At 70.6% G+C, this 53990-nt stretch carries 60 protein-coding genes and 2 pseudogenes (1 of these 62 only partly in view); 36 read left to right on the top strand and 26 right to left on the bottom strand.

What is annotated here, in order from left to right; all coding sequences use genetic code 11:
* The 6 genes from ACIRPU_RS21185 to ACIRPU_RS21160 form a co-directional block, all read right to left on the bottom strand.
* Positions 1-948, bottom strand: the 5' portion of a protein-coding gene (locus ACIRPU_RS21185; RefSeq protein WP_403869372.1) for an ATP-binding protein. 516 nt of this gene lie to the left of the window's left edge; 948 of the gene's 1464 nt are visible here — the first part of the coding sequence; its start codon is at positions 946-948; its stop codon lies beyond the left edge, outside the window.
* A complete protein-coding gene (locus tag ACIRPU_RS21180; protein ID WP_403869369.1) occupies positions 945-1682 on the bottom strand; it encodes a response regulator transcription factor in 738 nt (245 codons plus the stop codon). The genes ACIRPU_RS21185 and ACIRPU_RS21180 overlap by 4 nt, the downstream gene beginning before the upstream one ends.
* 118 nt (positions 1683-1800) lie before the next feature.
* On the bottom strand, positions 1801-2010 hold the full coding sequence (locus ACIRPU_RS21175) for a hypothetical protein (protein ID WP_403869366.1): 210 nt from the start codon (positions 2008-2010) through the stop codon (positions 1801-1803).
* Between the two features lie 29 nt (positions 2011-2039).
* A complete protein-coding gene (locus ACIRPU_RS21170; RefSeq protein ID WP_403869364.1) occupies positions 2040-3254 on the bottom strand; it encodes a S1C family serine protease in 1215 nt (404 codons plus the stop codon).
* A gap of 188 nt (positions 3255-3442) precedes the next feature.
* Positions 3443-4465, bottom strand: coding sequence for a LacI family DNA-binding transcriptional regulator (locus ACIRPU_RS21165; protein ID WP_403869361.1), 1023 nt, complete (start codon positions 4463-4465; stop codon positions 3443-3445).
* A 105-nt stretch (positions 4466-4570) separates the two neighbouring features.
* A complete protein-coding gene (locus tag ACIRPU_RS21160; RefSeq protein WP_385566193.1) occupies positions 4571-5359 on the bottom strand; it encodes a winged-helix domain-containing protein in 789 nt (262 codons plus the stop codon).
* A gap of 202 nt (positions 5360-5561) precedes the next feature.
* Here ACIRPU_RS21160 and ACIRPU_RS21155 point away from each other — a divergent pair, with 202 nt between their 5' ends.
* The 8 genes from ACIRPU_RS21155 (at position 5562) to ACIRPU_RS21120 (ending at position 11056) form a co-directional block, all read left to right on the top strand.
* Positions 5562-6401, top strand: a complete 840-nt coding sequence (locus ACIRPU_RS21155) for an alpha/beta hydrolase (RefSeq protein WP_403869358.1) — start codon at positions 5562-5564, stop codon at positions 6399-6401.
* A gap of 37 nt (positions 6402-6438) precedes the next feature.
* On the top strand, positions 6439-6693 hold the full coding sequence (locus ACIRPU_RS21150) for a MoaD/ThiS family protein (RefSeq protein WP_057600879.1): 255 nt from the start codon (positions 6439-6441) through the stop codon (positions 6691-6693).
* A gap of 1 nt (position 6694) precedes the next feature.
* The gene (locus ACIRPU_RS21145) at positions 6695-8164 is read left to right on the top strand and encodes a hypothetical protein (protein ID WP_403869355.1); all 1470 of its coding nucleotides are present in this window, start codon (positions 6695-6697) and stop codon (positions 8162-8164) included.
* Positions 8165-8304: 140 nt separating this feature from the next.
* Positions 8305-9042 (top strand): DUF2993 domain-containing protein, encoded by a 738-nt coding sequence (locus ACIRPU_RS21140; protein WP_385566201.1) that lies wholly within the window; start codon positions 8305-8307, stop codon positions 9040-9042.
* A 264-nt stretch (positions 9043-9306) separates the two neighbouring features.
* Positions 9307-9390, top strand: a complete 84-nt coding sequence (locus ACIRPU_RS21135) for a putative leader peptide (RefSeq protein ID WP_351766844.1) — start codon at positions 9307-9309, stop codon at positions 9388-9390.
* Positions 9391-9528: 138 nt separating this feature from the next.
* Complete coding sequence (locus tag ACIRPU_RS21130; protein ID WP_355706106.1) at positions 9529-10368, top strand: sulfurtransferase; 840 nt, start codon at positions 9529-9531, stop codon at positions 10366-10368.
* 39 nt (positions 10369-10407) lie between these two features.
* Positions 10408-10695, top strand: a complete 288-nt coding sequence (locus ACIRPU_RS21125) for a DUF1416 domain-containing protein (RefSeq protein WP_010351646.1) — start codon at positions 10408-10410, stop codon at positions 10693-10695.
* An 88-nt stretch (positions 10696-10783) separates the two neighbouring features.
* Positions 10784-11056: a DUF3099 domain-containing protein gene (locus ACIRPU_RS21120; RefSeq protein ID WP_385566205.1), complete on the top strand. Its 273-nt coding sequence runs from the start codon at positions 10784-10786 to the stop codon at positions 11054-11056.
* Between the two features lie 65 nt (positions 11057-11121).
* On the opposite strand, the gene ACIRPU_RS21115 is transcribed toward ACIRPU_RS21120, so the two are convergent.
* The gene (locus tag ACIRPU_RS21115; protein WP_020130361.1) at positions 11122-11484 is read right to left on the bottom strand and encodes a DsrE family protein; all 363 of its coding nucleotides are present in this window, start codon (positions 11482-11484) and stop codon (positions 11122-11124) included.
* A 243-nt stretch (positions 11485-11727) separates the two neighbouring features.
* On the opposite strand from ACIRPU_RS21115, the gene ACIRPU_RS21110 reads away from it, so the two are divergent.
* From ACIRPU_RS21110 to ACIRPU_RS21085, 6 genes are all read left to right on the top strand, one after another.
* Positions 11728-12411, top strand: a complete 684-nt coding sequence (locus tag ACIRPU_RS21110) for a hypothetical protein (RefSeq protein ID WP_403869350.1) — start codon at positions 11728-11730, stop codon at positions 12409-12411.
* Complete coding sequence (locus tag ACIRPU_RS21105; protein WP_403869347.1) at positions 12408-13280, top strand: hypothetical protein; 873 nt, start codon at positions 12408-12410, stop codon at positions 13278-13280. Before ACIRPU_RS21110 ends, ACIRPU_RS21105 begins: the two co-directional genes overlap by 4 nt.
* Positions 13277-14290 carry a hypothetical protein gene (locus ACIRPU_RS21100; protein ID WP_403869344.1) on the top strand — a complete coding sequence of 338 codons (1014 nt, stop codon included), beginning with the start codon at positions 13277-13279 and terminating at the stop codon, positions 14288-14290. The genes ACIRPU_RS21105 and ACIRPU_RS21100 overlap by 4 nt, the downstream gene beginning before the upstream one ends.
* A 231-nt stretch (positions 14291-14521) precedes the next feature.
* The gene (locus tag ACIRPU_RS21095) at positions 14522-15097 is read left to right on the top strand and encodes an FABP family protein (protein WP_355706100.1); all 576 of its coding nucleotides are present in this window, start codon (positions 14522-14524) and stop codon (positions 15095-15097) included.
* 16 nt (positions 15098-15113) lie between these two features.
* On the top strand, positions 15114-15560 hold the full coding sequence (locus tag ACIRPU_RS21090) for a Fur family transcriptional regulator (protein WP_020130354.1): 447 nt from the start codon (positions 15114-15116) through the stop codon (positions 15558-15560).
* 10 nt (positions 15561-15570) lie between these two features.
* On the top strand, positions 15571-16536 hold the full coding sequence (locus ACIRPU_RS21085; RefSeq protein WP_403869339.1) for a YgfZ/GcvT domain-containing protein: 966 nt from the start codon (positions 15571-15573) through the stop codon (positions 16534-16536).
* Here ACIRPU_RS21085 and dtd read toward each other — a convergent pair.
* Complete coding sequence (gene dtd, locus ACIRPU_RS21080) at positions 16533-16958, bottom strand: D-aminoacyl-tRNA deacylase (RefSeq protein ID WP_355706098.1); 426 nt, start codon at positions 16956-16958, stop codon at positions 16533-16535. The genes ACIRPU_RS21085 and dtd overlap by 4 nt on opposite strands.
* Positions 16959-17117: 159 nt before the next feature.
* Here dtd and ACIRPU_RS21075 point away from each other — a divergent pair, with 159 nt between their 5' ends.
* From ACIRPU_RS21075 to ACIRPU_RS21065, 3 genes are all read left to right on the top strand, one after another.
* On the top strand, positions 17118-17684 hold the full coding sequence (locus ACIRPU_RS21075) for an aerial mycelium formation protein (protein WP_355706097.1): 567 nt from the start codon (positions 17118-17120) through the stop codon (positions 17682-17684).
* 240 nt (positions 17685-17924) lie between these two features.
* Positions 17925-19190, top strand: a complete 1266-nt coding sequence (locus ACIRPU_RS21070) for a GNAT family N-acetyltransferase (RefSeq protein ID WP_403869336.1) — start codon at positions 17925-17927, stop codon at positions 19188-19190.
* A gap of 314 nt (positions 19191-19504) precedes the next feature.
* Positions 19505-20413: a winged helix-turn-helix domain-containing protein gene (locus ACIRPU_RS21065; RefSeq protein WP_403869333.1), complete on the top strand. Its 909-nt coding sequence runs from the start codon at positions 19505-19507 to the stop codon at positions 20411-20413.
* On the opposite strand, the gene ACIRPU_RS21060 is transcribed toward ACIRPU_RS21065, so the two are convergent.
* Complete coding sequence (locus tag ACIRPU_RS21060; protein WP_355706094.1) at positions 20403-20597, bottom strand: hypothetical protein; 195 nt, start codon at positions 20595-20597, stop codon at positions 20403-20405. The two genes, ACIRPU_RS21065 and ACIRPU_RS21060, sit on opposite strands and share 11 nt — an antisense overlap.
* A gap of 150 nt (positions 20598-20747) precedes the next feature.
* Here ACIRPU_RS21060 and ACIRPU_RS21055 point away from each other — a divergent pair, with 150 nt between their 5' ends.
* Both ACIRPU_RS21055 and ACIRPU_RS21050 read left to right on the top strand, forming a co-directional pair.
* Positions 20748-21626 (top strand): GntR family transcriptional regulator, encoded by an 879-nt coding sequence (locus tag ACIRPU_RS21055; RefSeq protein ID WP_403869330.1) that lies wholly within the window; start codon positions 20748-20750, stop codon positions 21624-21626.
* A complete protein-coding gene (locus ACIRPU_RS21050; RefSeq protein WP_403869328.1) occupies positions 21575-22417 on the top strand; it encodes an HAD family hydrolase in 843 nt (280 codons plus the stop codon). Before ACIRPU_RS21055 ends, ACIRPU_RS21050 begins: the two co-directional genes overlap by 52 nt.
* A 13-nt stretch (positions 22418-22430) precedes the next feature.
* On the opposite strand, the gene ACIRPU_RS21045 is transcribed toward ACIRPU_RS21050, so the two are convergent.
* Positions 22431-22613 (bottom strand): hypothetical protein, encoded by a 183-nt coding sequence (locus ACIRPU_RS21045; protein WP_403869325.1) that lies wholly within the window; start codon positions 22611-22613, stop codon positions 22431-22433.
* A 174-nt stretch (positions 22614-22787) separates the two neighbouring features.
* Between ACIRPU_RS21045 and ACIRPU_RS21040 the strand changes: the two genes are divergently transcribed.
* Both ACIRPU_RS21040 and ACIRPU_RS21035 read left to right on the top strand, forming a co-directional pair.
* Positions 22788-23645, top strand: a complete 858-nt coding sequence (locus ACIRPU_RS21040) for a GntR family transcriptional regulator (protein WP_403869322.1) — start codon at positions 22788-22790, stop codon at positions 23643-23645.
* Positions 23646-23904: 259 nt separating this feature from the next.
* The gene (locus ACIRPU_RS21035; protein ID WP_403869319.1) at positions 23905-26118 is read left to right on the top strand and encodes a phosphotransferase; all 2214 of its coding nucleotides are present in this window, start codon (positions 23905-23907) and stop codon (positions 26116-26118) included.
* 30 nt (positions 26119-26148) lie between these two features.
* On the opposite strand, the gene ACIRPU_RS21030 is transcribed toward ACIRPU_RS21035, so the two are convergent.
* The gene (locus tag ACIRPU_RS21030) at positions 26149-27225 is read right to left on the bottom strand and encodes a zinc-binding dehydrogenase (protein WP_403869316.1); all 1077 of its coding nucleotides are present in this window, start codon (positions 27223-27225) and stop codon (positions 26149-26151) included.
* Between the two features lie 110 nt (positions 27226-27335).
* Here ACIRPU_RS21030 and ACIRPU_RS21025 point away from each other — a divergent pair, with 110 nt between their 5' ends.
* Positions 27336-27980 (top strand): TetR/AcrR family transcriptional regulator, encoded by a 645-nt coding sequence (locus ACIRPU_RS21025; protein WP_403869313.1) that lies wholly within the window; start codon positions 27336-27338, stop codon positions 27978-27980.
* Between the two features lie 49 nt (positions 27981-28029).
* The gene (locus ACIRPU_RS21020; protein ID WP_403869310.1) at positions 28030-30153 is read left to right on the top strand and encodes a HelD family protein; all 2124 of its coding nucleotides are present in this window, start codon (positions 28030-28032) and stop codon (positions 30151-30153) included.
* Between the two features lie 52 nt (positions 30154-30205).
* Here ACIRPU_RS21020 and ACIRPU_RS21015 read toward each other — a convergent pair whose 3' ends face one another.
* The 3 genes from ACIRPU_RS21015 to ACIRPU_RS21005 are packed head-to-tail and all read right to left on the bottom strand — an operon-like array spanning position 30206 to position 31995.
* On the bottom strand, positions 30206-31135 hold the full coding sequence (locus ACIRPU_RS21015; RefSeq protein ID WP_403869307.1) for a patatin-like phospholipase family protein: 930 nt from the start codon (positions 31133-31135) through the stop codon (positions 30206-30208).
* Positions 31132-31641, bottom strand: coding sequence for a hypothetical protein (locus ACIRPU_RS21010; RefSeq protein ID WP_403869304.1), 510 nt, complete (start codon positions 31639-31641; stop codon positions 31132-31134). The genes ACIRPU_RS21015 and ACIRPU_RS21010 overlap by 4 nt, the downstream gene beginning before the upstream one ends.
* A 51-nt stretch (positions 31642-31692) precedes the next feature.
* The gene (locus ACIRPU_RS21005; RefSeq protein ID WP_403869301.1) at positions 31693-31995 is read right to left on the bottom strand and encodes a hypothetical protein; all 303 of its coding nucleotides are present in this window, start codon (positions 31993-31995) and stop codon (positions 31693-31695) included.
* A gap of 254 nt (positions 31996-32249) precedes the next feature.
* Between ACIRPU_RS21005 and ACIRPU_RS21000 the strand changes: the two genes are divergently transcribed.
* The 6 genes from ACIRPU_RS21000 (at position 32250) to ACIRPU_RS20975 (ending at position 35658) form a co-directional block, all read left to right on the top strand.
* On the top strand, positions 32250-32471 hold the full coding sequence (locus tag ACIRPU_RS21000; protein WP_403869298.1) for a type II toxin-antitoxin system VapB family antitoxin: 222 nt from the start codon (positions 32250-32252) through the stop codon (positions 32469-32471).
* Positions 32468-32887, top strand: coding sequence for a PIN domain-containing protein (locus ACIRPU_RS20995; RefSeq protein WP_403869295.1), 420 nt, complete (start codon positions 32468-32470; stop codon positions 32885-32887). The genes ACIRPU_RS21000 and ACIRPU_RS20995 overlap by 4 nt, the downstream gene beginning before the upstream one ends.
* A gap of 239 nt (positions 32888-33126) precedes the next feature.
* Complete coding sequence (locus ACIRPU_RS20990; protein WP_403869292.1) at positions 33127-33762, top strand: class I SAM-dependent methyltransferase; 636 nt, start codon at positions 33127-33129, stop codon at positions 33760-33762.
* 195 nt (positions 33763-33957) lie between these two features.
* Positions 33958-34386 (top strand): helix-turn-helix transcriptional regulator, encoded by a 429-nt coding sequence (locus ACIRPU_RS20985; RefSeq protein WP_355706085.1) that lies wholly within the window; start codon positions 33958-33960, stop codon positions 34384-34386.
* Between the two features lie 86 nt (positions 34387-34472).
* A complete protein-coding gene (locus tag ACIRPU_RS20980; protein ID WP_355706084.1) occupies positions 34473-35150 on the top strand; it encodes a hypothetical protein in 678 nt (225 codons plus the stop codon).
* Positions 35151-35313: 163 nt separating this feature from the next.
* Positions 35314-35658, top strand: coding sequence for a DUF2516 family protein (locus ACIRPU_RS20975; protein WP_355706153.1), 345 nt, complete (start codon positions 35314-35316; stop codon positions 35656-35658).
* A 185-nt stretch (positions 35659-35843) separates the two neighbouring features.
* Here ACIRPU_RS20975 and ACIRPU_RS20970 read toward each other — a convergent pair whose 3' ends face one another.
* The 3 genes from ACIRPU_RS20970 to ACIRPU_RS20960 form a co-directional block, all read right to left on the bottom strand.
* Positions 35844-37385 carry a PP2C family protein-serine/threonine phosphatase gene (locus ACIRPU_RS20970; RefSeq protein ID WP_403869288.1) on the bottom strand — a complete coding sequence of 514 codons (1542 nt, stop codon included), beginning with the start codon at positions 37383-37385 and terminating at the stop codon, positions 35844-35846.
* A 292-nt stretch (positions 37386-37677) separates the two neighbouring features.
* Positions 37678-38769 carry an NlpC/P60 family protein gene (locus ACIRPU_RS20965; protein WP_403869285.1) on the bottom strand — a complete coding sequence of 364 codons (1092 nt, stop codon included), beginning with the start codon at positions 38767-38769 and terminating at the stop codon, positions 37678-37680.
* A 300-nt stretch (positions 38770-39069) separates the two neighbouring features.
* Positions 39070-39888 (bottom strand): class I SAM-dependent methyltransferase, encoded by an 819-nt coding sequence (locus ACIRPU_RS20960; RefSeq protein WP_384122233.1) that lies wholly within the window; start codon positions 39886-39888, stop codon positions 39070-39072.
* A gap of 421 nt (positions 39889-40309) precedes the next feature.
* Between ACIRPU_RS20960 and mshA the strand changes: the two genes are divergently transcribed.
* Positions 40310-41647, top strand: coding sequence for a D-inositol-3-phosphate glycosyltransferase (gene mshA / locus ACIRPU_RS20955; RefSeq protein WP_403869282.1), 1338 nt, complete (start codon positions 40310-40312; stop codon positions 41645-41647).
* On the top strand, positions 41640-42143 hold the full coding sequence (locus ACIRPU_RS20950) for a YbjN domain-containing protein (protein ID WP_355706079.1): 504 nt from the start codon (positions 41640-41642) through the stop codon (positions 42141-42143). Before mshA ends, ACIRPU_RS20950 begins: the two co-directional genes overlap by 8 nt.
* A 95-nt stretch (positions 42144-42238) precedes the next feature.
* Here the strand turns inward: ACIRPU_RS20950 and ACIRPU_RS20945 are convergent, their stop codons facing one another.
* Positions 42239-42838, bottom strand: coding sequence for a hypothetical protein (locus ACIRPU_RS20945; protein WP_403869278.1), 600 nt, complete (start codon positions 42836-42838; stop codon positions 42239-42241).
* Positions 42839-42862: 24 nt separating this feature from the next.
* Positions 42863-43672, bottom strand: a complete 810-nt coding sequence (locus tag ACIRPU_RS20940) for an AraC family transcriptional regulator (RefSeq protein ID WP_403869275.1) — start codon at positions 43670-43672, stop codon at positions 42863-42865.
* Here ACIRPU_RS20940 and ACIRPU_RS20935 point away from each other — a divergent pair.
* The gene (locus tag ACIRPU_RS20935; RefSeq protein ID WP_403869272.1) at positions 43671-44213 is read left to right on the top strand and encodes a DUF2000 family protein; all 543 of its coding nucleotides are present in this window, start codon (positions 43671-43673) and stop codon (positions 44211-44213) included. The two genes, ACIRPU_RS20940 and ACIRPU_RS20935, sit on opposite strands and share 2 nt — an antisense overlap.
* A gap of 37 nt (positions 44214-44250) precedes the next feature.
* On the opposite strand, the gene ACIRPU_RS20930 is transcribed toward ACIRPU_RS20935, so the two are convergent.
* Positions 44251-45651, bottom strand: a complete 1401-nt coding sequence (locus ACIRPU_RS20930; RefSeq protein WP_403869269.1) for an MDR family MFS transporter — start codon at positions 45649-45651, stop codon at positions 44251-44253.
* A 193-nt stretch (positions 45652-45844) separates the two neighbouring features.
* Here ACIRPU_RS20930 and ACIRPU_RS20925 point away from each other — a divergent pair, with 193 nt between their 5' ends.
* On the top strand, positions 45845-46606 hold the full coding sequence (locus ACIRPU_RS20925) for a phosphoglyceromutase (RefSeq protein WP_403869266.1): 762 nt from the start codon (positions 45845-45847) through the stop codon (positions 46604-46606).
* Positions 46607-46709: 103 nt separating this feature from the next.
* On the opposite strand, the pseudogene ACIRPU_RS20920 reads toward ACIRPU_RS20925, so the two are convergent.
* From ACIRPU_RS20920 to ACIRPU_RS20905, 4 genes and pseudogenes are all read right to left on the bottom strand, one after another.
* Positions 46710-46986, bottom strand: a pseudogene (locus ACIRPU_RS20920) (ribosomal protein L7/L12).
* A gap of 52 nt (positions 46987-47038) precedes the next feature.
* On the bottom strand, positions 47039-47191 hold the full coding sequence (locus ACIRPU_RS20915) for a hypothetical protein (protein WP_403869263.1): 153 nt from the start codon (positions 47189-47191) through the stop codon (positions 47039-47041).
* Complete coding sequence (locus ACIRPU_RS20910) at positions 47192-48340, bottom strand: hypothetical protein (protein WP_403869260.1); 1149 nt, start codon at positions 48338-48340, stop codon at positions 47192-47194.
* 277 nt (positions 48341-48617) lie between these two features.
* The gene (locus ACIRPU_RS20905; RefSeq protein WP_403869257.1) at positions 48618-48965 is read right to left on the bottom strand and encodes a hypothetical protein; all 348 of its coding nucleotides are present in this window, start codon (positions 48963-48965) and stop codon (positions 48618-48620) included.
* 455 nt (positions 48966-49420) lie between these two features.
* Here ACIRPU_RS20905 and ACIRPU_RS20900 point away from each other — a divergent pair, with 455 nt between their 5' ends.
* Complete coding sequence (locus ACIRPU_RS20900) at positions 49421-50176, top strand: DUF4232 domain-containing protein (protein WP_403869254.1); 756 nt, start codon at positions 49421-49423, stop codon at positions 50174-50176.
* Between the two features lie 38 nt (positions 50177-50214).
* Here ACIRPU_RS20900 and ACIRPU_RS20895 read toward each other — a convergent pair whose 3' ends face one another.
* A complete protein-coding gene (locus ACIRPU_RS20895; RefSeq protein ID WP_351766656.1) occupies positions 50215-50463 on the bottom strand; it encodes an SCO4226 family nickel-binding protein in 249 nt (82 codons plus the stop codon).
* A gap of 557 nt (positions 50464-51020) precedes the next feature.
* Positions 51021-51740, bottom strand: coding sequence for a phosphate signaling complex protein PhoU (gene phoU, locus ACIRPU_RS20890; protein ID WP_355706072.1), 720 nt, complete (start codon positions 51738-51740; stop codon positions 51021-51023).
* 277 nt (positions 51741-52017) lie between these two features.
* Between phoU and ACIRPU_RS20885 the strand changes: the two genes are divergently transcribed.
* On the top strand, positions 52018-53367 hold the full coding sequence (locus tag ACIRPU_RS20885) for a sensor histidine kinase (protein WP_403869250.1): 1350 nt from the start codon (positions 52018-52020) through the stop codon (positions 53365-53367).
* Positions 53364-53990: pseudogene (locus tag ACIRPU_RS20880) on the top strand (response regulator transcription factor); the annotation flags it as partial. The gene ACIRPU_RS20885 and the pseudogene ACIRPU_RS20880, both read left to right, overlap by 4 nt.

The following is a 53990-nucleotide window of genomic DNA, read 5'->3' as shown; positions in this document are numbered from 1 at the left end:
GAGTGACGCCAGCTCGGTCATCTGCGCCTTCACCGAGGCGAGGAGCGCCTTGCGGTCCGCCGGGGGGATCGGCCGGCCCGTCTCCTCGCTGCGGGTGAGGAGCTCGATGTTGGTACGGAGGGAGGTGAGGGGGGTGCGCAGCTCGTGCCCGGCATCCGCGATCAGCTGCTGCTGGAGCTCACGGGAGTTGGCCAGGGAGGCGGTCATCGAGTTGAAGGAACGGGAGAGGCGCGCGATCTCGTCGTCGGTCTCGTCCTCGACGGGGATCCGGATGCTCAAGTCCTCCGTCCGGGCCACGTGTTCGACGGCCTCGGTGAGTTTGTCGACCGGCCGCAGCCCCGCACGCGCCACAGCCAGACCGGCGGCGCCGGCGCCCACGACTCCGATACCGGAGACGAGGAGCAGGATGAGGGCGAGGTCGTTGAGGGTGGACTCGGTGCCCTTCAGAGGAACGGCGACCATGACGGCCCCGTACGACTGCTCGCCGGTCGCGGCGTTCTGGAGGGTGATCGGCGTCGTCATCACGCGCACCGAGTCGCCGCTCTCGTCGGTGCCGTTGCGGATGAGGGACTTGCCGCTGCTCGCGTTCTTGATCACGTCCTTGTCGGCCTGGGTGACCTTGATCGAGCCCTCGGACTCGTCGATGACGCAGGGCGTCCCGTCGGTTTTGAGCACCTGCGTGTAGAGGTCGTTGCGGAACGGGTTGTTGTTCGACTGCGAGGTCTGGGTGCAGTTGTCCAGCGCGCTCTGCATCTGGACGGCCTGCCCCGGCCCCTTCATCCGCGACTTCGTCAGATCCTCGTCGACCTGGTCGTACAGCTTCCCCTGGACGATGAACCAGCAGGTCACCGAGACCGCCGCCACCGCGAAAGCCACGGCGGCGGCGACGAGCATCGACAGCCGGGCCCGGATAGGAAGGGTCCGGAACCGCCGCACGACCTTGTTCACTCCGCCCCGCCCTGTCGCAACACGTAGCCGACGCCCCGCACGGTGTGCACGAGACGCGGCTCTCCGCCCGCCTCCGTCTTGCGGCGCAGATACATCACGTACACGTCCAGAGAGTTGGACGACGGCTCGAAGTCGAAGCCCCAGACCGCCTTCAGGATCTGCTCACGGGTGAGCACCTGGCGCGGGTGGGCCATGAACATCTCCAGGAGGGTGAACTCCGTGCGGGTCAGTTCCACGGGGCGTCCGGCGCGGGTGACCTCACGGGTCGCGAGGTCCATGCGCAGGTCGGCGAAGGTGAGTGCCTCGTCCTCCTCCACGGAGCCCGCTCCGGCCGCCGCCGCGTAGGAGCTGCGCCGCAGCAGAGCCCGTACGCGGGCGAACAGTTCGTCCAGTTCGAAGGGCTTGACCAGGTAGTCGTCCGCCCCGGCGTCGAGTCCCGTGACCCGGTCGCCGACCGTGTCGCGGGCCGTCAGCATCAGGATGGGCGTGGTGTCGCCGGCCCCGCGGATGCGGCGCGCGGCGGTGAGGCCGTCCATGCGCGGCATCTGGATGTCCAGCACCACCAGGTCGGGCTGGTAGGCCGTCGCCTTCTCCAGCGCGTCCGCGCCGTCCACGGCGACCTGTGTGTCGTAGCCCTCGAACGCGAGGCTGCGCTGGAGTGCTTCGCGCACCGCCGGCTCGTCGTCGACGATCAGGATGCGCTGGGTGTCACGGTCGCCTTCGGCGGGGCTCATGGGCGTGGATTCCTCGGGTGCGGTGGGACGACGGGAGGCTGGACCTGCTGAACGTGCTGAGTGTCCTCAGCCTCGCACGGTTCCCGGTGTGCGCGTAAAGAGTGGGTTGGGGGTGAGATCAGCCGCGCATGGCCGCGAGCCGGTTCAGTGGCACCTTGCGCTGGTGCGGGCGGCTTGCCGTGGTGCGCAGGCCCATCAGCTGCGGGGCCGCCACCTCCGGCGCGCGGGTCGGCGTGACCGGCGGGTGCAGCTCGTACGCCACGTCGAGGGCCAGGCCGAGGTCGGCCGCACCGAAACCGGTCACCGTGTGCGAAACCTGCTTGATCATGACGTACTCCCTGACTCGGTGGTGGGTTGTCAGCTGTCGGAGCCGCCGGCCCGCAGCGTGGCGAGGTCGGCCTTGACGGTGTTGATCGGGATGGCGAAGCCGAGGCCGACGCTGCCGGCGTCGGCGGAGGAGGAGGAGTCCGTCGCGGCGGAGTACATCGCGGAGTTGATGCCGATGATGTTGCCGCTGGCGTCGATGAGCGCGCCGCCGGAGTTGCCGGGGTTCAGGGAGGCGTCCGTCTGGAGCGCCTTGTACGTCGTCGTGGACGTACCCGTGTCCCCGTTGAACTGCTGGCCGCCGAACTGGAACGGCCAGTTGCCGTCGCCGCCCTGGCCCTGGCCCTGGCTCTGACTCTGGCTCTCGTCGGTCGAGACGGTCACGTCCCGGCTGAGCGCGGAGACGATGCCGCTGGTGACGGTGCCGGTCAGGCCCTCGGGGGAGCCGATCGCGACGACCGTGTCGCCGACTTTGACGCCGTCGGAGTTGCCGAGGGTCGCCGCCTTCAGGCCGGAGGCGTTCTCCAGCTCGATGAGCGCGAGGTCCTTCTTGGAGTCCGTGCCGACGACCTTGGCGGTGTACGACTTCCCGTCGCTCGTCGACACCTTGATCGAGGTGGCGCCGGAGATGACGTGGTTGTTGGTGATGATCTCGCCGCCGCTGGTGATGATCACACCGGAGCCGGTGGACGTCCCGTTGCTGAGCGTGGCGCTGACCTCGACGACGCTCGGGCTGACCGCGGCCGCGATGGTGGCCACGTCACCGGTCTTGCTGGAGGGCACCACGCTGGTGGTGGTGGACGAGGAGACCACCTCGTCCTTGCCGGTCAGCTCCTGGATGCCGTAGGCCGTGCCGCCGCCTATGGCCGCCGCGACGATCGCCACGGCGGCGAGCAGCGCGAACGGGCCGCGGGCGCGCTTCCTCCCGGCGGGCGCGGGCTCGGCGGCCACGGGGGTGAGGAGAGCGGTTCCGCCGCCGTAGCCGCCGTTGTCGGCGCCGCCGGCCGCTGCCTGGGTCTGCCACACCGCGGTGGGCTCGACGGCCGGCTGCTGGTGCGCGGACTGCTGCACCGACTGCTGCTGCACGGGCTGCGCGACCGGCTCGTACGCCGGCGGCGGCGGCCACTCCGGGTTCACCGGGGAGGAGCCCACGGGGGAGGAAGCGTGCTGCTGGGCGCCCTCGTACGGGGCCTGGTACGGGTTCTCGAAGTTCTCGTACTCGCCGCTGCGGCGGATGCTCTCGGTCATGGAAGGAAGCTTCTCGCCCGACCATGAGAGCTCCCTGAGTGCTCCCTGAGAAGCCCGCCAGAACCTCGTATGCCCGATATAAAGAGCGATCCCGAAGTTGAGCGAAGCTTCTCAGAGACGTCTCATACAGGCCCGTGAACGGTTCACGCACAGGCCCGTGAACGGTTCACGCACAGGGCTGTGAACGGCTACTCGCAGCCGCAGGACCGCCGCACCACCAGCTGCGACGGGAACACCTTCAGCCGCTCGCGGCGCGACCCCGCGACCCGCAGACCGTCGTCCAGGACGAGGTCGACCGCCGCTCGGGCCATCGCCGAGCGGTCCGATGCGATCGTTGTCATGGGCGGGTCGGCGAGGGCCGCTTCCTTGATGTCGTCGAAGCCGATGACCGCCAGCTCGCCGGGCACGTCGATGCGCAGCTCGCGCGCCGCGCGCAGCAGACCGATCGCCTGGTCGTCGGTGGAGCAGAAGACGGCCGGCGGCCGGTGCGGGCCGGCCAGCAGCTCCAGCGAGACGCGGTAGGCGTCGTAGCGGTTGTACGGCGCCTCGAAGAGCCGGCCCTCGGTGCTGACGCCGGCCTCGTCCATCGCGCGCCGCCAGCCCTCGACGTGGTCGGAGACCGGGTCGCCGACGGAGGGGGTGTCCGCGGTGCCGCCGACACAGGCCACGTATTCGTAGCCGTGCTCCAGGAGGTGGCGTACGGCGACCTGGGCGCCGCCCAGGTCGTCGGTGACGACGGCGACGTCGTCGATGGCCTCGGGGCGTTCGTGCAGCAGCACCACCCGGGCGTCCCAGGCGTCGATCTCCGCGGCCGCCAGGTCGTTCAGCGCGTGGCTGACGAGGATGAGGCCCGAGACGCGCATCCCGAGGAACGCCCGCAGATAGTGGACCTCGCGCTCGGCGACGTAGTCGGTGTTGCCGACCAGCACCATCTTTCCGCGCTCGGAGGCGGCCTGCTCGACCGCGTGCGCCATCTCGCCGAAGAAGGGCTGACGGGCGTCCGGGATGATCAGGCCTATGAGGTCGGTGCGCCGTGACGCCATCGCCTGGGCCACCCGGTCGGGTCGGTACCCCAGCTCCTTGATGGCGGCGAGGACACGCTCGCGCGTGGCCGGGGCGACCGGCCGGGGTCCGTTGTTGATGACATAGCTGACGACGGCGGTCGAAGTACCCGCCAGTCGCGCCACATCATCCCGAGTCACCTTGGCCACGCGCGGAGTCTACGCGGATGGACCCGCTCTGGGCAGGGCGTACAGGAGCTTCGCTGTGCGCGGGCGACGCCCTTCCCGAGCGGGTGCCGGGCTTACCGGCGGGTACTACGCCTCCGACGAGACCTCTGCGGCGTCCAGGGCGGCCACGTTGTCCGCATCCTCCGCGTTTGCCTGCTCCGTACGGTCCGCCTTGGCCTTCGCTTCGTCACTCGCGCGCTCCCCCTTCTCAGGGGTAACGAATCGATAACCGACGTTCCGGACGGTTCCGATCAGCGACTCGTGCTCGGGGCCGAGCTTGGCCCGCAGTCGTCGTACGTGCACGTCGACGGTGCGGGTGCCGCCGAAGTAGTCGTAGCCCCAGACCTCCTGGAGCAGCTGTGCGCGGGTGAACACCCGGCCCGGGTGCTGGGCCAGGTACTTCAGGAGCTCGAACTCCTTGAAGGTGAGGTCCAGGACCCGCCCCTTCAGCTTCGCGCTGTAGGTCGCCTCGTCGACCGACAGGTCGCCGTTGCGGATCTCCATCGGGGAGTCGTCGTTGACGATCTGCTGGCGGCCCATGGCCAGCCGCAGCCGGGCCTCGACCTCGGCCGGTCCCGCGGTGTCCAGCAGTACGTCGTCGATGCCCCAGTCGGCGGTGACGGCGGCGAGGCCGCCCTCGGTCACGACCAGGATGAGCGGACAGCCGGGTCCGGTGGAGCGCAGCAGCTGGCAGAGGCTGCGGACCTGCGGCAGGTCTCGGCGGCCGTCGATGAGGATGACGTCGGCACCGGGGGTGTCGACGAGCGCGGGGCCTTCGGCCGGGGCCACCCGCACGTTGTGCAGCAGCAGGCCGAGGGCCGGAAGGACCTCCGTCGACGGCTGGAGAGCGTTGGTCAGGAGCAGCAGAGAACTCATACGTCTGGTTCCTCCTCGGTCCCTGCGAGGACATTGCGGCACTGCGGCTTTTGCGGCACTGCTCTGCGATCCCGGGGGGCCGTACACCTGCGGTCACCTGGCGTTTCCCGCCCGGTTCCCATTTCGTATACAACGCTTCCGAAAGCACAAAAGGACCCGGGGGCTACGCTGCCCGAGTCCTCTGTCCAGCAGAATAGCCCACATGAACAGCGGTCCGGCAGGTCATGTGGCACGTTCCACCGTTCGTCCGAATTCTGAGACGCGCACGGACGCACCATTGCGGACGTTTCTGCCCACCGACGACGGGATTGCCGTCGATTCCGTATACGAACCGGGTGCGGCCGTATACGACGCCTCCGCGCCATCCACCCGTCACCCGGTGTTCGTCGTCGCCCACGGGTTCACCGGGGACGTGGACCGCCCGCACGTGCGGCGCGTGGCGTCCGCCCTCGCCCGGCACGGCGCCGTCGTCACCTTCTCCTTCCGGGGGCACGGCCGCTCCGGCGGACACTCGACGGTCGGCGACCGCGAGGTCCTCGACCTGGCCGCCGCGGTGGAGTGGGCCCGTTCGCTCGGGCACACGCGCGTGGTGACCGTCGGCTTCTCGATGGGCGGCTCGGTGGTCCTGCGGCACGCGGCGCTGTACGAGGGGACGGTGGACGCCGTCGTCTCCGTGAGCGCCCCCGCCCGCTGGTACTACCGCGGCACGGCCCCGATGCGCCGGCTGCACTGGATGGTCACCCGCCCCGAGGGCCGCCTGATCGGCCGCTACGGCTTCCGCACCCGTATCCACCGCCGGGACTGGGACCCCGTTCCGCTGTCCCCGGTCGAGGCGGTCCCCAGGATCGCGCCGACCCCGTTGCTGATCGTGCACGGCGACCAGGACGGCTACTTCCCCCTCGATCACCCCCGGATGCTGGCCGAGGCCGCCGCCGGACACGGCGAACTCTGGCTGGAGCACGGCATGGGCCACGCCGAGCACGCGGCCGACGACGGCCTGCTGGCCCGCATCGGGGACTGGGCGGTCGCGCGGGCGGGCTAGCCTGACCGTGTACACAGCCGATCGACAGAGGAACCTGATGCCCAAGGTCACGGTGCGCTACTGGGCGGCGGCCAAGGCCGCGGCCGGGGTCGCCGAGGAGCCGCACGACGCGGCCACGCTCGCCGAGGCGCTCGATGCCGCACGTGCGCGACACCCCGGTGAACTCGTGCGTGTCCTGCGGCGATGCTCGTTCCTCGTCGACGGTGACCCCGTGGGCACCCGCGAACATGAGACGGTACGGCTGGCCGACGGCGGCACGGTCGAGGTGCTCCCGCCGTTCGCAGGAGGGTGAGATGACCGACCAGCCGTACGACCACCAGGGCCACCAGGGCTATGAGGGCTATGAGGGGTACGAGGGCTACGACCCGTACGCCCAGCAACAGCCCCAGCAGCCCCAGCAGGCGTGGCCGGGGCAGCAGCAGGGGTACGAGGACCCGCAGGCCCACCTCCAGCACACGCAGCAGTGGCAGGGCGAGACCTGGGAGACGAGCGTCCAGGCGCCGGTCCCCCCGGCCGACCCGGCCCAGACCGCCTATCTGCCCCCGCAGACGGGCGAGGCCCCGCTGTACGGCAGCCGACAGTCCGCGTACGGCAACGCCCCCGCGTACGGCAACGCCCCCGCGTACGACGACGCCCCCGGGTACGGAAACGCCTCCGCGTACGGCCACGCCTCGTCGTACGGAAACGCCCCGTCGTACGGCGGCGGTCCCGCGGCGGGCGCCCTGCCGCCGGAGAACCACGCCCAGGCGCGGGACCACTCCCAGGCGCAGGATCACTCCCAGGCACAGAACCACGCTCAGCCGATGAACCACGCTCAGGCACAGAACCACGCTCAGCCGCAGAACCACTCCCAGGCGGGGAACTGGCAGTCGGCCCCGGAGCCGCGGCAGGCCTCGCACCTGCCCCCGGCGCCTGCCGCCCCCCTTGCTTCCGCCCCCGTGCCGGAACCCGCGACCGGAGGCACCGGCATGACGTACGGCCCCGCGACCCTGGCCGGCAACGCCCGCGTCACCGACGCCCAGCGGGCCCGCCTGGAGGGGCGTTCACCGATCATCGAGCCGGGGATACAGCCCGCCGCGCTCACCGCGCTCCTCGGTCTGCTCCTGTCCGGCGCGGCGGCCATCGGCTCGTACGCGCTCCTCGTGCCGCTCGTCGCGCTCCAGGCCGTCACGGCGGCGGGCTGGTTCCGGCTCAACGGCATGTGGCCGGCCCGCCAGGGCATCGCGCTCGCCTTCCTGGGCGCACTGGTCTCGGACGTGGCGCTCCTCGCGGCAGGCAGGGAGAACGCGCCCGCCGCGATCTTCGGCACGCTCGGCGTCTGGGTGCTGCTCTGCCTGGTGCTCCAGCTGCGCTCGCACGCCGATCCCGACGAACGTATGTACGGACTGATGGCGACCGTCGCCGCCTCCGCGCTGGCCGTCCTCGCCACCGGGCACCTCGGCGCCGAGCCGGACGCCGTGACGGTCGGCGCGGCCGCGGTCGCGGTGGCCGTGCTGGCCCGGGCGCTGCCGCTGCCGACCCCGGCCTCCGTCGTGGTGTCCCTGCTCGCCGCGGCGGGCGCGGGCATCGCGGTCGGCGGGATGACCGGCCTGGGCGCCAAGGGCGCGCTGCTCGGCGCGGGCGCGGCGGTCTGCGCGCTCGTCGGCCACCGGGCCGCGAGCTACGACTACCCCTCCCGCTTCGTCCACTTCACGGCGGGCGTGGCCCTGCCGCTGGCCGCTGCCGCGCCGGCGGTCTACGTGCTCGGGCGGGCGCTGGCGTAAAGGTGAGCAGGGGTAAGGGGTAAAGAGCGGTGATGGTCTGTCACAGGTGATCGACAAATCGCCGGTGACCGTTCCGCGCGGGGTTACCTTGAACCGTTGTCAATGAACCGTTCAGGTCATCCGGGTGGGGGAACTACCGCATGCGTGCGCTTCGAATACTGCTGGTCGTCGTCGTGGTCCTGGGCGGCCTGTTCGTGCTCGCGGACCGCCTCGCCGTGAACTTCGCGGAGGGCGAGGTCGCCGACAAGCTGAAGGCCAACGAGGGCCTCGCCGCCACCCCGGACGTGTCCATCAAGGGCTTCCCGTTCCTCACCCAGGTCGTCGGCGGCTCGCTGGACGACGTCGAGGTCGGCATCAAGGACTACGAGGCGGCGACCGGCACCAGCGGTCAGTCGATCCGCATCGACGACCTCCAGGCGGACATGAAGGGCGTCGAGTTCTCCGGCGACTACAGCTCCGCCACCGCCTCCAGCGCCACCGGCACCGCGTCCATCACCTACGCCGAGCTGCTGAAGACGGCGAAGTCCGAGCCGACGCAGGTGATGCAGGGCGTCACCGCCAACGTGGTCGGTCTCTCCGACGGCGGCAACGGCAAGATCAAGGTCGCCGTCGAGGCCACCGTGCTCGGCACCAAGCTGCCGCAGCCCGTGTACGTCCTCAGCACGGTCACCGTCGAGGGCGACACCGTCCGCGTGCACGCCGACTCGCTGCCCAGCTTCGGCGGGGTCCAGGCCGCCGAGAGCGAGGTGCGCTCGATCACCGACTTCGAGCAGAAGATCGACGACCTGCCCGGCGGGATCCAGCTCGACAAGGTCCAGGCGGGGACGAACGGTGTGGACATCTCGGTGAAGGGTTCGAACGTCAGGCTGGCCGGGTAGGGCTGCCCCCCGGACCGGCCGACGCCCGGACCGACCCTCGGACCGACCGGCCCCGGACCGACCCGGACGGGCCTCTGGTGGACGGTGAGCGTCCGACAGGCGAGACACCGCCGTCCGCGCCGCAGGGGTGACGGCGGACACAAGCGCCCGGAAGCCGTACGACGACGGCCCGGGCGTTTGTCGTGTCCCATTATCCGGACGATCGCATCTCACCATTCGGCATGCTGGTGACATGCCCGCCTGTCCGTCCCTACGATCGTCGACATGATGCAGCGACAGGCGGATCTCACGAAGCGGCGGGCAGTAGACCTGTGCCGTGTCGCCGCCATGCTCTGTCGCACTTTCTGAGCGGAAGCGCTGCCGGCCTTCCGCGCCTCCCGGCGCCCTCATTCGAGGGCATCCGTGCGCCGGCCGCCGGCGAGTCCCGGCCGCGCACCCCCTCTTTCTTGCACACCCCCGCCGCACCTGCCCCGGAGGAGAACGAGCATGAGCCGCAGTGACGTCCTGGTCGACGCCGACTGGGTCGAGGCCAACCTCGACAACGCCGACATCGCCATCGTCGAGGTCGACGAGGACACGTCCGCGTACGAGAAGAACCACATCCGGAACGCCATCCGGATCGACTGGACCAAGGACCTCCAGGACCCGGTCCGCCGTGACTTCGTCGACCAGGAGGGCTTCGAGAAGCTCCTGTCGGCCAAGGGCATCGCCAACGACACGCTGGTGATCCTCTACGGCGGCAACAACAACTGGTTCGCGTCCTACGCCTACTGGTACTTCAAGCTCTACGGCCACGACAACGTCAAGCTTCTCGACGGTGGCCGCAAGAAGTGGGAGCTGGACGCCCGCGAGCTGGTCGAAGAGGTGCCCGAGCGCCCCGAGACCTCCTACCAGGCCAAGCCGCAGAACAAGTCCATCCGCGCCTTCCGCGACGACGTCCTGGCAGCCATCGGCTCGCAGAACCTGGTCGACGTCCGCTCGCCCGACGAGTTCAGCGGCAAGCTGCTCGCTCCCGCGCACCTGCCGCAGGAGCAGTCGCAGCGTCCGGGCCACGTCCCGTCCGCCCGCAACATCCCGTGGTCGAAGAACGCCAACGACGACGGCACCTTCAAGTCGGACGACGAGCTCAAGGAGCTCTACGTCGACGAGCAGGTCGACCTGGCCAAGGACACCATCGCGTACTGCCGCATCGGCGAGCGCTCGGCCCTGACCTGGTTCGTGCTGCACGAGCTGCTGGGCGTGGAGAACGTCAAGAACTACGACGGCTCCTGGACCGAGTACGGCTCCCTCGTCGGCGTCCCGATCGAGCTCGGCGCCAACAAGTAACCATCCGAAGACCGACCTGAACGACCTCTGGAGAAGCACATGTGTGGAGCGAAGGCCGGCGGCCCGGACGCCTCGACGATCAAGCCCGGTGAGACCACGATCCAGGGTCAGGTGACCCGCGACGGCGAGCCGGTGACGGGCTACGTCCGTCTGCTGGACTCGACCGGCGAGTTCACCGCGGAGGTCCCGACCTCGGCCACCGGACAGTTCCGCTTCTACGCGGCCGAAGGCACCTGGACCGTTCGCGCCCTCGTTCCCGGCGCCACCGCCGACCGCACGGTCGTCGCCCAGCAGGGCGGCCTCGCGGAGGTCGCGATCGCGGTCTGATCCCTCGGACCCCGACGCCGGAAGGGCCGTACCCCGGGTTCACGCCCGGGGCACGGCCCTTCCGGCTGTCCAGGCCTACCCTGGACATATGTACGCCCGCCGTCGGCACGTCTACTTCGCCATGATGGGCAGCTGCATCGTGCTGTTCGTCCTGGCCTGGGGAGTCGTGCGTATCTGGTCGATGCCCGTGGCCGTCGGGATGTGTGTGGTGGCCATGGTGATCCCGCCGCTCGCCGCGATGGTCGCGAACCGGCGCGGCCCCGAGGACCGCTGGTGGGACGACCCCTCCGGCGACCCGAAGTCCGACGAGTGGTGGGACGAGCTGGACGGCAAGAAACGCCGCCCCCAGGACAGGCCCTAGGCGCCCTGGGCACTGTTCCACCTGGGCGCTGTTCTACCTGGGCGCTGTTCTACCCGGGCACTGTTCTAGTAGACGAGCGCCTGGACGCCGTCGGTCAGTGCCTCCTGCACGAAGACCTGCGCTCCCGCGATCCGTACGCCCTCGATCACGTCCTTCTCCGTGATGTCCCGGCGGGCCGCGCACTGGGTGCACAGGGTGAGGCGGCCACCGGCCAGGATCGAGTCGAGCAGGCCGGGCAGCGGGGCCGCGTGCGGCAGCTCGAACTCGGCGGCCCGGCCCGGCAGCGCGAACCAGGCGGACTCCCCGGTCAGCCACAGGGAGACCTCGACCCCACTGGCCACGGCGACGGCCGCGACCGTGAACGCCTGAGAGCACCGCTCGGGCGCGTCGGCCCCTGCCGTCACCTTGATCACAAGCTTCTTCGCCATACCTGAATCGTAATCAACTCAACTACAACTCCCGGAGTTGACCATGGGTCTCCTGTGGAGCGCGATACGGAATACGCGCTTCACGCTTCTGAGGGGGATGTTGTGGAAGGTCCTGAAAGGGCCGAAGAGGTAGTAGGTGAAATCGGGGTTGTCGAGGCCGACGGAGTAACCGAGGCCGCAGGGACCGCTGAGGCAGGAGCGGAGACGCCGCGCACTCGCCGCCGCCGCGGCCGTACGACGCTGATGATCGCCGGAGCCGCCGCGCTCGGCGTCGTCGCCGGCGCTTGCGCCGGTTTCCTCGTCCAGGCCGACCGCGAGCCGACCGCGCTGCCGCCGCTCTCCCAGCCCGTGCTCGGACAGGGCAAGGGCGAGGTCGAGCCGCTGTCGGCCGCGCAGGACCGGCGGGTCAAGACGGACGGCGATCTGCGCAAGCTGCTGATCACGCGGCCCAAGGGAGCCAAGGACAACGAGTTCGCGGTGGACAGCGACGGCTGGGCCGATCTCGCCACGTACGCGGCGCGGTACAAACGGCCGGGCAACACGTTCAACAACCTCGTCGACAACGAGTTCCGCCGCGCGGCCATGACCTCATGGCAGGTGGGCGAGGCGTACAACGTCGAGGTCTCACTCGTGCAGTTCCGCCAGGAGAGCAAGGCCGCCGCGTCCGAGTGGGCCGAGAACGGCGTCTACTGGGCCGAGGAAGAGGACGACACCCGGAGTTGGCCCATCCCCGGCACGGGGGACGGCAACGGGACGGCGTACGTGCACGACTCACCCGAAGAGGAGGCGGGCTACCTCCCGATGTACTCGGCCGAGGCCTATGCCTGGCGCGGTGACATCTGCGTGGAGATCCGGGTCTACGACATCAAGCCGATCTCCAAGGCGAAGATCATGGACCTGGCCCAGCGGCAGGTGGGAAAGCTGTGAGCGACAACCCCGAGACCCCCGAGAACCCCACGGTCGTCGAGACCCCCGAGGTCGTCGAGGGCGGCGGCGCCGAGCCCGCCGTCGTGAAGTCCGCCCGCAAGGGCCTCCGCTCCGGCCGTATCGCCGCCGTGGCGGGATCCGCGCTGCTGGCCTGCGCGCTCGTCGGCGCCGTCGGCTACACCGTAGTGACCGTCCAGGACGCCGACCGCGACTCCGGCAAGCCGACGTGGAAGTTCCCGCCGCCGGTCGCTCAGGACGACGAGAAGACCCAGCAGGACGGTGCGGCGGGGTCCGGGCTGAGCGCCCTGTTGGTGCCCTACGGCACCGACGGCTTCGACCCTGGCCCCGACCTCGGCGAGTTCGGCGCGGACGCCGAGTTCAGCGGGGCCCAGGCCACCGCCCTGCGCAAGGAGTCGATCAAGGACCTGCCCAGCAAGTCGCGCAAGCAGCTGGAGAAGCTGATCGACAAGGAGCGCATCAAGGGCATGGCGATGCGCAGCTACGTCGTCGAGCGGCTGGACTACAACGTCACGGACGCGATCACGTTCGACGTCACGTTGTCGCGGCTGGAGAACCGCACCGCCGTGCGGGAGGCGGCGACGTCCTTCAACGGCTTCCTCGCCGCCACGGACCTCTTCCGCAAGGGCCCGAAGATCGCGGGCAACAAGGACGCCCAGTGCTTCCTGACGCCCAAGGGCAAGGACAAGGACAAGGACGAGGAGCTGGGCTTCGCGCTCTGCACCGCCTACGTGGGGGACGTGCTGGTCAGCGTCAACGCGGACGCCCCCGGTCTGCTCGACGCGAAGTTCGTGGCCAAGTTCTTCACCGCACAACTCGACCGCATCGACGACCCGGGACAGGCCGTATGACCGAGCAACAGCAGACGCCGGCCACCGCCGAACCGCCCGTCGGCACGACCGACACGGCGAGCCCCGGAACAGCCGACGCGACGCGCCCCGGGACAGCGGACCCGACGGCCGCCGTCACGCCGCACCCCGAGCCGGCCGCCGAGCAGGCCGCCGTCAAGCCGGACGCCGCCGAGGGACTCCCGGCCACAGAGACACCCACCGCCCCGCAGGACCCGGCGGCCCCGCAGGCCCCCGCCGCCCCGAAGGATCGGCGGGTTCTGCGGGCCCTGTCGCGGTGGGCCGCCGTCGTCACGGTGTTCGCCGCGCTCGGAGCCGGGACGGCGTACGGGATCGCGAGCGTGGAGCGCACGGACGTACCCGGTCTCGCCACCGAGTCGGACGGCCGCTGGGCGTACCCGGAGATCACCGTGCCGCCCTTGCCCTCCGGCAGCCCGCGACCGTTCGACACCAAGAACTGGGCGCAGTCCCACTACGCGGACCTGCGCGCGCTGCTGCTGCCCGCGCCCGAGGGGGCGACGGACGACAAGACGCTGCGAGGCGCCGACGGCTGGCTGCCGACCAAGGACTTCCTGACGGTGTTCGAGGCGAAGGAGGACCGGGACGACGTCGGCCAGCTGCTCACCGACTACGGGCTGCGGCACATCGCGGCCCGTGGCTGGACCACCCCGGACGGCACCGACACCCGCGTCTACCTGCTCCAGTTCGACACGGGAACGGTGGCCGACAAGCTCTACGGCGAGCTCACCACCTACGGCGCTCCCCTGCACGCCGTACGCGGCGCCACCGAGGCGGAGTTCGACGACGAGTACCCCACCGCCGCCGACTTCGACAGCATGAGCGTCATGCGGTACTCGTACGACGAGGTGAAGCCGTACGGAGCGGAGCACCTGCGGCAGGCCTACCTCCGCGCGGGCGACGTCGTCGCCCTGGTGCTCCAGTCCCGCAAGGGCACGGCCGCCGCCGTCCCCTTCCAGCAGACCGTCACCCTCCAGAGTCAGCTGCTGGGCTGACCCCTGGGAGGGAGTACCTCGCAGGGAGGGCCAGCCCCCGGCCGCGTAAGCTGGGGGCCGGCCCTGTTGTACCTACCCCGAAGCACGCTCATCCGAGGAGCACCCTGTGGAGATCTTCTTCGAAGCCCTGCTGGTCCTGGTCTGCGTCGGCACCCTCGCCTTCGCCGGTCTGACCGTGAAGAAGCTGTACCAGGGCCAGCGCTGACCGACCACGTCCAGGAACTGTCACTCATGATCGAGATTCCGTCCGACCTCCACAAGGACCTCGTCCCCCTCGCTTTCCTGCTGGGCAGCTGGGCGGGCGCGGGCGTGCACGACTTCCCCGGTTCCGAGAAGTGCAACTTCGGGCAGGAGGTCACCTTCGGCCACGACGGCCGGGACTTCCTGGAGTACCACTCCCACACCTGGGTCCTGGACGGCGAGGGCAACAAGATCCGGCCGCTCGAGTCGGAGTCCGGCTTCTGGCGCGTCGACGCCGACCGCAAGGTCGAGGTGACCATGGTCCGCGACGACGGCGTGGTCGAGATCTGGTACGGCGAGCTCGCCGACAAGAAGCCGCAGATCGATCTCGTCACCGACGCGGTGGCCCGCACGGCCGCCTCCGGCCCCTACACCGGCGGCAAGCGTCTGTACGGCTACGTCCACAGCGACCTCATGTGGGTCGGCGAGAAGCAGACCCCCGAGGTCGAGCTGCGCCCCTACATGTCGGCGCACCTGAAGAAGGTCGTCACCCCGGAGGACGTCGAGCGCTGGGCGAAGGCACTCCCCGACGACATGCCGGACGACGGGATCGCCTTCTTCAAGTAGTCCTAGACTCTTCTGTGTGGTGAGCACTGAAAGCACTGACTGGAAGAGCGACCTGCGGCAGCGCGGTTACCGGCTGACGCCGCAGCGACAGCTTGTCCTCGAAGCCGTGGACACCCTGGAGCACGCGACCCCCGACGACATCCTCGTGGAAGTGAGGAAGACGGCGTCGGGGGTCAACATTTCCACCGTGTACCGGACCCTGGAGCTCCTGGAGGAGCTGGAGCTGGTCAGTCACGCGCACCTGGGGCACGGGGCGCCGACGTACCACCTGGCGGACCGGCACCACCACATCCACCTCGTCTGCCGGGACTGCGGCAATGTGATCGAGGCGGACGTACAGGTGGCGGCGGAGTTCCGGGACAAGCTGCGCGAGACCTTCGGCTTCGACACGGACATGAAGCACTTCGCGATCTTCGGGCGGTGCAAGGACTGCACGCTCAAGGGTTCAATTACCAAGTCGTAGGCTGGGGTCCATGAAGAGCCCTCTGCTGTCCCTGCCCGGCGCCGTCCCCGCCGAGGGTGTGGACGAAGGCGTCGCCGGCCACTACGGCGACCTGTTCCGCGAGCAGCGCGCCCTCGCCGACGGCACCGGTTTCGTCGATCTCTCGCACCGCGGGGTCGTCACCGTCTCCGGCGAGGACCGGCTGAGCTGGCTGCACCTTCTCCTCACCCAGCACCTCACCGACCTCCGCGTCGGCGAGGCCACCGAAGCGCTGATCCTCTCCGCGAACGGCCACATCGAGCACGCGCTCTACCTGGTGGACGACGGCCTGACGGTCTGGCTGCACGTCGAACCCGGCACCCAGGAGGCGCTGATCGCGTACCTGGAGTCGATGAAGTTCTTCTACCGGGTCGAGGTCGCCGACCGCACCGCCGACTTCGCGGTCGTGCATCTCCCCGCGGGCTCCATCGCCCCCGTCCCGCCGGGCGCCGTCGTCCGGGAGACCGCGTACGGCCGCGACCTCTTCGTCCCCCGCGCCGATCTGGAGGCGTACGCCGGGCAGGTGGGTCCGCCGGTCGGGATCCTCGCCCACGAGGCGCTCCGCGTCGAGCACCACCGCCCGCGTCTCGGCTTCGAGACCGATCACCGCACCATCCCGCACGAGCTCGGCTGGATCGGCAGCGCCGTGCATCTCCAGAAGGGCTGCTACCGCGGCCAGGAGACGGTGGCCCGGGTGCAGAACCTCGGCAAGCCGCCCCGCCGCCTCGTCTTCCTGCACCTCGACGGCAGCGAGGTCCATCTGCCGGTCGCCGGTACCGAACTCCGCGTCGCCGACGACGCCCCCGACGGGCGCAAGATCGGCTTCATCACCACGTCCGTACGCCACCACGAGCTCGGCCCGGTGGCCCTGGCCCTGATCAAGCGGAACGTGCCGGTGGACGCGCCGCTGCTGGCCGGGACGACGGCGGCCGCCCAGGAAGTGGTCGTGGAACCCTAGATCTCGATCAGCACGGTGAACGGGCCGTCGTTCGTCAGTGACACGCGCATCTGCGCGCCGAACCGGCCCGTCGCCACCGTCGCGCCCAGCTCCCGCAGCCGGGCGACGACCTCGTCGACGAGCGGCTCGGCCGTCTCGCCGGGGGCGGCCGCGTTCCAGGTGGGGCGGCGGCCCTTACGCGCGTCCCCGTACAGCGTGAACTGGCTGATGACCAGCAGCGGGGCGTCGATGTCGCTGCACGATCTCTCGTCGTGCAGCATGCGGACCGACCAGAGTTTGCGGGCGAGCTGAGCCGCCTTCTCCTCGGTGTCACCGTGGGTGACCCCGACCAGGACGCACAGTCCCTCGCCGCTGATCTCCCCGACCGTCTCGCCGTCCACGACGACGCTCGCGCCGTCCACCCTCTGCACCACCGCTCGCATGCGGACCATGATGCCGGGTCCCTCACGTAGACCCGCGAGGGGCCCATTTTTGATCCTTAAGCCCCTATCTGGGGCCGTTCGGGGGGACTCGGTAACTCATCGGTCGGTCGGGGTGGCACGATGCTTCCCACACGCCGGGCGAGGGGACGGTAGAAGGACATGAGCACACCGAGTACCGGGCGGCCTGCGACACATCGGCCGCCGACACAGCGCAGCGACAGCCCCGTGCTGCCCGCGGAACCACCCGAGCACGACCTGACCCGGCTGAGCCTGCCCGAACTGCGCACCCTGCGCCGGGACGCCCAGCGCGACGAAGCCGATCTCAGCTATGTACGACGGCTGCTCCAGGGGCGTATCGACATCCTGCGCGCGGAGCTGGCCCGCCGCTCTCCGGCGGGTGCGGCCTCCGTGGTGGAGCGGCTGTCGGAGATCCTCACCGACGCCCCGGCCCGGCATCGTTCCTCGGCCCGTCACGTCACCCTGGGCACCCCGCAGAGCGAGGAGTACCGGCGCCTGGCCACCGACATGCTCGCCGACGTCGAACTCTCCGACCTGGACGCGCGCACCGATCCCGAGCTGCACGAGGGGATGGTCTGCCTGGTCCGCTACGAGCAGCAGGTCTCGAGCCGCCGCCAGAGCCTCCAGCGGACGGCCGACGAGTCGGGTGCGGAGATCACGCGTCGGTACCGGGAGGGAGAGGCGCAGGTGGAGGACCTGCTGGTGTGACTCCGGCCAGGTCCCGCCGACGAGGTCCCGCGTTCGAGGTCCCGCCGGGGCTGGGCCGGCGAGGCTGGGTCGCCGGGGTTGAGTCGCCAGGGGTTGAGTCGCCGAGGTTGGGCCGACGGGGCTGGGTCGGCCAGTCGGGGCGGTTGGATCGGGGCAGTTGGATCGGGGCGGCGGAGGCGGGGCGGCGGAGGCGGGAAAAAATCCCCGCACCGGCCGCCCGCCCCTGCCTACGGTGATCCCATGACCCGCCGACCCATGCAGCAGCCCCTCGACGTCCGCCCGATCACCGACGCGGAGCTTCCCGACTGGACCCGTGCCGTGAACACGGGCTTTCTGCGCCCGCCCACCAGCCCCGACCGGATGGTCGCCGACCGCCGCATCGCGTTCGCGGACTCCCGTGTCCTGGGCGCCTTCGACGCGGGGCGGTGCGTGGCGACGTTCCGCTCGTTCGACCAGGAGCTCACGGCGGTCGGCGGCGCCTCCGTCCCGGCCGACGCGATCTCCAACGTCACCGTCGCGCCCACGCACCGCCGCCGCGGAATCCTCACCCGGCTGATGGCGGACGACCTGACGGCGGCGAAGGACCGCGGGGACGTCGTGGCCACCCTGATCGCCGCCGAGTACCGGATCTACGGCCGGTACGGCTTCGGTCCGGGGACCACGATGACCGAGTGGGCGATCGACGTACCGCGCGCCGGCCTCGACCCGAACTGGTCGGGCCCGCAGGACGGCGGCCGGATCGACTTCGCCGACGGCGAGGAGATCCGCCGGATCGGCCCCGAGTTGCACGAGCGGCTGCGCCGCGCCCAGCCGGGCGCGATCGACCGGGACGAGTACTGGTGGGCGGCGCGCACCGGGCAGCTGTGGCTGCACGGCGATGCGTGGGTCGAGCCGTACTTCGTGGTCTACCGTTCGGCGGACGGTGTGGTGGAGGGCATGGCCTCCTACCGGGCGGACGACGAGTGGAGCGACGCCAAGCAGCCGCTGAACACGGCGACGGTGAACTGGCTGAGCGCGGTGACCCCGGCCGCGGAGCGCGCCCTGTGGCACTACCTCTGTTCCATCGACTGGATCACCCGGGTGAAGACGGGCTGGCGCTCGCCGGACGATCTGCTCCCGCTCCATCTGCCGGACCCGCGCGCGGCGCGCATCACCACGCAGGCGGACTGGCTGTGGGTGCGGATCCTGGACGTCACAGCGGCCCTGGAGGCGCGGACGTACGACGGGTCGGGGGCGTTGGTCCTCGAGGTCGTCGACCGGGCGGGCCTGGCCGGAGGCCGCTTCCTGCTGGACGCGACCCCCGACGGCGCCTCCTGTACGCCGACCACCCGCAGCGCCGACCTCACCCTGGACGTGGCCGAGCTGGCGACACTGTGGCTGGGCGACCAGTCCGCGGGGCGGCTGGCGACGCTGGGCCGGCTCCGGGAAGAACGAGCGGGCGCCGCCCGAGGGGCCGACGCCCTGCTGCGCACGTCCGGGCGACCTTGGTGCCCGGACATGTTCTGACGGCTCCCTTCTTCGTGCCTGCGTGGCCGTGTGTTCCTTGACTGCGGTATCCGTAGCTGTTCAGTTGTGACTGTGCGAGCGATCTGAAGTTGTGGCTGTGCGAACGATGTTCAGTTGTGGCTGTACGTCGATGCCGACTGCTCGGGCTCCCGGCTCCCCTCCGGAAGGGAGCCCGACCGGCCAACCGTCTGAAAGTTTGACCATGTTGTTGAAGTTGGCTGCCAACTTCACTGTAACTATGTCCGCTTGGAAGCGTCCTATAACCATCTCTCTTTGAACTGCCCAAAGATGGCGGGAAGTTGTAGTGTGCGGACGTGGAGCCGGAACATGCCTCCGTCAATGGGCGGAGGAGGACGGCGCGGCCGCAGCGGTCGCACCGCGAGGTGGCCGACGAGCTGCGCACCCGGATCAGGACCGGAGTGCTGCGGCCGGGGCAGCGCATGCCGACGCAGGCCAAGCTGGCGGACGAGTTCGGTGTCGAGCGGGGTGCCGTACGGCAGGCGCTGCGCATTCTTCAGTCCGAGCAGCTCCTGACCAACGTCTCCAAGGGAAGCCCGGCGACGGTCGCCGCGCGTCCGGGTGCGGTCGGCCTCCCGATGGGCCCCGCGGCGGCGCCGCAACCCTCGATGGTGGCGCTTCCGCCGCGGATCACCGAGGCCTTCGCGGCCGATCACGTCGAGGTCGACGCCCTGTGCCTGACGGCGGTCTCGCTGACGGCCGCGATCGGCGAGCCCCTGCGGCAGATCCACGCGGGGCGACTGAAACCGGCCAAGATCGACGTCCGTGTCCTGTTGCCGTCCCGGAACATCGAGCTCGCCTTTCCGGCGCCGGTGGACATCTCGGAGACCGGGCGGCTCCAGCGCCGCTGGCTGGCCCACCGCAATGCCCAGGGCCAGGTGCTGCGGCACAACCTGCTCACCCTGCGCTCCACGCACGGCATCGACGTGCACGTCACCTTCCGCGCGCTGCCCTTCACCCCGCCCGTCAAGCTGTATCTCCTCAACGGGGCGGAGGCGCTGTTCGCCTACTACACGGTCAAGCTGCGCGAGCAGACGATCGACCATGAGCACCTGGAGATGTACGACGCCGAAGGCACGCGGTCGGTGCTGTTCGCCTTCGAACAGGGCGCCGGACCGCGTGACACGACGTTCGTGGAGCAGTCCCACCTGTGGTTCGACGCACTGTGGGAGACGATCAGCTCGGAGCTGGTGCTCACGAGCTGACGGCGGGCCCGGTGGCGAGGAGGGCGAGGATCACGGCGCCGACGGAGCTGATGACCGGGCTCTTGGCCTTGATGCCGACGCTGAGCAGGAGCAGGCCGAGGGCGCCGGCGGTGCCGTACTTCCACTGGATGGTCTGCTCGACACCGACGACGAAGGCGGCGCAGAAGAGGACGAGGACGGGCATGGTTCCCCCCTTCGGAGGCTGGAGTGGGAGGCAAACCCTCCGCCAACTCACTCAAGTTGGTTGCCAACTATGACTATGTTGTCCCCACTTGGTAGCAACTGCTAAACAACTTTCAAACAACTCCCGCCAGATGGATGTAAGTTGTAGCGTTTGGTCGTGACCCAGGAGAACGTGGCAGTGAACGGCAGCAGGCTCTCACCCCGTGAGATCGCCGATGTCCTGCGCGAGCGCATCCGCGTCGGGGATCTCAGGGCCGGTGACCGGTTGCCCACCCAGGCGGAGCTCGCCGACGAGTTCGGCGTGGAGCGCGGCGCCGTCCGCCAGGCCCTGCGGGCACTCCAGGACGACGGACTGCTCACCAACGTGAGCAAGGGCAGCCCCCCGCGGATCGCGGAGCCGCCGGCGCCGGACCGCGGCGAGCCCCAGCCCACGATGGTGGGCCTGGCCCCGCGGCTGACCGCGGCCTTCAGGGTCCCGCATGTGCGTATCGACGCGGCCTGCCTCACCGCCGAGAGCCTGATACCGGCCCTGGGGGAGCCGCTGCGGCTGATCCACGCCGGCAGCATCCGGCCCCAGAAGATCGACGTCCGCATCCTGCTGCCGTCCCGGGACATCAGTCTCGCCTTCCCGGTCCCGGTCGAGGGCCGCGGCGAGGACGAGGACCCGGTCCACCATCGCTGGCTGTCGATGCGCAACGCGCAGGGCCAGGTGCTGAGTTACAACCTCCGCGCGTTGCGCTCGCACGGCGTGGACGTCAACATCACCTTCCGCGCGCTGCCGTTCACCCCGCCGGTGAAGTTGTACCTCCTCAACGGGCAGGAAGCGCTGATCGCGTACTACATGGTCGCGCGCACGGAGGAGACCACCGACAGCGGAACCCTCCACATGTACGACGTGCGGGGCACCGAGTCCCTCCTCTTCTCCTTCGAGAAGGCCGCCGGTCAGCGCGACGCCGCGTTCGTGGAGGAATCCCAGAAGTGGTTCGACGCCCTCTGGGAAACCATCACGACGGACCTGACACTCTCCTAGTGACCTCTGATACGACGCGGACGAAACAGGTGGCAGCCGACACCGGGAACGACGACACCGGGAACGACGACCCGGGGAACGACGGCACGGGGAACGTGACCGAGCATCTGCGGGAGTTGATCACCCGCGCGAGGGTCGTCCTCTGGGACTTCGACGGGCCGATCTGCCGGCTCTTCGCCGGTCACAAGGCGGAAGGGGTGGCCGACGGTCTCGTGGAGTGGCTCGAAGGGCGGGGGCTGCACGGCCTGCTGACGGATTCCGAGCGGGAGTCGCTGGACCCGCACGTCGTGCTGCGCGCGGTGGATCGCCGGCACCCGGGCAGCGACCTGGTCACGGAGCTGGAGGAACGCCTCACCCAGGAGGAGCTGAAGGCCACGGCCACGGCGATGCCCACGGCATGGGCCGACCCCCTGATCCGCACGCTGGTCGCGCTGAAGCTGCGGCTGGCCGTCACCACGAACAACTCCCCGCGAGTGGCGGCCACTTACCTGGCGAGCCGTGGGCTCACCTCCTGCTTCGCGCCGCACATCTACGGCCGCACCCAGGAACTGAGCCACCTCAAGCCCCATCCGCACTGTCTGAACCGTGCGCTGCGCGCCATGGGGTCGGCGCCCGCCACCGCCCTGATGATCGGCGACACCCCCTCCGACTTCCTTGCCGCCAGCGAGGCCGGCGTGCCCTTCCTGGGCTACGCGCGTAACGAGCGCAAGGAGAAGCTGCTCAGGGGCGCGGGCGCCACGACGGTGGTGAACTCGCTGGAGACGGTGCTGACGGCGGCCAGGCACACCTGAGCCGGTGCCCGGTTCAGGCCTGCGTCATCAGCACCACGAGCACCACGGCGGCCCCGACCGCGAGACCGCTGTTCCGAGCCCGTACCCCGACCGCGAGCGCGAACAGCAACACCAGACCCACGGTCCCCAGACGGCTCTGCGCCGCCAGCCCCGTGCAGAGCCCCAGGGCCTCCCAGAGCGCCGATAACAGGAGCATGACCTTCCACCTACCTGCCTTTGTCGGTGAACCTTGCGACTAGCGGTCCAATTGGACCGGTTGACTTGGGGTGGTTTTCCCCTGCCTGATTGATCCCTTAACCAACAGGCCGTTCCTGGACGGCACTTGACTGGGACTGGTGTGCCGCCGGTCGGCAAGCGGTACGGTCGCGAGGTGAGCGAACGGCAGGGCGACGACACAGGCGGCAGGGAGTTCCACCGGGTCGCCGACGCGCTGCGCTCCCGGATGGACGACGGGACGTATCCGGTGCGGTCCTTCCTGCCGTCCCAGCGGGACCTCGCCGAGGAGTTCGAGGTGTCCCGGGACACCGTGCAGCGGGTGCTGCGGATGCTGGCCGGCGAGGGCCGGATCGAGTCCCGGCAGGGCAGCGGGTCACGGGTGCTCGGCAGCCCGCCGGTCCAGCCGGCCGCTCCACGGACCCACGTGACGCTGGAGACCCTGCTCGACGAGGCCTTCGGCGTGCCCGAAGTCGCCCTCGACGTCTACACGTTGACGGCCGAGTCGCTCTACGCCCACATCCGGGTGCAGGCGGACCAGCTCCGCCTGCGGCCGAACACCCCCCGGCGCATCGTCCTGCGCATGATCCTCCCGACCGAGGACCTGCTCATGCCCTATCCGCGGGCCAAGGAGGACAAGGAGGACGTACGGCCGCGGGAGCGGCTGCACACCATCACCCGGCGGGCCACGGACTCGCTGCGCGGCCTGCTCAGGGACCTGGAGACCGAGAAGCTCGTGCACTCCGCCGAGCTGCACATCCGGCACGCTCCCCTGACCCCGGCCTTCAAGCTCTATCTCCTCAACGGCGCCACCGCGCTGCACGGTCCGTACCGGGTGATCGACCGCCGGATCACCCTGGACAGCGGAGAGGAGATCGACGCGCTCGACGTGCTGGGCCTGGGCGCCACCCTCACCAGCCATGTCAGGGACACCGACCCCGACTCGCCGGGCTCGGTCTTCGTCGGCAGCTGGCAGCAGTGGTTCGACTCGGTCTGGGAACATCTCGCCGAATAGCGAGTCCGTCGCACAGTGAGTTCGTCGATCTGTGGTTCGCCTAAGAGTCGAGGTGCTTGCGCTAGCATGCGCCGCATCGCACGAGCAACCGCTCCCGTTCGTACGTATGAGACGGCGAACAAGCCGGTCTCGACGGCCTGACGCAGCCGAGTGGCAGACCACCCATTGTGCTCACTCATCCACGCACCGGCCGTGCGGACCCTCTACCGTCTGCTTACCGTTTGCCCGACCCATCCCAGCGCGACTACCGGAGTGGCCAGTGCGCGACCCCCTAGTTCCCCAGTGCCGTCCCGGGGAGCGAGCCACTGCCGACCAGCACGACGCCGTCTACCGGGCCTTCGTCAGGACCGCGAAGGAGACGGGGAAGGTGTCCAGCGGTCACCACAACCACAACTACGTGCTGCCGCTGACCGAGCCCGTGGCGCGCCTGCTGGGGCGGGAGGCCGGCACCCAGGTGACCGTGCGGATCCGGCGTCCCGAGGCGCTGAAGGTCGTGATCAGGACCTGGGAGGACGAGGCTCTCGTCCTCAAGGCGGTGCAGAGCGAGCTGCCCCATGTGTCCGAGTGTCTGGTGACGCGATCCGCGCCACCCGCCTTCGCCCTCCACAGTCATGTGGAGGGCGTGCCGCTCTCCTGGGTCTGCGGAAACGGTAAGCCCGTCGAATCCCTGCTGATCGGGGAGCTGGCCGGCCTGCTGGCGCTGATGACCCGGGTGCGCCTGTCGGCGCTGCCCGCGCTGCCCGCCGGGTGGCCTGCCGACCGCGCCGACAGCCAGGGCTTCCTGCGGACGCTGGCGCGGCTCGCCGACCAGCAGATCCGCCAGGAGAACTGGGAGGAATTCGGGGGGCTGTTCAACACGCTCGGCATCCCGGACGACGCGCTGACCCGGCTGGCCGAACGGGTCCCCGCCATGGCACGGCGGCCGTACAGCCTGTTGCACGCGGATCTGCACCGGGACAACCTGATCGTGTCCTACGACGGCGATCCGCCCCTCGTCTGCGTCGACTGGGAACTCGCCACCTACGGTGACCCGCTGCACGACCTGGCCACGCACCTGGTGCGCATGCAGTATCCGGCCCACCAGTGGGCCGAGGTGGTCGACGCCTGGGCGAAGGCCATGCTGGACCACCGGCCCGCCGCCACCAACGGCCTGGTCAGGGACCTGGCCCACTATCTCGCCTTCGAGCGGGCACAGTCCGTCTACCCGGACGTGATGCGCGCCGCGCGGTCGCTGGAGGACTCGTTCACCCAGAAGAGCCTGGACGAGGCGACGGCTGAGGTGCGCAGGGCCCTGGTGGCGGCGGTCGGGCCGCTGAGGCTGCGTGACGTGCCGGAGCCCGCGGAGATCGAGAAGGCGCTCTACCGCTGGCTGGCCTCGCGCAACAAGGGCGACATCAGCGGGCGGGACTGGATCGGCCCCGCCATCTCCTGGACGGCGGACCGGCGGCTCCCCCAGCACCCGAAGTTCCCGGCGAGCGCGGTCAGGGAGGCGCTGCTGGCCGAGGGCGCCGCCCCCGCGGGGAACGTCTTCAAGGGGACCGCGCACCTCAACACGGTGGTCCGGGTGAGCGGCTGGACCGAACCCGTGGTCGTACGCCGGCTGCTCTCCAACGTCCAGCGCAGGGAGCCCAGCATCCTCAGCGAGCACGCCGTGCTCCGGGCGATCGAGAAGTCGGGTGTGAAGGTCGAGGCCCCGCGCATCCTGGCCCTGGGCGAGAGCTGCACGAAGGACCCCTTCGCCATCCACACCTACGTCGGCCCGCGCCGCGGCGGACTCCCCGAGCACCCGGTGAACGGTCTGCGCCCGCGCGAGGCGGACGCGCTCGTCGACCAGCTGTGCGCGCTGACGAAGGTCGATCACAGCCTGGTCGACCCGGTCTCGGGCAGCGACGGCTTCTACGTGTGGCTGTGCGACCAACTGGTGAAGCTGGTGCAGACGCTGCCGAAGGAGTCGACGCAGCTGGCCCGGATGCTCGGGCTGCCCCACCACGAGCGGCTGGGGGAGATCCTGTCCCGCCACACGCTGACCCACCGGGCGCCCGCCCTCCTGCACGGCGACCTCAACCCGTGGAACCTGGTGCGCGGCGGCCGGTACCTGCTGACCATCATCGACTGGGAGATGGCCCTGGTCGGCGACCCGCTCTACGACCTGGTCCGGCACATGCACCTGACCCCGACCCGGCCGGAGATCAGGGACCGCATGTTCCGCCGGTGGGAGCGGAGCATGCCCCCGGAGTACAGCACGAACTGGCGGCTGGACTGGCCGGTGTACCGCTGGATCGAGATCATCCGGTCGGCCTACGTCGATCTCGACCGGCTGGTGACCAGGACGGGCCTGGACGCCCCCAACGTCCGCCGGGCCGTGGACTCCTACGCCGAGACGCTGGCCGCGGCCACCGCCTCCCTCGGCCTCCCGGCCTCACGCACCGCCAATCCCTACCTCGAACTGGCCCTCACCCGGGGGCGGGGCTGACCCGGGGGTGGCTCTGACCTGCGCGTCGGTTCACATCCCCAGCACCACCTTGCCGACCAGTTCCCGTCCCTCGATCGCCGCGTGCGCCGCGGCGGCCTCCGTCAGCGGGAACTGAGCGCCGATCACCGGCCGCAGCCGCCCCGCGGCCGCCTCCGCCAGGACGTGCGCGGACATGCGCCGCGCCTCGGCCTCGCCGAACTGTAGGTCCCCGATCCCGAACAGGGTGACGCCCCGGCGTTCCGCCTCCGCCGCGTCCACCGTCGCGAAGCCGCCCGAGGGCGCCCCGTGCGCGGAGAAACGGCCGCCGTCGGCGGTCAACGAGAAGGCCGAGAGACCGAGTTCGCCGCCGACGCCGTCCAGTACGACATCGGCGGCGGCCCCCGTGGCCTCGGTGGCCCCCGTGGCCTCGGCGGTCTGGGCGGCGGCCGCTGATCCGGCTTCTCCGGCTGCTCCGGTACGGGCGGTTTCGGCGGCGCGGGTGGGCGTCGGCGGCCCCAGGGCCTCCCGTGCCCGGTCCGCCCAGTCCGGCTCCGACACGTCCACCACCGCGTCCGCTCCCAGCTCCCGCACCAGCGCCGACTTCCGCGCTCCCCGTGCCGCGGCCACCACCCGGGCGCCCCGGGCGCGGGCCAGTTGGACGAGCAGGGTGCCCATGCCGCCCGAGGCGCCGAGGATCAGGACGCGGTCACCGGGGGCCACGGCGGTGCGCTCCAGCAGACCAGCGGCCGTCACCCCGTCGTGGACGAGTGCCGCGGCCGTGCGCAGGTCCACGCCGTCCGGGACGGGGGTCGGCGCGGTGGCCGGGACCGTCACGCGCTCGGCGTAGCTGCCGTCCACGAAGGAGGTCACCCTGCGGCCCACCCACCCTCCGTCCACGCCCGCGCCGACCGCGCTGACCGTGCCGGCGACGCCGCCACCGGGGACGTACGGCGGCTCGACGGGAAAGTAGGCGCGGAACAGGCCCGCACGGACCTGGGTCTCCACGAAGATCGTGTCGGCATGGGCGACCTCGATCAGGAGCTCGCCGGGGCCCGGGACCGGGTCCGGCAGCTCCACCGTGGCCAGGACCTCCGGTCCGCCGAACGCCTTCACCTGTGCTGCTCGCATGACATACCTCCACTGCGGTGCCATTGGATGCGCGTGCATGGAGTCTTCGACCTCAACCCCGGTTGAGGTCAAGCGGGGTCGGGCGCCGACCGGCCCCGTAGGCTCGGTCCATGAGCGAGACCGGGCTGCGTGAGCGCAAGAGGCGGCGGATGTACGAGGCCGTGTCGGACATCGCCGTCCGGCTCTTCATCGAGCGCGGTTTCGACGCGGTGTCCGTCGCCGAGGTCGCCGCGGCGGCCGAGATCTCCAAGCCGACCCTCTTCCGGTACTTCCCGGCCAAGGAGGACCTGGTCCTGCACCGGATCGCCGACCACGAGCAGGAAGCGGCCCGGGTCGTCACGGCGGCGCGGGCCGAGGGGGTCGCACCGCTGCCCGCCCTGTACCGGCACTTCCTGGCCGGACTGGCCGCCGCCGACCCCGTCACCGGGCTCAACGACCACCCGCACGTGCGCGCCTTCTACGCCCTGCTCTACGGCACGCCCTCCCTGGTCGCCCGGCTCCACGGCTACCTGGAACGCTCGGAGGGCGCCCTCGCCGACGCCCTGGTGGACGAGCTGCCCGACGCCCTCGACGCCCGGCTGGCCGCCGGCCAGATCATCGCCGTCCGGCGGATCCTCGCCGAGGAGAACTGGCGGCGGATCGCGGCGGGGGAGCGGGTGGAGGACGTGCGGGGGGACGCGGAGGCGGCGGCGGGGCGGGCGTTCGCGGTGCTGGGGGCGGGTCTGCCGCAGCTCGGTCGGGCGACCGCCGGCTGATACCAAGTAAAAAATGTGACTCGGTTACGTTATTCGTTACCCTTGTCGTATGACGACAACCGAGCCGGTCCCTGAGGGCGACCCGACGAGCCCGCCGGATCTCGGCACCGCGTTGCACCACGAACGCGCCCACCACGACGCCTGCCGCGCCGCCCTCGCCGCGATGGTCGAGGGCGCCGACCAACACGTCGTCACCGGCGAGGACGTCTCCGCCTCCGGCGCCGACGCCGAGGTCCTCGGCTTCCGGCTGCGCAGCCACGCCAAAGCCCTGCACGAACTGCCCGAAGGCCCCCTGTTCTTCGGCCGACTGGACTTCGCACACGGCACGGGCGGCGAGCACGAGGGCCTCGCCCACCACATCGGCCGACTGCGCATCAGCGAGCACCCGGCCGCCCCGCCCCTCGTCGTCGACTGGCGTGCCCCCGTCTCCCGCGCCTTCTACCAGGCGAGCGCCCGCGACCCCCAGGGCGTGGCCGTCCGGCGCCGGTTCGGCTGGGCCCCCGGCAGCCGGGGCGACTCCGCCGACCTCACGGGCCTGGAGGACGAGCACCTCGACACGGGCGGCCCAATCGACGAAGTGGAGCGGCCCGGCCGACCAGACGGGTCAGGCGGGGCAGCGCGGCCGGGTGGGATCGTCGCTCGCGAGATCGAACGGCCCCGCGTCGGTCCGATGCGGGACATCGCCGCGACCATCCAGCCCGAGCAGGACGAACTCGTCCGCGGGGAGCTCTCCGAGTCGGTGTGCGTGCAGGGCGCTCCCGGCACCGGCAAGACCGCCGTGGGCCTGCACCGGGCCGCCTACCTCCTCTACACCCACCCGCGACGCATCCAGCGCGGCGGACTGCTGATCCTCGGCCCCAACCGCACGTTCCTCTCCTACATCGCCGAGGTGCTCCCCTCCCTCGGCGAGACCGGCGTGCGGCAGTCGACCCTGCACGACGAGATCGCCCACCGGCCGGCGACCGGGACGGACCCCGACCGGACCGCCGCCGTCAAACACGACGCCCGGATGGCCGAGGTGCTGCGCCGGGCGGTGTACGGCCGGGTGACGGCCGACCGCGCCGAGGACCTGTCCGTCCCCGACGGCTCCTACCGCTGGCGGATCGCGGGCGACCGGCTCACGGACATCGTCGTCGGGGTGCTCGCCGAGGAGCCGCCGTACGAGATCGGGCGCGAGCGGGTCCGCAGCCGGATCGTGCGCCGGATCCAGGAGCAGGTGGAACGCCGGAGCGGGCCGCGCCCGGCCTCCTGGACGCGCCGCGTCGAACGGGCCCGGCCGGTGAGCGCGTGCGTGGAGGCGGTGTGGCCGAAGGCGGGCCCGGAGGAGGTCCTGGCCCGACTCCTCATGGACGCAAAGGAGTTGGCGCGAGCCGCGGACGGCATCCTGGACCCTGAGGAGCAGCGGGCCCTGCACTGGCCGCGCCCGCCCCGCTCGCCGAGGTCGGCGCGCTGGTCGCCCGCCGACCTCGTCCTCCTCGACGAGATCGCCGGCCTCCTCGACCATCCCCAGGGGTACGGCCATGTCGTCGTCGACGAGGCCCAGGACCTCTCCCCGATGGAGTGCCGGGCGGTCGCCCGCCGGGTCCGCTTCGGCTCGCTCACGGTCCTCGGCGACCTGGCGCAGGGCACCACCCCCTGGGCGGCGGACTCCTGGCCGGCGCAGATGGCCCACCTGGGCAAGCCGGACGCGACGATCGTCCCGCTGACCACGGGCTTCCGTGTCCCGGCCGCCGTCCTCACCCTCGCGGGCCGCCTCCTCGACCTCCTCGACGCCGACGTGCCGCGCGCCGACTTCCTGCGCCGGGACGGCGAACTGCGCGTCCGGCGAGCCGACGGCGACCTGCGCTCCGCGGTTGTCGCCGCCGTACGCGACGCGCTCCCCCGGGAAGGCTCGATCGGCGTCATCGCCGCGGACCCCCAGGTCGACGGGGTCCGCGAGGCCCTGACCGGGGCCGGCATCCCGACCTCCGGCCCGGACGACCCGGCCGCCCGGGTGACGGTGGTCCCGGCGACCCTCGTCAAGGGCCTCGAGTACGACCACGTCGTCGCCGTCGAACCGGCGGCCATCGCGCAGTCGGAGCAACGCGGCCTGAACCGGCTCTACGTGGTGCTGACCCGCGCGGTCTCGCGACTGGAGGTGGTGCACGAACGGGAGTTGCCCTGGGAGGCGTGAGGAAGACGGCAGGCCGGTGGCGCGGCGGAGGGGCCGCCGGGGGCCGGTGACCTCAGGCCCAGTCCTCCAGGGCCTCCCGCGCCGCCCGGTACCCCCGGTCGATCAGGTCCGGGACGCCGGCGGCCGACCAGGACGAATGGCCGGTCGTGTCGATGGTGACGGCCAGGTCGGCGTGGCGGCCGTTCGCCGGGTGATCGGGGCGGGACTCGAACCAGCGGCGCCAGCGGGCGTTGCCACGACCGAAGCCCACGGCGATGACCCGCTCGGCGCCGAGCCGGTGCGCGGCCCACACCGGGGACGGCGACAGCACCGCGCCGTCGACGCAGAGCGCGCCGCCCACCTCCAGCCGGACCGGCGGGAACAGCCCGGGTACCGCGCTGCTGGCGCGTACGGCCGCCGTCAGCGAGCCGGAGTCGACCAGCCGGGGCGTCGTGGACCGCAACTCCGTGACCACCGCGCCGAACCGGGTCGGCAGATCCTCGATCAGCAGATCGCCGAGCATCTCCTCGATGTTGCGGGCCAGGGGAGTGGTGTCCAGGAGCCCCAGGCGCGGGGCGATCGCCGCGGATCCGAAGTCCGCCCACTGAGCGCGCAGCAGCCGCCCGGTGATCCGCTCGCTGTCGGTCCCGGCCGCCCAGGCGCCGCCTATCAGCGCCCCCGCGCTGGACCCGGTCACCACGGACACCTCGATCCCGGCCTCCTCGACGGCCCGCAGAACACCGGCGTGCGCGGCGCCGAGGACCGCCCCACTGGACAGGACCAGACCGACGGCGGACGACTTCGGCGAGGACACGTGCGCGCTCCCCTTCCGGGTGAGGTTCGTTGGGGTGGAGTGGGAGTCGCGGTGGAATGCCCGCGGAGGCGTGTCTGGCATCCCGGCGGTCAGCTGGTGGAACGATGAGGCTGTGCCGACGAACATGCCGGGACGCCGGCCGACGCAGGCGAAGTGCTCGCGCTCGCTCATTTCCCTGATCTGTCTCATCGGTCTCCCTCGCGGGTCTGGCGCGGTGCGGACCGTGCACTGTGCGGATGCCGACGGTCGTTCCAGAGCCGTCTGAGGGCTTCGAGTTCGGTGCGGGGGAAGTGCTCGCCCCATTTGCCGCGGTAGCCGCTCTCGCCGTAAGCGCGCGCGGCGTCGTCGAAGCACCGGATCGCGGCGCGGGCCAGCTCGTCGATGGCGTATTGGCTCGACCAGAGTTCGGTGCCCGTGTTGTCGTGGTCGCTTCCGTCCCGGAGTTCCAGGATCCGCATCCAGACGTGTTCGTCCTCCCGATAGAAGATCCATCGATAGGCGGTCGGCTCGGCCTCGAACTGCGCTCGCGTTTCCGTCTCGCCGGCGATCAGCCGGGCCAGCGCGGTCAGGAATTCTTCCGGCGCGCTCGTGATGTAGGAGGCGGTGAGCACGATGACCGCGTGGCGGTCTGTGACCGTGCAGTCGGCCCAGCCGTGTCCTTCGAGGCGCCAGGCAAGGCGCAGGCCGGTTGTCACGATGGATTCCCGTCCGTAGATGGTCCACGTCGACCGGGACGGTGATGGGACTTATCCCGCAGGGTCGTCGAGCATGTGCTGCTGCCCGCGGATGCCCTGGAACAGGCTGCTGGTCTCGACGTCGAGACCAGCAAGCACGAAGGTGGCCGCGATTCGTTCCGAGAGGTAATTCAGCTGATCGTACGCCTCGGCTCCGTTGCGGGTCGGCAGGTCGAGGTTGTGGATCTCGTCGACCAGGACGAGGGTGGTGCCGAGCTTGCCGAGCAGGTCACAGACGGCGTTGGGGACCTGGACCTGGCTCATGCGGTGCTCCAACGGGATGCCGAGGAACCGGGCGAACTCGCCTGCGAGCATCTTCGGGGTGGCGCCGGGGAACGGTGACGAACACGACCGGCGGTCCGCCGACAGCAGCGGGGTTGCGGCGCCGGGTGATCTGCTCGACGTTCTTGCCCAGCTGGGTGATCGCCCGGGGGAGCCGCGACCTCGTCTGTCGGCGGTCAGCGAGCCACGACAGGAGATCTGGGGGTGGAACGCGCCGGTGGTCCGGGACAGGCATGCACCCCACCGATACATATACTGGATATTGCCCTTGAATAGAGGAGTCCAGTATGAGCGTGACGACAATCGACCTTGATGACGATGCGCTGGAGAAGGCCATGCGTGTCGCCGGTGGTGGCACCAAGAAGGACGTGGTCAATGCCGCCCTTCGCGAGTACGCCGAACGCCATGAGCGGGCCGCGCTCGTTGCCAAGCACTTCCACGCCGCCCAGCAGTGGGACTATGAGGGCTGGCAGCAGCACCGCGTCGAGGACAAGCATGGTGGCGCGTGATCCACTACCTGCTCGACTCCTCGGGTCTGTGGCGCCTCCTGCGCGAGGAGCAGCTGAGGGACGCGTGGCTGGAGACCACCACCCTCAGGGCCATCGGGTCGTGCGCTGCCCAGCGGGCCGAGTTCCGGCGTTCAGCGCGCAACGCAGTGGAGTACGAGGCCATGGGGGAGATGTTCACGGATCTGTACCCTGACGTACCTCTCCCGAAGAGGTTGTGGGACTGGGTCGACGCAGCCCAGTACGCGCTCGCCGAGAACGGGGCCCTCGGTGCGGCCGGGCCGCTCGACCTGATGATCTGCGCGACCGCCGTGCATCATGGACTGGTTGTCCTGCACGACGACGCTGATTTCGTCACCGTGGCACGCTTCCTGCCCGACGTCAGCGAGCGGAATGTGCGCAACGCTCCAGGTCTCTAGCATCCTCGGCCGTCTGAACGCGCGAGTACACCCGATCCCCGCCTTCAGCACCCACCCGGGCCGAACCGGCAGCACTGCCGCGCAGGTGAGGCGAAGATCCCGACCGATCATGAAGATCGGCGGGATCTGGTCAACTGCTCCCCGAGGCACTCAAGAACAGTCGACCGCTGCATCCACGGCTCGCCGCGATCCATGACCCACTCGACCCCGATCGCAGCGATCTCGACGCGTACGTTCAGATGGCGGAGGAGTTCGGGGCATGTCAGGTGCTGGACATCGGCTGTGGAACAGGTGTGTTCGCGCTTCTGTTGGCTGAACGCGGGATCGACGTCGTCGGCGTCGATCCGGCCCAGGCGTCCATCGACGTGGCCCGGGCCAAGCTGGGCGCCGAGCGAGTGCGGTGGATCTGTGGCGATGCCTCGACACTCCCGCCGATGCGGGTCGACCTGGCGACCATGACCGCGAACGCCGTACAGCAGATCCTCGATCCGCAGGCATGGCACGAGACCCTGCGCGGCGCGTACGAAGCACTACAGCCTGGCGGCCGTCTGGTGTTCGAGACCCGCGATCCAGCCAGACGCGCTTGGGAGGAGTGGAACCGCGAAGCCTCATGCCGCGTGACGGAGATTCCGGATGTCGGCTCCGTCGAGAGCTGGGTCCAGGTGATCGAGGTGAGCGAGCCACTGGTGACGTTCCGCTGGACCTACGCGTTCGCTGCTGACGGGCAGGTACTCACGTCGGACTCCACCTTGCGATTCCGTGAGCGGCAGGAGGTCGAGACGGAGCTGATCGCACAGGGCTATGAGGTGGAGGACGTTCGCGACGCGCCCGACAGGCCGGGCAAGGAGTTCGTCTTCGTCGCGCGACGCCCGTAGCCCGACTCGCAGAAGCCTCGCCGCGCAGTTCGTTCGGGACTCGATCACTTCGCCGAGCAGATCCAGCGGGAAACCTCACAAGCACTGGGAACAGACAGTCACTATCGTGCTCAGGCTCATCAGTCTGGAGTGGCGCGACACACTATTGCAAGCAGGTGCTTGCAATAGTTAGCAAGACTGGTGCACAGTGGAGCCATGGCATCGCTCAACGTCGGCAATCTCGGTGAGTACCTGCGCGAGCAGCGGCGCAACGCGCAGCTGTCGCTCCGGCAACTCGCCGAAGCCGCCGGGGTGTCCAATCCGTATCTGAGCCAGATCGAGCGCGGGCTGCGCAAGCCGAGCGCGGAGGTGCTCCAGCAGGTCGCCAAGGCGCTGCGGATCTCCGCCGAGACGCTGTACGTGCGGGCCGGCATCCTCGACGCGGAACGGGACGGGGAGGAGTACCGGGACGGCGCGACCCGCGCCGTCGTCCTCGCCGACCCCACGCTGACCGAGCAGCAGAAGCAGGTGCTGCTGCAGATCTACGAGTCCTTCCGCAAGGAGAACGGATTCGCGGACGGCGACGGTACGGCGGGCCCACGGAAGCACGAGAGCGACGCCGACCCGCAGCAGACGGCCAGTTGACCGGACCAGGGGACCGGCCGCCACGCTGCGGACCTGCACGACCCTCAGCCGAATACGACGTATGTGAATCCGGGAGGACCTTCACCATGGCCATCACCGACGACCTGCGCAAGACCTTCAGCGACCCGACTCCGTTCTACTTCGCCGCGGGCACCGCCGATCTGGCCCTCCAGCAGGCGAAGAAGGTGCCGGGTCTGGTGGAGCAGCTGCGCACCGAGGCCCCGGCCCGTTTCGAGGCCGTCCGCAACACCGACCCCAAGGTCGTGCAGGAGAAGGCCGGCGCCCGCGCCAAGGAGGCGACCGCCAAGGCCAAGGAGGCGCAGGAGACCCTCCAGTCCAAGGTCACCGACTTCATCAGCAGCCTCGACGGGGACATCAAGAAGATCGGCAGCACCCTCGACGCCGACCTGAAGAAGTTCGGCGAGTCCGCCCAGGACTTCGCGCTGCGCGGGGTCGGCGTCGCCGCCGAGTACGCCGTCAAGGCCCGTGAGACGTACGAGAAGGTCGCCGAGCACGGCGAGCAGGCCGTGAAGACCTGGCGCGGCGAGGCCGCCGAGGAGATCGAGGAGCTCGCCATCGCGGTCGAGCCCAAGTCGGAGCCCAAGCCCGCGCCCGTGGTCCAGCCGGTCGTGGTCAAGGACGAGCCGAAGCCCGCCGCGGCCGACGCGCAGTCCGAGTTCGCCGCGGCGAAGAAGGCCGCGGCGGCCAAGAAGGCTCCGGTCCGCAAGCCCGTCGCGAAGAAGACCACGCCGCCGGCCAAGTGAGACCGACGGCCGGGACGGACACGGCGGACAGGGACATACAGTCACGGGCCGGGCACTCGAGGAGTGCCCGGCCCGTTGTACGGGTAGCGGGAGTGCGGTTGCGGGTACGGTGACCGCGTAAGGACGAGCGAGTCGAATCGCGTCGAGTCGGGTGGTGGACGTTGTGCTGATCGAAGGCTTCGCCGGGCTGGTGTGGCTGCTCTATCTCGCCATGCTGGTCCTCGCCGTGGCGGCACTGGTGATGGCCGCTCTGTTCCGTGATGACGCCTACCGGGCCGCCGACAAGCAGAACAAGGGCTTCTGGCTGATCATCCTGGGCGTCACGGTGGCGGTGAACCTCTTGGTGCCGATGCTCTTCCTCCAGCTCGCGGGACTCGTCGCCACGATCGTCTTCTTCGTGGACGTACGGCCCGCCCTCCGGCAGATCGGCGGGGGCGGCGGCTGGGGCCGCAGGCGCGGCGGCAGCAGCAGCGACGGCCCGTACGGTCCGTACAACGGCGGCCGCTGAGCCACACCACCCTCGCCGTCCCACCCACACCACAAGAACCTACGACGCCCCCGCAGCCCCTTCCCGGGGCGCGGGGGCGTCGCGCTCAGGCCTTGTGCCGCCTTTGGGCCTCAGGCCTCAGGGCTACGGGTTTGGGCTGCGGGCTGCGAGCCATGGGCTGCGGGCCATGGGCCATGGGCCATGGGCTACGGGACCGGGATCGGAACCGGGACGCGGTCCAGCAGGACCACTGCCACGTCGTCCGTCAGCTCGCCGCCGTTGAGCTGGCGCACCTCGTTGACCGCGGCCCGCAGCAGCGCCTCACCGCTCAGCCCCTCGGAGAGCTGGCGGCGGATCATCTCCACCATGCCGTCCTGGCCCAGCCGTTCCCGGCCCTCGCCGATCCGCCCCTCGATGAGGCCGTCGGTGTACAGCATCAGGCTCCACTCGGCGCCCAGCTCGACCTGCATCCGCGGCCAGCGGGCGCCCGGCAGCAGGCCGAGGGCGGGGCCGTTGTTGTCGTACGGCAGCAGACGCGCGGGCCGGTCCGGGCGGGCGATCAGCGGCGCGGGGTGGCCGGCCAGGCACAGGCCCGCCCGGCGGCCGTCGGGCGCGATGTCCACCGTGCACAGCGTCGCGAAGATCTCGTCGTCGTCGCGCTCGTGCTCCAGCACCTGCTGCAGCGTGTTCAGCAGTTCGTCCCCGCACAGGCCCGCCAGCGTCAGCGCCCGCCAGGCGATGCGCAGCTCCACGCCGAGCGCCGCCGCGTCCGGGCCGTGCCCGCAGACGTCGCCGATCATGGCGTGCACGGTGCCGTCGGGCGTGCGGACGGTGTCGTAGAAGTCGCCGCCGAGCAGCGCGCGTGAGCGGCCGGGGCGGTAGCGGGCGGCGAACCGCAGCGGGGAGCCCTCCAGGAGGGGCGTGGGCAGCAGGCCGCGCTCCAGGCGGGCGTTCTCCTGCGCGCGCAGCTTGCCCTCGGCGAGTCGTCGCTCGGCCGTGTCGGAACGTTTCCTCTCCACCGCGTAGCGGATCGCGCGGCTCAGCAGCCGGCCGTCCAGCTCGTCCTTGTAGAGGTAGTCCTGGGCGCCCACGCGTACCGCCTCGGTGCCGCGCGCGGCGTCGCCGGACGCGGTGAGCGCGAGCACGGCGTGCCGGGGCGCGAGCCGCAGCACGTGCCGCAGGACGGCGAGCTCGTCGTCGGACTCGCCCGCCCTGCCGGGCGCCGGCAGCGCCAGGTCCAGCAGGATGCAGTGGACGTCATGGGTCAGCAGCCGCTCGGCCTCGGTGAGGTTGCGGGCGGTGCGCACTCGGATCGGGCGGCCGTCCGCGTCGAGCAGGTCGTGGACGATCGGCGCGGCCGTGGGGTCGTCCTCGATCAGCAGCAGGGTGAGGGTGGTGTGGGTGGCGCCCACACCGGTGGCGCTCACGCTGCTCGTGCTGCTCGTGCTCGCACTGGTCGTGCTCGCACTGGTCGTGCTCGCACTGGTCGTGCTCACGCTGGTCGTGCTCACGCCTTGGTGGACGCCGTCGGCGGGCGTGGCGTTGAGCGCGGTCTGGTGCGCGGTCCGGTGCGTGGTGTGGGGCGCGCTGTGGTCGTGCGTGGCGGTGTTCCGGTTCTCGGCCGTGGTCGGGGTCGCCTCGTTGCGAACGGCTTCTTCCTTGGAGGGGCCGCCGACTGCGGGCGCGGCCTGCGCCTGACCACTCTCCACGGCCGGGATCGCTCTCTGCCGCGGTACGGGTACGGGCATCGTCTTGGGTTCCTTCCCTCCCCCCGAGGGCATGGCGGGGACGAGGGACCTCGACCCACCGACGGGGACCATAGCGGCAGAAGGCGTCGCAACGGAATGGTGTGCGGCAGGCCGCTTGATCTCTGGCCCCTGTCATATGCCGCGTTCTGTACCGCATTTGGGCGGGGCGGGTGTGGTGCGGAGATGACGAACGTCACGTCCGCGCGGAGTTTGGCGACGAGGCCGAGGTGGCCTGGGTCACGTAGCGGGCGTACGCCCCCGAGGAGCCGCCCGGCCGCCCGTCCGCCGGGCCTCACGCGTCCGGCCGGACCACCCCGAGTATCGGCATCGTGCCCGCCCCCGCGAGCGTGACCGTGCGGCCCGGGCGCGGGGCGTGGATGATCGAGCCGTCGCCCACGTACAACGCGACATGGCTGGCGTCGTCGAAGTAGATGATCAGGTCGCCGGGGCGCATGTCCTCGACGGCGATGTGCGGCAGTTGCTTCCACTGCTCCTGCGAGGTGCGCGGTATCGCCTGTCCGGCGCTCTTCCAGGCCTCGGAGGTCAGTCCGGAGCAGTCGAAGCTGTCCGGCCCCTCCGCGCCCCACACGTACGGCTTGCCGATCTGGGCGGTGGCGAACTGCACGGCCTTCTTGCCCTGGACGGACGCCGCGCTGTTGATCTCGTCGAGGACGCCGGTGTCCAGCCAGGCGGTCTGCGCCTCCAGCGCGACCTGCGCCTCGAGTTGTTCGAGGCGCTCCTTCTCCTTCTTCTCGAGCTGGGACTCGAGCTTCTCGGCCGCCGCGATCTGCTTCTCGATCTTCTTCTGGGCCGCGGCCTTCGTCTTGCGGCCCGCCTCCAGCTTCTGCCACTGGGTGGAGGCGTCCTTGGAGTACTGCTCCAAGTCCTGCTGGGTGCGGGTGAGTTCGCCGATCAGGCCCTTGGTCGCGCGCTGGCCCTGGAGCACCCGGCCCGCGCCGTCGAGGAACTCCGACGGGTCGTCGGTCAGCATCAGCTGCGCCTCGTCCGGCAGGCCGCCGGTGCGGTACTGGGCGCGGGCGGCGGCACCCGCGCGGTCCTTGAGATCGTCCAGCTTCTCCTGGCCAGCGACGATCTTCTTGGCCAGCTCGACGATCTCCGCGGACTGCTTCTTCGCCGCTTCCTCGGCCGCGTTGTAGGCGTCGGTGGCGACCGCGGCGTCGTGGTAGAGCGCTTCGAGCTTGGTGCGGACGGCCTCGAGGTCCTTGTTGGACGCGGTGGAGGGGAGCGGTGGGGTCGTGGAACTCGCCGTCGGCGACGGCGTGGGGCTCGGGCTGGCGAACGCGGTGCCGGGTGCGCCCAGCACGGTGACCGCGCAGACCACCGTCACAGCCGCAGCGAGCAGGCCGCGCTTGCCCGTTCCCATACCCCGTCCCCCAACCCCTGATTAACCGTCAGTAACATACGGTGCCCGGGGGATCGTGCCACGTCACGGCCGAAAACGACAGAGGTGACGACGGAACGTCAGAGCCGCACAGCGACCGAAGCAGTCCTTCCCCTCTTCGCCACCCCACCATGACGATCTCCCCGTCAGTGTGACGAACGACTCACGGAGATCGTTCCCGGCGCCCCGGGAAAAGCCGCGATGCAGAAGCCGCGATGCAGAAGCCGCAATGCGGAAGTAGTGATCCAGGAGCCGTGGTTCGGCCCGGCGGGATTCCCTGGCTCAGGTCCGGGGGGCCAACGCCCCCCACCGCAACGTCACTTCCCCCTGCCGCCAGCGCGCCGGCCCGTCCGTCACCGGCCAGTCGGCCGTCAGCTCCCGCACCGTGCGGATCCATCGCTGGCGGGCGCCGTACGAGGCGTAGGGCGCGGCGGCCGCCCAGGCGCGGTCGAAGTCGCGCAGGAAGGCGTGCACCGGTTCACCCGGGACATTGCGGTGGATCAGTGCCTTGGGCAGCCGCTCCGCCAGGTCCGAGGGGCGCTCCAGCGACCCCAGCCGGGTCGCGAAGGTGACCGTGCGCGGTCCTTCCGGTCCGAGCGCTACCCATACGTGCCGGCGTCCGATCTCGTCGCAGGTCCCCTCGACGAGCAGACCGCCGCGGGACCCGGTCACCGGATCGGCCGGCGCGAGCCGCGCGCACAGTCGCCGCCAGACCGCGGCGACCTCGTCCTCGTCGTACTGCCGCAGCACGTTGGCGGCGCGTACGAGGTGCGGCCGCCGGGGCACCGGGATCTCGAACCCGCCGTGCCGGAAGTCCAGCCCCTCGCGCTCGTACGGCTTGGCGGCCGCCACCCGGGCCGGTTCGATCTCGACGCCCACGACACGCGCGCGTGGCGCGACGGAACGCAGCCGCCGCAGCAACTCGACGGCCGTCCAGGGCGCGGCCCCGTACCCGAGGTCGACGGCGAGCGGCTCGGCGGCGCGGCGCAGCTCGGCGCCGTGCGTCGCGGCGATCCAGCGGTCCATGCGGCGCAGCCGGTTGGGGTTCGTCGTCCCGCGCGTGACCGTGCCCACGGGGCGGGCGGGGGCGCGGGATGTCATGCCTACGAGGGTAATGCGGCGTTGCAGTCCGCCTTCCCGTCACCTCTCCGCCCGGTCGGTCGGCACCTCTCGGCCCGCCCGGCACTTCAGTCCGTCCGTCACTTCAGCCCGTCCGGCGTTTGAGGACGAGGCCCTTTCGGGCCGAAAGCGGGGGTGCGGGGGCGGCAGCCCCCGGGTCGGGACGGGAAGGGGCGGCGGGGGCGAGAACCGCTCGGGCAGACCCACGCGACACAACCGCTCGACCTCCGCCCCACGACGCACACCACTCTCGAACGGTTGAGCGATACGCGGTAATGACTGAGCAAAAATCGCCTCTTCCCGAAACCTGCCCGGAATGGGAACGCCTTCCTCCGGTGTTGCACCCCCTTGGAGGGCTCCAAAACCCTCTTTCCGGCATGCCCGCAGCAAGGAGGAACGCCCCGTGAGCCAGTACACCAACAGGCTCGGGCGTCGCTCTTCGGCGGCACCCTCGCGGCTCAGGCTCCACCGCCGCCCCCGCCGCGTCGCGATGCTCTCCGTGCACACCTCTCCGCTCCACCAGCCCGGCACCGGCGACGCGGGCGGCATGAACGTCTACATCGTCGAGCTCGCGCAGCGCCTCGCCGCGATCAACATCGAGGTCGAGATCTTCACGCGCGCGACCACCGGCGGCCTCCCGCCGACCGTCGAGCTGGCCCCCGGAGTCCTCGTCCGGCATGTCGACGCGGGCCCCTACGAGGGCCTCGCCAAGGAGGACCTCCCGGCCCAGCTGTGCGCCTTCACGCACGGCGTGATGCAGGCCTGGGCCGGTCACCGCCCCGGCTACTACGACCTCGTGCACTCGCACTACTGGCTCTCCGGCCACGTCGGCTGGCTGGCCGCCCAGCGCTGGGGCGCCCCCCTGGTGCACGCCATGCACACCATGGCCAAGGTCAAGAACGCCAACCTGGCCGACGGCGACACCCCCGAGCCCGCCGCCCGCGTCATCGGCGAGACCCAGATCGTCTCCGCCGCCGACCGCCTCATCGCCAACACGGCGGAGGAGGCCGACGAACTCGTACGGCACTACCACGCCGGTCCCGGCAAGGTCGCCGTGGTGCATCCGGGCGTCAACCTCGACCGCTTCACCCCGGCGGACGGCCGGGCCGCCGCCCGCGCCCGCCTCGACCTGCCCCAGGACGCCCTGGTCCCCCTCTTCGCGGGCCGCATCCAGCCGCTGAAGGCTCCGGACGTGCTCCTGCGCGCGGTGGCCGTCCTGCTCGACGAGCGCCCGGAACTGCGTTCCCGCATCGTCGTCCCGGTCGTCGGCGGTCCCAGCGGCAGTGGCCTCGCCAAGCCGGAGGGCCTGCAGAAGCTGGCCGCGCGGCTCGGCATCGCGGACGTCGTACGGTTCCGTCCGCCGGTCGGCCAGGATCAGCTCGCGGACTGGTTCCGGGCGGCGTCGCTGCTGGTCGTCCCCTCCTACAGCGAGTCCTTCGGGCTGGTCGCCATAGAGGCGCAGGCGGCCGGCACCCCGGTGCTCGCGGCCTCCGTCGGCGGGCTCCCGGTGGCCGTGCGGGACGGTGAGACGGGCTTCCTGGTGCAGGGCCACGATCCGGCCGCGTACGCGCGCGTGCTCGCGCGTTTCGCGGACAGCCCCGACCTCGCCGCCCGGATGGGCACGGCGGCCGCCGCGCACGCCCAGTCCTTCGGCTGGGACACCGCGGCCGCCGCCACCGCCGACGTCTACACGGCCGCCGCCCAGTCCCACCGCCGTCGCGTACGCTCCGAGCATGGGTGACGTGGAGAAGACGGCCGCACAGGTCATCGAGGGTTTCCTGAAGGACGCGGAGCTGGAGTGGGAGAGCCCGGCCCCCGGCAACTACGTGGTCCAACTGCCCGGCACCCGCAAACTCAAGACGACCGTCTCCCTCATCGTCGGCCGCCACTCCCTCTCCCTGAACGCCTTCGTCGTCCGGCACCCCGACGAGAACGAGTCCGGCGTCCACCGCTGGCTTCTGGAGCGCAACCTCAAGCTGTACGGCGTGAGTTACGCCGTCGACCGGCTCGGCGACGTCTACGTCACCGCCCGCCTCCCCCTCGCCTCGGTCACCGCCGACGAGATCGACCGCCTCATGGGCCAGGTCCTGGAGGCCGCCGACGGCGCCTTCAACACGCTCCTGGAGCTGGGTTTCGCGAGCGCGATCCGCAAGGAGTACGAGTGGCGGGTCTCCCGGGGCGAACCGACGCGCAACCTGGACGCGTTCGCGCATCTGACACAACGCCCGGCCGACTGACCCCGGAACCGGCCGACTGACCCCGGAACCGGTGGGGTAGACCCCGGAACCGGTCGGGTAGACCTTGGGACCGGTCGGCAGCGGTGACCGAACGGTCAGGAAGCGTCCGGGTCGTCGGGGTCCGGGGCGGGCGCGGTCGGGGTCGGGGTCGGGGTCGGAGCAGCCGGTGCGTCGAGCTGATCGGCGAAGGCGCGCAGGGCGTCGGCCAGTTCCTGCTTGGTGGGCAGTTGGTCCAGCCTGTGGTCGAGCTCGGTCAGACGCCGGTCGATCTCCTCCAGGTCGACCGGCGCGGTGGGCGAGGGCGTGGGCGTGGACGGGGTCTCCGTCGAGTCGGGGTCGGTGCCGCCGGTCCCGCCGTCGACGCCGACGCTGGTCCCCCCGTCGACTCCGGAGCTGCTCCCGCCGGAGACACCGCCCCCCGTGTCGCCCCCCGTGTCGCCCCCGGAGTCGGCGGGCTCCCCGGTGACCGACGGCTGGGTGTACGACGCGCTCGGCACGGGAGTGGCGGGCCCCTCGTCCGAACCGGCCGCGAGGGCGATGCCGACGCTCAGCGCCACCAGGGCCGCCGCCCCCGCGACGGCGACCGATATCCGTCTCGCGCGTAAGCCGCCCCGTGAGACGCCCCACGCGGACGGCCCCTGGGACTCCCGAGGTTCGGGTGCGGCGGCAGAGTGCTGTGTCTCGTCGATGTCCATGGAAGCGACGCTATGCACCGGTCGTCAGCGGACGAGGGACTTCCACGGATCTCTGTACCGCCCCGGCGTGACCCCCACCAACTTCCGGAAATGCCGGGTGAGATGAGCCTGGTCGTAGAAGCCCGCCGCCACCGCGACCTCACCCGGCGGCCGTCCGTCGAGCAGGAACCGGCGGGCGAGGTCGACCCGGCGGGCGGTGAGGTACTGGTGCGGCGCGATGCCGTACGCGGCGCTGAACGCCCGTACCAGATGGGCAGGATGGGCCGACACGAGCCCGGCGGCCTCGTCCAGCGTGAGGCCCTGGACGACGTGTTCGTCGAGCAGCTCACGCAGGCGGCGCGCGAGGTCCGGGTCGCGGCGCGCGGCGGCGGTCCGCAGCCCCGCGCGCAGATGGGTCCGCAGCCGTTCGCCGATCAGCGTCAGCCGGCTGTCGGCCTCCAGCTCGTCGCCCGGCCGGGCGAGCGCGGAGTGCAGCTGCCCGACCCTTCGGCGCAGCACGGGATCACGCAGGTCGGGCGCGTCGACGGCGGCCCCGATGAGGTCCTCGCCGAGCACGTCGGCGTCGAGATACAGGACCCGCTTGCGGAAGCCGCCCGAGGTGGCCGGTGAGCCGTTGTGCGGCACGTGCGGCGGCAGCAGGGACACCGTGTCGTGCGGGGTGCCGTGCTCGTGCCGGTCGAGGTCGTACCGTACGGCGCCGTCGTCGACGATCAGCAGCGTCCACGCCTCGTGGACGTGCATCGGGTAGGCGTACTCGGTGAAGTGGGCATGGAAGACCTCCACGACGCCCGGGACGGCGGGACGCCAGGCGGAGACTTCCTGCCGAGGTGCCATGCAAAAAACGTACAAGACGAAGTCGTACGCCGATCGGCAGTCTCGCTGTATGAACACGACCCCGACCCCGAGCATGACCCCGACCACGACGATGACCACGACCGGGAGCGCGAGCCCGGCGGCCGGACCCGTCCGCTTCGACACGAAGATCGCCGTCCTGCTGCGCGAGGACCTGGAGACCTGGCAGCGCCTGAACGTCACCGCGTTCCTGGTCAGCGGCCTCGGTACGGCCCTCCCCGAGGTGATCGGGGAGCCGTACGAGGACGCCGACGGCGTGCGGTACCTGTCGATGCTCCGCCAGCCGGTGCTGGTCTTCGAGGGCACGAAGGAGACCCTGACCGCCGCTCACGCGCGCGTGCTCTCCCGGTCCCTCCCGCGCGCGGTGTTCACTAGCGACCTCTTCGCCACCGGCAACGACCGCGACAACCGCGCGGCGGTGCGCGCCGTTCCGACGGCCGGGCTGGATGTCGTGGGCCTGGCGGTGCACGGTCCGAGGAACGCGGTGGACAAGGTGCTGAAGGGCGCACGGATGCACCCCTGACACCCGCGTCCTCGGCGCGTACCTCGCGGGCCCCCGCTCAGACGGCGCCGGCTGCTCGGACGGCGCCGGCCGCGGGCTCGGCGGCAGCGCCGGCCTTCTCACCGAGGACGGCCTCCGGGACCCCGCCCCTGCCTTCGCCCCTGCTGTCTTCGCCCCTGCCTTCGACCTTGCCCTCGGCCCAGTCGTCGGCCTTGTCCTCCGCCCGGCCCCCGACCTGCCCCTCGACCTGCCCCTCGATCCCGCCCGGAAGGCGTCGCATGAGCACGGCGTATCCGACGCCCGCCGCCGTCCCCACGACCGCGCACATCCCCCACAACCACTCGGCTCCGAACCGGTCGATGACGAAGCCGGACATCACCGGGGCGACCAGCGAGGCCACGGCCCAGGAGAGCGTGTACATGCCCTGGTAGCGCCCGCGCCCGTGGGTGGGGGAGAGGCGGACGACCAGCCCGGTCTGGGTCGGCGCGTTGACGATCTCCGCCAGGGTCCACACGCAGACGGTGAGCGCGAAGACGCCGACCGACCCGGCGAAGGCGGTGAGTCCGAACCCGTATCCGGCGAGCACCGAGGAGACGACGAGCAACCGCCGCGGGTCCCGATGCTCGATGAACCGGGTGACGGGGATCTGCAACGCGACGATGAGCACGCCGTTGACGGCGATCGCCATGCCGTAGTCGGCCGGTGTGAACCCGGCCGCGCCCATCGCCACGGGCAGCCCCACGGCCCCCTGCTGGAAGACGAGCGCGACGAGGAAGGACAGCCCGACGACGCTCATGAAGCGCCCGTCCCGCACCACGGCCCCCAGTCCGACGCTGTCCTCCCGTACGGCCTTCTCCTCCCGCTCGGGCCGGGACTCGGGCAGCTTGAGGAAGACGACGACCGCGCAGACGAGCGTCATCCCGGCTTCGAGGAGGAACCCGGCGCGGTAGCTGACCTCGGCGATGAACCCGGCGGCCAGGGAGGAGACGGCGAACCCGAGGTTGATGGCCCAGTAGTTGAGCGAGAAGGCGCGGACCCGGTCCTCGGGCCGCACGATGTCGGCCATCATCGCCTGCACGGCCGGCCGGGAGGCGTTGGAGGCCATGCCGACCAGGAAGGCGACGGCGGCGATGGCGACGGGATGCTCCACGAACCCGAGCAGCGCCACGGAGGCGGCCGTCGAGGTCTGCGCGACGAGCAGGGTGGGCCGCCGCCCGAGCCGGTCCGCCATGACCCCGCCGCCGAGCGACGAGACGACCCCGCCCAGCCCGAGCAGGGAGGCGACGAGCCCGGCGTAGGAGGCGGAGTACCCGCGGTCGAGTGTCAGGTACAGCGCCATGAAGGTGGCGACGAAGCCGCCGAGCCGGTTGACGAGGGTGCTGGTCCACAGCCACCAGAACTCGCGCGGCAGCCCGGAGAGGGTCTCGCGGGCGGCACGTCTCAGGACGGCGACGGACATGACGGATCCCCCGGGATACAAATGGCTGGTACAAGTGGATGGCCGATGTAAGTGGCTCAGGCGGCGCTCAGAACTTACGAGAGACGAAGCGCGGGAGGCCACTCAATTAACAGATTCCGTCAACCGTCAGGGGGTCTGTCCGCTGTACGAGCGGGCGCACAACGGAGCGGAGCGGTGGATTACGCTCATACGCATGGCCGACGCACCGTACAAGCTGATCCTCCTCCGTCACGGCGAGAGCGAGTGGAACGCGAAGAACCTGTTCACCGGCTGGGTGGACGTCAACCTCAACGAGAAGGGCGAGAAGGAGGCGGTCCGCGGTGGCGAACTCCTGAAGGATGCCGACCTCCTCCCCGACGTGGTCCACACGTCGCTGCAGAAGCGCGCGATCCGCACGGCCCAGCTGGCCCTCGAATCCGCCGACCGCCACTGGATCCCGGTCCACCGCTCCTGGCGCCTGAACGAACGCCACTACGGCGCCCTCCAGGGCAAGGACAAGGCGCAGACCCTCGCGGAGTTCGGCGAGGAGCAGTTCATGCTCTGGCGCCGCTCCTACGACACCCCGCCCCCGCCGCTGTCGGACGACTCGGAGTTCTCGCAGGCCGCCGACCCCCGCTACGCGTCCATCCCGCCGGAGATCCGCCCCCGCACGGAGTGCCTGAAGGACGTCGTCGTCCGCATGCTCCCGTACTGGTACGACGGCATCGTCCCGGACCTCCTGGCCGGCCGCACGGTTCTGGTCGCCGCCCACGGCAACTCGCTCCGAGCCCTCGTCAAGCACCTCGACGGCATCTCCGACGCCGACATCGCGGGCCTGAACATCCCGACGGGCATCCCGCTGTCCTACGAACTGGACGCCGACTTCAAGCCGGTCAACCCGGGCGGCACCTACCTCGACCCGGACGCGGCCGCAGCGGCGATCGAAGCAGTCAAGAACCAGGGCAAGAAGAAGTAACGCGACACCAGCAAGCCCCCGACCTGCGGTTTCTTGGCAGGCCGGGGGCTTCTTGGTGGGGCTGTGCAGTCTGTGGGTCGTCAGCCGGTTGGGTGGGTCGTGCTCAGCGCTTCAGGCAGTCCGGCTGCGGCTGTTCTCTCACCTCTGCCCGGGCCCCCGCATCGCAGGAGGGCCGAGACGGACGCCGCCGCGTCCTCCTCAGGCACGCAGGCGAGAATGACGGCGGGAACCTGCGTCGCAAGAACCTTGCTGCGCCACAGGCTCAGCCCCGTGAGCCGACGCACGACCTGGACGACGTCCATCACGCGGACGCCAGGGTCGATGAGCACCACGTCATGAGGCACGTCGTCGCACACCAGCACGAAGTACTCGTCTGCCATGCCTCTCCCCGCCCTTCTCCGGTTCGGAGCGTACGAGCCCTCAGCCGTCATGTCAGTCAGGACTTGTCCCGTACAGCGTCAGTATCAGCGTCACAACGGCAACGCCGACCAAGAGCGCGGCGCCAAGCTGTTCATCACGCCGAGATTCGCGCACGACGAAGAAGCCGACAACGGCGATCAGGGCGAGAGTCAACATGTCAGGCATTCACGCCTCCCGCACTTCCGCTGCGCAGTCAATGGCTCGACCGATGGCAGGCGGCTGGGCCGCTCGGATGGGGGACGTTTCCTCGCCATCCTGACTGTGGCGCGCGCGGTGACCAAGCCGCTTGAGCTTGCGGCGGACTCGCTCGCCCAAAGCCTCGGCGTCATCCTGCGCCTGGGAGGTGCGGGCCAACACGGTGGTGGCCGCCTCGGTCCAACTCGACGTTCCCGGACGGGACCAGGCGAGCGCGACGGCCCTCTCGATGGGGGACATCTGCTCCAGCACGGCGAGCACACGCGGGTTGTCAGGCAGCGTTCCCGTAAGGATGTCGGCAGGGTCGGGACCTCCTGCGACGAGATCGGCGAGGGTCAGCCCATTCTCGAGAATCGGGACATCGAGGCTGAGCAGCCGTTCCCCGGCGCAGCGCCGACGCCACAGTGGCGTGAGCTGCCGGTGGACCTCCCTCACCTCGCGCATCAGTTGGGCGAGAGCCCCCCGGCGGATGGTGCCGTGTGTGTACAGGGTGCTCGCCCAGTCGCCGAGAAGAGCCGTCGTAACCGGTTCCTGCCAACGGGCACCTCGCCACAGGCCCAGGTCAACGGCCATGAACTTCTCGATGAGTTCTGTGTTACCGAGCGCGGCCTCGTTCCGTGCTTCCACGGCCCGCGCCGCCAGCCTGGCCTCCCGGGCCTCGGCACGGGCCTCCGGAGACTTCGGCTTCTCGGCGATCCGTCCGTCAGTGGCAACTCGATGCCATTTATCGTCGACTTCCCCCTCGGTCCAGGTCCGCACGATGTCTCCCGGGCTGAGTCGAGGGCTCTCCAAGAACAGGCGCCCTGCCAGCAGTCGTCCACCATTCCTTTCATTTCCGAAATAGAAGTAGGAGCTGTCGCGGACCTCCCCATGGCCCGCATATGCGAGGAGGTCGTCCTCACCCAAGACAGGGAGGCCGTGAGCGGACTGTGGATCAATAGGCACAGGCTTTGGCTCAGGAAGTACCCGCCACCGCCTCACGAGGCCGTACTGCGCCCAGAAGGCGTCGAGGTCCTTGGGTTCTTCCGTCTCCGGCGCGTCGGTCTCGCGGGGCGAGACGGTCACACGCGGTGTTGCCGCTTCCAGTGCCTGCGGTTCTTCGGGAGCTCTGGGCGTCATGGGTGGTGGTGCCTCCGGCAGATGATTGTCGAGCCTGTCCCCTCTCAGGCGCCGCAACGCCCCGAACCGGCAGTCCTCACCACGGAATGTTGAGTGATCTGCGTCACGACGTTGATGAACCATGCTGAGGTCCGTGGCTCACCGGCAGCAGCGTGGCTGAGGCCGGTTGGGGGTACGTCGAGGCACACCCGTGCGTAAGAAGCCCAGGCTTCCCCAGCTGAGGTCACGCCTCCCTACGCAGGTCAGAGTGGATCTCGCGGACCCGTGCAGATCACGCTCATTCCGCCAGTGCTTCACCGGCAGGCCGCCTCTGCGACATGCGTGGGGAGAGTGCCGTCAGGTAGGCCGGTAGGGCTGCCGCGGTGTCGGGGAGGGGGAAGCGGGTGCCGAGGTAACCGTCCGGGCGGATGACGAAAGCGGTCGGGCCGTTGGGGCGGTAGAGGCGGGCGAACTCGCCCGCGGCATCGCGGTAGGCGGCGACGGGCAGGGCGTCGAGGGCGGATTCGCGGGGGAGTATCGCGATGACCTGGAGCTCGATGACCTGGCGGTCGGGAGCGGCGACCTCGGTTGCCGTCGCTGCTGCCACTGCGGTCGGGTCCGTCGCCGTCGTGTAGAGGAGGGCCACGTGGGCCGCGCGTCCGCGGAGGACGTCGAGCAGACGCCAGGGGTAGGCGGACCCGCAGGCGGTCAGGCCGTGCAGCCCGGGGCACGGTCGCCGGGACGGGGGATTTCGGGCGGGTCGCCGGGAGCGGGTGTTTCGGGTGCGCCGGTCGAGGCGGGGGCGAGCGGGGCCGTTGCGGGCGCCTCCCAGCGCTGTGCTCCCACCCCGGACCGGTCCCGGCATCCATGGTCACCCGGCGTCGGTCGGAGGGCGAACCGGGCGGGTCGCCGCCACGATCGACCGTGCGTTCCGATGTGCGAGGTTCGGTCGATGTGGCCGGTTATCGTCACCGATGCGTCACAGATCGACCGTCAGAAGAACCCGACTGCCTGCCCGTTCTGTCTGTGTTGACGGATGACACACGGGTGGGTGGGTGCTGAGGGCCGACGTCCTCGGCGATTCGGATTCGGGGGCACGGCATGCGATACGGGAACACCGACGAGAACGCGGACGCGAACACCAACGCGAGCACCAACGAGAACACGAACAGGAATGGGAACGGGCACATGCGCTGGAACAGGTTCGGAATGCGGGCTTCCGTGATGGCGGCCGTCGTGGCCTCCGCCGCTCTGATGGTGACGGGATGCGATTCGGGGGAGTCCTCCAGCGCGTCCGTCGATCCCGCCTCCGCCTCCACGACACCCACCCCCGCGACCTCCCCTTCCGTGGCCTCCCCCGTCGCGAGCGCCGCTGTCGTGACGCCCGCCGTGGCCAGTTCCCCGGCTGGTGCCGCGCCCGTCTGTTCCGCGGGGAGCCTGAAGGTCGCCGCCCGGCAGGCCGCCGATCGGCCGGCCGGTACGGGGATCGGGGCGGCGATCGTCGAGTTCACCAACGGCTCGGCCAAGGCCTGCGTCCTCAAGGGTCATCCGACCGTCGCGGGAGCCGGCAACGGCTCTCCCGAAAAGAACGCCCCGCTCTCCGTCACGACCACCGGATCCGCCTCGCCGGTGAAGCTGGCGCCCGGGGGCAAGGCATGGGTGAAGCTGACCTTCGTACAGGTGCAGGGGGAGGCCGACGGGTTCTGCGAATCCGGTGCGGAGCCCGTGGTCTACCCCACGCTCGTCGTCGGACTGCCGGGCGCGGGCAAGCACCAAGCGGCCCTGGACGACGGCCAGTTCGCGCAGTGCGACAACAAGGTGACCGTCACGGCCGTATCGGCGGTCAAGCCCTCCTGACCCGAGTCGGCGCCCTTCGGCGGTCGCTCCGGGCAAGCTCACACCGTCAGCGGCACCGGGTGGATCTCGTCGGCCATGTGGCCGGTGCGCTCGTGGACGCGGAGGACGGCCTCCGCCGAGGGCGCCTCGGAGAGGCAGTAGACGGTTCCGGACTCCGGGTCCGCCCAGGCTCGGTCGAAGTGCACACCCTCTTCGCCCTCGATGGCGAGGTCGGCCCGGTGGGCTTCGAGGAGCTGGTCGGCGGTGATGCCCTGCATGCCGTGGTGGACGTCCATGAAGCGGGTCATGACTGCCCGCCCCCTTCCGGTCTTCATCGTGCTTGCACCTGCATCTATACCGGGCGCCTGCGCCTGTGCCCGTGCCTGCGCCGTGCTCGCACCTGCGCCTGCGGTTGCGCGCCCGCACTTCCATGCTGCGCTCGCGCTCCCCGCGCGGCGACCGGACGAGGAGCGGCCGGGGCATGACGAGGGGGCCCGGTGCCTGTATCGGCACCGGGCCCCCTCGTTCAGCTGCGTTCGTCGCGCGGCTTCAGCCGCACTGGCAGGGGTTGCCCGATTGGCACCCGCAGCCGCACCCGGAACCGCAGCCGCACGCGCCGATGAGCATCAGGTTCCTGATCTCGGCGGGTCGCTCGGTCGGGCGTTCCTGTGCGGGGTCGGGCGTGGGAGTGATGGGGGACTCGGCCATGGGTTCCTCCCGGAGGCGTAGGACCTGTGCCCATTGCATGCCCGTTCCGCTGGGCGCATCAACGGCTCAACGGCGCACAGCGGCTTGCGCACGCCCAGGAGGGACCCGGTGCGCCCGTGGCCGGACGCCCCCGTCGTCACACCCGTAACGGCCGGGCTCAGACCCCCTCGGCTGCCGTTCCCGTGCCTGGTCCGGTGGTCGGCTGGATGTCCGGCTGGATGTCCGCCTGGAGATCGTCCGCGTGCTCGCCCGTCACCAGGAACACCACGCGCTTGGCGACGGCCACCGCGTGGTCGGCGAACCGCTCGTAGTAGCGGCCCAGCAGCGTGACGTCGACGGCCGTCTCGATGCCGTGCTTCCAGCGGTCGTCCAGCAGGTGCTGGAAGAGGGTGCGGTGCAGGAGGTCCATCGCGTCGTCGTCCGACTCCAGCTGGAGCGCGAGGTCGACGTCCTTGGTGACGACGACCTCCGCCGCCTTCGCCATCAGGCGCTGCGCGAGCTGACCCATCTCCAGGATCGTGGCGTGCAGGTCTTGCGGGACGGCGCGGTTCGGGAAGCGCAGCCGCGCCAGCTTCGCCACGTGCTGGGCCAGGTCGCCGGAGCGCTCCAGGTCGGCCGACATCCGCAGCGACGTGACCACGATCCGCAGGTCCGTCGCCACCGGCTGCTGCCGGGCCAGCAGCGCTATCGCCCGTGCCTCCAGGTCGTGCTGGAGCTCGTCGACCTTCTTGTCGGCCTCGATGACGCTCTCGGCGAGCTTCAGGTCGGCGTCGAGAATGGCGGTCGTGGCGCGTCCGATCGCCGACCCGACCAGCCGGGCCATCTCCACCAGGCTGTCGCCGATCGAGTCCAGTTCCTCGTGGTACGCGTCCCGCATCAGGGTTCCCTCTCGTACGTCGTGCTTGGGGTTCGGGTTCGGTTCCGGGGGCCAGAACCGGCCGCGAACCGAGCCGGGACCGGCTGCTGCACCGGCGCCGACCGGCCGTGGCACCGGTGCTGCGAACCCCACGGTGCCACGGTCCGCCCCGTACGCGTCGATTTCCGGCACCCCAAATGAACCACCACTGGCTCCAAGGTGAACTCTGGGCGACGAGTGTTCGAGGTCGCACCTCGATAGCTGTGGCCAGGACCGATCGCGTGCCTAACCTGGTGGCATGGACGTGAACGCGGCGGTCGCCGCAGCAGCAGCGATCGCCGGGGTACTCACCGGTGTCATCGCCATGCTGGCGTTCCGCTGGAGCGAGCGGGAGCAGAAGCGCCCCACGCGCACCTCTCTGCACACGGACCCGGTGCTTCCGCCGGGTGTGGACACCGTCCTCTCCGTGCTTCGCTCCTCCGCCGTCGTGCTCGACGAGGCTGACGCCGTCGTGAAGGCCAGCTCCGCCGCCTACGCCCTCGGGCTGGTGCGCGGTGGCCGGCTCAGCGTCGAGCCCATGCTCAAGATGGCCCGGGACACCAGACGCGACGGAGAGATACGCCAGGTGGAGCTGGACCTTCCCCGGCGCGGGACCGGGCGCGGCGAGGCTCTCGCCGTGTCCGCCAGAGTGGCCCCGCTGGGCTCCCGGCTGGTCCTCCTGCTCGTGGAGGACCTGACGGAAGCCCGTCGTATCGAGGCGGTCCGGCGGGACTTCGTGGCGAACGTCAGCCATGAGCTGAAGACCCCGGTCGGCGCACTCTCCCTCCTCTCCGAGGCCGTCATGGACGCCTCGGAGGATCCGGAGGCGGTGGAGCGGTTCGCCGGCCGTATGCAGATCGAGGCCACCCGGCTGACCAGCCTGGTCCAGGAACTCATCGACCTTTCGAGGGTCCAGAACGACGATCCCCTCGAGGACGCCGAGCCGGTCGGCATCGACGAGCTCGTCGCCGAGGCCGTCGACCGCTGCCGTCACCAGGCCGGGACCAAGCAGATCACCATGGCCGCCGGCGGCACCGCCGACCTGCGCGTCTTCGGAAACCGGGGCCAGCTGGCCGCGGCCCTCGGCAACCTCGTCGAGAACGCCGTCAACTACTCGCCCGCCCGGACCCGCGTCGGCATAGCCGCTCGCCGGGTGAGCGCACCGGGCGGTGACCTGATCGAGATCGCCGTGACCGACCAGGGCATCGGCATCTCCGACAAGGACAAGGAGCGCATCTTCGAGCGCTTCTACCGCGTCGACCCGGCCCGCTCCCGCCAGACGGGCGGTACGGGTCTGGGCCTGGCGATCGTCAAGCACGTGGCCGCCTCGCACGGCGGGGAGGTCACGGTGTGGAGCGCCGAGAACCAGGGCTCCACGTTCACCCTGCGCCTACCGGAGGCGGGCGTGGCCCGCGAACGCGCGCATCAGCATCCCGACCCGGACGAGGTCGACGACGTCGATGACCTCGATGACCTCGATGACGTCGACGGCCTCGACGAGGTCGGCCACTCCTCCCCTCACGACCGCTCGACCCAGACAACACCCCGCGCCTCATCCCCCGATTCGTCCGCGTACCGGACGCTTTCCGCCCCGGAGGTCCTTCCGTGACCCGAGTGCTCGTCGTCGAGGACGAGGAGTCCTTTTCCGACGCCCTGTCGTACATGCTCCGCAAGGAGGGTTTCGAGGTCGCCATCGCGGCCACCGGGCCCGACGGACTCGACGAGTTCGAGCGCAACGGCGCCGACCTCGTGCTCCTCGACCTGATGCTGCCGGGCTTGCCCGGTACGGAGGTGTGCCGTCAGCTGCGCGGCCGCTCCAACGTCCCCGTGATCATGGTGACCGCGAAGGACAGCGAGATCGACAAGGTCGTCGGCCTGGAGATAGGAGCCGACGACTACGTCACCAAGCCCTTCTCCTCGCGCGAGCTGGTCGCCCGTATCCGGGCCGTCCTGCGTCGCCGGGGCGAGCCGGAGGAGGTGACCCCGGCGGCCCTGGAGGCCGGCCCGGTCCGCATGGACGTCGACCGCCACGTCGTGACGGTCTCCGGCTCCAAGGTCGACCTCCCCCTCAAGGAGTTCGACCTCCTGGAGATGCTGCTGCGCAACGCCGGCCGCGTGCTGACCCGTATGCAGCTCATCGACCGGGTCTGGGGCGCCGACTACGTGGGCGACACCAAGACCCTCGACGTCCACGTCAAGCGCCTGCGCGCCAAGATCGAGCCCGACCCCGGT

This window comes from Streptomyces sp. NPDC102259, from assembly GCF_044766465.1.
Lineage (GTDB): Bacteria > Actinomycetota > Actinomycetes > Streptomycetales > Streptomycetaceae > Streptomyces.
The sequence above is the reverse complement of the archived record's forward strand: the minus strand, read 5'-3'. Positions and strand labels throughout refer to the sequence as shown.

What these genes read in the sequence shown, in the direction of transcription:
- ACIRPU_RS20900 (WP_403869254.1), top strand. Translation starts at nt 49,421, where the DNA reads ATGCGATACGGGAACACCGACGAGAACGCGGACGCGAACACCAACGCG.
- dtd (WP_355706098.1), bottom strand. Translation starts at nt 16,958, where the DNA reads ATGCGAGCGGTGGTGCAGAGGGTGGACGGCGCGAGCGTCGTCGTGGAC.
- ACIRPU_RS21100 (WP_403869344.1), top strand. Translation starts at nt 13,277, where the DNA reads ATGACCGAGCAACAGCAGACGCCGGCCACCGCCGAACCGCCCGTCGGC.
- ACIRPU_RS21005 (WP_403869301.1), bottom strand. Translation starts at nt 31,995, where the DNA reads ATGCTCGCAGGCGAGTTCGCCCGGTTCCTCGGCATCCCGTTGGAGCAC.
- ACIRPU_RS21120 (WP_385566205.1), top strand. Translation starts at nt 10,784, where the DNA reads ATGTACGCCCGCCGTCGGCACGTCTACTTCGCCATGATGGGCAGCTGC.
- ACIRPU_RS20925 (WP_403869266.1), top strand. Translation starts at nt 45,845, where the DNA reads ATGGCCGACGCACCGTACAAGCTGATCCTCCTCCGTCACGGCGAGAGC.
- ACIRPU_RS21020 (WP_403869310.1), top strand. Translation starts at nt 28,030, where the DNA reads ATGACGACAACCGAGCCGGTCCCTGAGGGCGACCCGACGAGCCCGCCG.
- ACIRPU_RS21045 (WP_403869325.1), bottom strand. Translation starts at nt 22,613, where the DNA reads ATGCTCCTGTTATCGGCGCTCTGGGAGGCCCTGGGGCTCTGCACGGGG.
- ACIRPU_RS21140 (WP_385566201.1), top strand. Translation starts at nt 8,305, where the DNA reads ATGCGTGCGCTTCGAATACTGCTGGTCGTCGTCGTGGTCCTGGGCGGC.
- ACIRPU_RS21025 (WP_403869313.1), top strand. Translation starts at nt 27,336, where the DNA reads ATGAGCGAGACCGGGCTGCGTGAGCGCAAGAGGCGGCGGATGTACGAG.
- ACIRPU_RS21160 (WP_385566193.1), bottom strand. Translation starts at nt 5,359, where the DNA reads ATGAGTTCTCTGCTGCTCCTGACCAACGCTCTCCAGCCGTCGACGGAG.
- ACIRPU_RS20885 (WP_403869250.1), top strand. Translation starts at nt 52,018, where the DNA reads ATGGACGTGAACGCGGCGGTCGCCGCAGCAGCAGCGATCGCCGGGGTA.
- ACIRPU_RS20965 (WP_403869285.1), bottom strand. Translation starts at nt 38,769, where the DNA reads ATGGGAACGGGCAAGCGCGGCCTGCTCGCTGCGGCTGTGACGGTGGTC.
- ACIRPU_RS20915 (WP_403869263.1), bottom strand. Translation starts at nt 47,191, where the DNA reads ATGCCTGACATGTTGACTCTCGCCCTGATCGCCGTTGTCGGCTTCTTC.
- ACIRPU_RS20970 (WP_403869288.1), bottom strand. Translation starts at nt 37,385, where the DNA reads ATGCCCGTACCCGTACCGCGGCAGAGAGCGATCCCGGCCGTGGAGAGT.
- ACIRPU_RS21075 (WP_355706097.1), top strand. Translation starts at nt 17,118, where the DNA reads ATGAGCACACCGAGTACCGGGCGGCCTGCGACACATCGGCCGCCGACA.
- ACIRPU_RS21155 (WP_403869358.1), top strand. Translation starts at nt 5,562, where the DNA reads ATGAACAGCGGTCCGGCAGGTCATGTGGCACGTTCCACCGTTCGTCCG.
- ACIRPU_RS20910 (WP_403869260.1), bottom strand. Translation starts at nt 48,340, where the DNA reads ATGACGCCCAGAGCTCCCGAAGAACCGCAGGCACTGGAAGCGGCAACA.
- ACIRPU_RS20990 (WP_403869292.1), top strand. Translation starts at nt 33,127, where the DNA reads ATGGCGGAGGAGTTCGGGGCATGTCAGGTGCTGGACATCGGCTGTGGA.
- ACIRPU_RS20945 (WP_403869278.1), bottom strand. Translation starts at nt 42,838, where the DNA reads ATGGACATCGACGAGACACAGCACTCTGCCGCCGCACCCGAACCTCGG.
- ACIRPU_RS21015 (WP_403869307.1), bottom strand. Translation starts at nt 31,135, where the DNA reads ATGAGACAGATCAGGGAAATGAGCGAGCGCGAGCACTTCGCCTGCGTC.
- ACIRPU_RS21170 (WP_403869364.1), bottom strand. Translation starts at nt 3,254, where the DNA reads ATGACCGAGAGCATCCGCCGCAGCGGCGAGTACGAGAACTTCGAGAAC.
- ACIRPU_RS20930 (WP_403869269.1), bottom strand. Translation starts at nt 45,651, where the DNA reads ATGTCCGTCGCCGTCCTGAGACGTGCCGCCCGCGAGACCCTCTCCGGG.
- ACIRPU_RS20895 (WP_351766656.1), bottom strand. Translation starts at nt 50,463, where the DNA reads ATGACCCGCTTCATGGACGTCCACCACGGCATGCAGGGCATCACCGCC.
- ACIRPU_RS21060 (WP_355706094.1), bottom strand. Translation starts at nt 20,597, where the DNA reads ATGCCCGTCCTCGTCCTCTTCTGCGCCGCCTTCGTCGTCGGTGTCGAG.
- ACIRPU_RS20960 (WP_384122233.1), bottom strand. Translation starts at nt 39,888, where the DNA reads ATGACATCCCGCGCCCCCGCCCGCCCCGTGGGCACGGTCACGCGCGGG.
- ACIRPU_RS21125 (WP_010351646.1), top strand. Translation starts at nt 10,408, where the DNA reads ATGTGTGGAGCGAAGGCCGGCGGCCCGGACGCCTCGACGATCAAGCCC.
- ACIRPU_RS20935 (WP_403869272.1), top strand. Translation starts at nt 43,671, where the DNA reads ATGCAAAAAACGTACAAGACGAAGTCGTACGCCGATCGGCAGTCTCGC.
- ACIRPU_RS20980 (WP_355706084.1), top strand. Translation starts at nt 34,473, where the DNA reads ATGGCCATCACCGACGACCTGCGCAAGACCTTCAGCGACCCGACTCCG.
- ACIRPU_RS21000 (WP_403869298.1), top strand. Translation starts at nt 32,250, where the DNA reads ATGAGCGTGACGACAATCGACCTTGATGACGATGCGCTGGAGAAGGCC.
- ACIRPU_RS21175 (WP_403869366.1), bottom strand. Translation starts at nt 2,010, where the DNA reads ATGATCAAGCAGGTTTCGCACACGGTGACCGGTTTCGGTGCGGCCGAC.
- ACIRPU_RS21110 (WP_403869350.1), top strand. Translation starts at nt 11,728, where the DNA reads ATGATCGCCGGAGCCGCCGCGCTCGGCGTCGTCGCCGGCGCTTGCGCC.
- ACIRPU_RS21145 (WP_403869355.1), top strand. Translation starts at nt 6,695, where the DNA reads ATGACCGACCAGCCGTACGACCACCAGGGCCACCAGGGCTATGAGGGC.
- ACIRPU_RS21150 (WP_057600879.1), top strand. Translation starts at nt 6,439, where the DNA reads ATGCCCAAGGTCACGGTGCGCTACTGGGCGGCGGCCAAGGCCGCGGCC.
- ACIRPU_RS21130 (WP_355706106.1), top strand. Translation starts at nt 9,529, where the DNA reads ATGAGCCGCAGTGACGTCCTGGTCGACGCCGACTGGGTCGAGGCCAAC.
- ACIRPU_RS21180 (WP_403869369.1), bottom strand. Translation starts at nt 1,682, where the DNA reads ATGAGCCCCGCCGAAGGCGACCGTGACACCCAGCGCATCCTGATCGTC.
- ACIRPU_RS20985 (WP_355706085.1), top strand. Translation starts at nt 33,958, where the DNA reads ATGGCATCGCTCAACGTCGGCAATCTCGGTGAGTACCTGCGCGAGCAG.
- ACIRPU_RS21135 (WP_351766844.1), top strand. Translation starts at nt 9,307, where the DNA reads ATGATGCAGCGACAGGCGGATCTCACGAAGCGGCGGGCAGTAGACCTG.
- ACIRPU_RS20940 (WP_403869275.1), bottom strand. Translation starts at nt 43,672, where the DNA reads ATGGCACCTCGGCAGGAAGTCTCCGCCTGGCGTCCCGCCGTCCCGGGC.
- ACIRPU_RS21095 (WP_355706100.1), top strand. Translation starts at nt 14,522, where the DNA reads ATGATCGAGATTCCGTCCGACCTCCACAAGGACCTCGTCCCCCTCGCT.
- ACIRPU_RS21085 (WP_403869339.1), top strand. Translation starts at nt 15,571, where the DNA reads ATGAAGAGCCCTCTGCTGTCCCTGCCCGGCGCCGTCCCCGCCGAGGGT.
- ACIRPU_RS21030 (WP_403869316.1), bottom strand. Translation starts at nt 27,225, where the DNA reads ATGCGAGCAGCACAGGTGAAGGCGTTCGGCGGACCGGAGGTCCTGGCC.
- ACIRPU_RS21115 (WP_020130361.1), bottom strand. Translation starts at nt 11,484, where the DNA reads ATGGCGAAGAAGCTTGTGATCAAGGTGACGGCAGGGGCCGACGCGCCC.
- ACIRPU_RS20950 (WP_355706079.1), top strand. Translation starts at nt 41,640, where the DNA reads ATGGGTGACGTGGAGAAGACGGCCGCACAGGTCATCGAGGGTTTCCTG.
- phoU (WP_355706072.1), bottom strand. Translation starts at nt 51,740, where the DNA reads ATGCGGGACGCGTACCACGAGGAACTGGACTCGATCGGCGACAGCCTG.
- ACIRPU_RS21070 (WP_403869336.1), top strand. Translation starts at nt 17,925, where the DNA reads ATGACCCGCCGACCCATGCAGCAGCCCCTCGACGTCCGCCCGATCACC.